Here is a 42,386-nt window from a genome sequence, read left to right as displayed (position 1 = left end):
GGTGGACGACCCTGCCGGGGATATAGAGGATGTTCTGGTCGTGGGCGACGAGGATGGCGATCAGCAGCGCGGGTCCGCCGTGGTTCAGGTCCGTTGCCAAAATGACCTCGTCCCCGTCCCCGAGTTTGAGGACGTTGGCGATGAGCTCGAGCAAGGCCGGTTCGTCATTGGGTATTTTTTTGTGAGAGCAGTCGGTTTCCGTCGGCGTCGATCACGACGCAGTGATGGTGGGCTTTGCCGGCGTCGATGCCGGCCCACAATTTCGCCAAAACAGCCTCCAGTCTGTCGGATGGTTGGAGCCCAGCAGATAACCGCGCCGTCGTGTCCTTATCCGGCGATCATGTCGCGTCTCTCAATCAGCGGTCGGGTCATCGCGGGGTGGCGGGCGGCCAATCCTACGAAGCCGTCACGCGCGAGTCGTCCGGCCACAGCAACAAAGCCATACCCGCCTCCCCTGGGTAGTCCACGACCCTACAACGGCCACGGAAAACTACCCGTCAACAACATAAGGACAGCAACCAGAAAACGCTTGTAGACAAGCAGGTGATGACGGTCAGGAGCTCTGCGACGGACCGGCAGCGCCCAACAGCCGGCCGCGCCAGCGGACGCCCATCAACTGGTTGAAGCGCAGCGGAGACCAGTGCGAGCCCTGCGAGCATGCCTTTCCCCTGGCCACCGGATCCGCTCTGGGCCGGCCACTCCCCCGGGCTTGCCGTCAGCATCAGGTGATCCGTCCGGGGCTGTCGGCGGGACCGGCGGTCCGCCGCCGGCGACCACCAACCCGCGCCAGCTGGCGGTGGACCGCCCGCGCACTTTGGTGAAGGTTAGGCAGCAATGAGGGGCACTCACTACTCATTTGAGTATTTGAGTAAGTGACTCCGCCGCGGGGTTTAGTGCATCGTGGGCCGGTGCTCCGGTGAGAACAGGACGGCCACGAGTTCGTTGTGCCTTCGCATGGTTCCCGTCGAGGCCCACGGCAGTGTCGGTCCACTCTCCACTGACCGTGTCGCGGCCCATAACGGTAAGCCCGAGGTCGGTGAAGAAGGCAATTGTCACTTCGAGGTCGCGGACCGCGATGCCGACGTTTTCAAGTTGATGGGCATGCGCCACACGGTACCAAGCTCCTCGTGGCACACGGTGAGGAATTAGGCTTTGCGGATGACCGATAGGGAAGAAACGCCGCAGGTAGTCGCTTCCCAGGGGGCGAAACTGGCAGTCTATGAATACGGCCCAGACCCAGGACCGAAGGTCCCCACCCTGCTGCTCGTCCATGGCTACCCGGACGACCACCGCGTCTACCTCCCGCTCATCGACCAACTCTCCACAACACACCGCATCATTGCTTACGACACCCGAAATGCCGGCCTCTCCTCCGTGGGGGAACAGCCGGGAAACTATGCGCTCCCACGCTTGGTAGACGACCTGTACGCCGTACTGTCAGCGACGCACGCTTCTCCAGTCCACCTCGTGGGCCACGACTGGGGATCCATTCAGGCTTGGGCAGCCATCCAGGACCCGCGGGCCGCCGGACATATTACCCGTTTCACCAGTATTTCGGGGCCTGACCTGCGGCACCTCAGCTGGTGGATCCGCCAAAAGCGAAGGAACCCACGGGGCTGCGCGCAACTGATGGGGCAACTCTTCCGCAGCTCGTATGTCGGGGCTTTCCAGGTCCCCGGACTGCCCGAGGTGGCCTGGCGCCTCATCTTTACCCGCTACTACGAGAAGGCGAGAAAGCGCCGGGTGGGTGACAACCCTGTCCGCGGGCTCGCTCTGTACCGCGAGAACCTTCCTTACAAGGAAGAACAGCCAGCGGTTCCGGTCTCGATCCCGGTCCACGTGGTGGTGCCTGTTAAGGACCCATTCCTCTCGCCACACCTGCTGGAGGGGCTGGAAAACCGGGCACCCCAGCTCACCATCACCCATGTGAATGCAGGCCACTGGTGGCCGGAAACACACGCATCCGACTTCGCAGCGCTCCTGCGAACGGGACCCGATGGCAGCCGCAAGGCGTAGTACTGGCCAAACAATCAGCACGGTTGTAATACAAGTTTGGTACTGAGCCCAGGTGCGGATCGGGATCTGGGACTTCAGCAACGATCCGGGCTTGGTATGGGACCGGCCACGCGGCAAGGGCTTCGCCCGCTGACCCGCCAGTCACCGGTCGATTGTCGCACTCATACGGGCGAGCAGCGCTGCCTGCCCGTCGGAGATGTCCAGCGCCTTCTCCGCCCGGAGCATCGGCACGAGATCCGGCAGCATCGGTGCCAGCAGCTTCCCGGCCGGGGCCCGCAGCACCGCCCAACACAGCACCAGCCCGTCCTGCAAGTCAGCCCCGTACACCGGGGCACGTCCCCGCCTGACCGGCCTTGGCCGCGGCGGATCAAGCGCATGCCGCAACACCGCCCGGGCATGATCCCGGTGCCAGCCGGTCAGCTCCACCAACTCGTCCAGGATCCGCCCCTTCCTGGCCCGGTCACCAGCCTGGTAGGACTCGGCCAAGTGCTTCGTGGCGGCCTTGCGCTCACCCATCGTCAGTCCCATCCCTCAAGGATGTCCGCGGCAGCCCTCCCGGACCTTTTGATCTGAGGCAACGTATCCACCTACGCGGAGGTTTTTTACGAGTCAACTCGGAGGGTTTCCTTATCGTTGAGTTGAACCTAGGCTAAGAAGGAGCCCGGTGGCCGCAGCCATTAACGGTTATGACCACCGGACTTTGAGTAGCTACACCTTCCTAGCTGTACGCTTACGCTTCCGAGTTGCCCCTCGGGAGCGTTTGCCCTTTAAGAGCGCGCTCCGCGTGGAAGCAGAGCGATGACAGCTGTCGCCAGGCTAACGACCGAAGTCGCGAGCCTGAGCAGTTCGTCGATGCTCACGGAGCCACCTCCTTCCTGCCCCGCCGTGCGAGGCCCCCACTGGTCCAGCCGGTCGAGGGTGGGCCGTCAACCCCGAAGAGCACACGGGCAGGTCCCGCGAAATAAGGGAGCGCAGCGAACGGAATCCGGATCAGCTGGGAGTTCTGCCCTCTTGAGGAACCGGGGCTGGCCATGGTGTTTTTTGCGGCGAACGGGCATGGCGGGCGGGATCTGTTCTCCCCTGAACTCTTGCCACGAACGGGCTACTACCCGCAGTACCACTCAGGGGACATTGACGCCCTGCACGTCTCGTATTTGCGGCACAAGTACCCGTCGGAGCGGGCCTTGCGGACCTGCAACCTCCGCAAGAGCGCCGGCTTCGAGCTGGTGGCCCAGGGCGCTGACCCGTTGCCGCCTGCCGAGGACGCCGTGGATTTTTATCGGATGGAAGTGGTGAAGGACGGCCGGAACGTGGGCTTTTCCATCAACGGGCTCCCGCTTTTTGACTGGCAGGATCCATCGGACGAGGTGCTGGGCGGAGGCTACCTGGGGTTCCGGCAGATGGCACCGCTCCGCGCGGCCTACCGCAACCTCGTCGTGGAAAAAAATCTAGCGTCCGGTTCCGTTACTTCTGCCAGCCGAGCCAGTCGACGGCTTCCCGGGCAATGGCTGGGGGAACCGTGTGCGGGCCAGGGAACTCCCGGTAGGTGACGTCGTAGCCACCCGCTTGGAGCGCGGGCACCAGCCGGCGGCTGGTGCGGTCAATCGGTAGGACTGCGTCGGTGTCTCCGTGGGAAACGAAGACCCGGGGTTTGCCGCTGCGCGGGACGGTCGGGACAAACCCCGGGGAGAATGCGACGACCCGGGAAAAGAGGTCACCATTGGCGAGGCCCAGGGCCAATGCGTAGGAAGCACCGTCCGAAAAGCCACCCACACCGATGCGGTTCTGGTCTACGAAGACCTGTTGGAAGATCCGCTCCATGGCCCGGTTGATCACCTGCACGTCGGGGCCGAAGGGTCCCCGGACGCCGTCCCAGGTTGAGTCCCGGGAAGACGGTGCTGCCAGGACGATTCTGCGTGTTTCGGCAAACGCGGCCAGCAGTAACAACCCTCCCGCAGCCTCACCCCCGGCGCCATGCAGCAGGAGGATAAGCGGGGCAGGTTGCCCGGTCTGCAGCCCGGACGGGACGTAGAGCAAGGTGTCCCGGACAGTCTCCAGGCCAAGGCCCTGCTGTCCGGGAACAGGTAGCTGCCCGGGCTCGTTTCCCGGCCTGGCAGTCAGGGCTGCAGAATTCACTGTCGTTTCTCTAGGACGATCCATCTCTTCTCCAGAACAGGCTGAGAGGGCTGCGGCCATTCCGAGGGCTCCCGCGCCAACCAGGAAGCTGCGTCGCGTGGCCACGGTCTACTGCCATCCGCCTAGTGGCTGATGGTGCCTTTGCGCGATTCGAGCACGGGTGGAATCCAGCGGTCGGCGGCAACGCCTGTTGCGATGGAGTAGACGGCTTTGTGCAGCACATCAAGCACCTGTTCCCGCGGTGTCCAGGTTGTCGGGGGAGCGCCCATCCCCGTGGCATTCTCAAGGGTCTGATCGAAGGCGAGCCGCACGGCGGTGTGCTTGGCGTTGGCGAAGGGACCCCGGATGCCCGTAGCCCACATCCCCCGGAGGGAGCCCAGCACCGCCCCGGTGCCCCAGCGCATCAGGTGGTTCCACAGAAATGGTGTCTCCGCCTGGCTGGGGTCCTGCCCAGGAGCGTCAGAAGGGTCCGGGCGGGAACATAGGATTTGGGCCGTTTCGTAAAGATCTGTTCGGCTTTTTCGCCGGCAGTCATCACTGCTACTCCGGCAAGGCCGCACACCGCGCCCTTTCCTGCAGCCGCCAGCAGCCGCCGTCCCCTCGTTTCATCGTGCATGTGCTGCTCCCATCCGCATCGGGCGTACCTGGAATCGTTGGTCCCTAGGTACCCAACAGAGGGAGGCCCTAACCTAGGCGATGGCCTGCAGCGACAGTTCCTCCACCGCCGACTGAAGGGCATCCAGGTCGAACCACGCGACAGGCTGCGGCCGGTCCAAGCCTCGAAGCGACGAGGATCTGGAATTCGCCTTTGTGATCCATGAGCCAGTCACACGGGGCCAGGGGGTCCGGAGCTCTGCGACGGCGCGCCCTGGACCCAACAGCCGGCCGCGCCAGCGGACGCCCTTCAACTGGTTGGAGCGCAGCGGAAACCAGGGCGAGCCCTGCGAGCCTGCCTGGCGGCCGCCGTGCCGTGGCGGGGAAGTGCTGGTCCCGGGCGGACGTGACGAAGGACCGGCACGTTGGTGACGTGGCCGGCCCTTCGCGGTTTTTCCTCGGCAAAAGGAAACTTGTGGCGCAGCGTCAGTGCTGCTTGCGTTTACAGCTCGTAGTGTCGGTGGTCTTTCCTGGGCCGGTCTACTGGGCCGGTGGCTGGGCCTGCCGTGAGCAGGCTCAGTTCCAGGATGTCTTCAAGGGGGCTCGCGTCCGGGGCAACGGTATCGTCCTCGGTCATGCGGAATTGATCTGCCACGCTCGGGACTCCTTGGCTGTACGGGACGGCGGTGTCCTTTCACAGTATCGGCAGTTCCTGCGCGCGGGCTGGAAGTCGCGGTGCCCGCGCAGCGTTTACGCGGCCGGCGGAGCGAAGCGGGGGAGGCCGCCGCGCACCTGGGGAAGATCCAAGAGGAGGGCCGGACCCCCTTTTGTAGTGGAGTCCGGCCCTTTCGAAGCTAGCGCTTCAAGCGGCGGTCATAGGCCTTCTTCGGGTCCCGGCTGCAGTCTGCCAGCAGGCCGCGGTTGACCAGTTCGCCCAGCAGTTCCGCCAGCCGGTATCCGGCGAGGTCCTCCAGTGCGAGCTTGAAGTAGCGGGCGGCGAAGCTGGACTGTCCTTTGAGCCATTCCAGCCAGCCGATCAGGCACAGCATGGGAGCGCGCTGCCCTTCCGGGGTGGCTTTCATTAGTTCGAACGCGACTTCCTGCGCCGTGTCCACGCGGGCCCAGTCCGGGCGGGTGAGAAACACACCCAGCATCACGGAAGTGAACTGCTCCGGGGTGTGGGTGATGATGTCGCCCATCATGTAGTCCCGGATGGTGGGGTGCTGCAAAGCTCCTGCCAGCTGGTGCGCGGTCTGGGTTGTCAGGCTCTTGGGGTCCTTCAGCACCTTGGCCCAGGCGGCGCGGCTTGCGTCCAGATCCTCGGGCCAGCCGTCGGGCGTGTGCGCGGCGATGGACTCGCGGGCGGTCTCGGCTCCGGTGAACGGTGCGGGTGCGATGAATCCGGTGACGGCGCTCCCCCGGTAGATCAGGGCGGCGTTGCCGTTGCTGGTGGTGATGGTGTCCAGCGACTCATCGGGGCAGCAGCTGGTGTCTGTGCAGTGGTAGTTCCGCCACAGTTCGGAGGTCACCAGCCATGCGTCCTGCAGGGGCATCCCGGCGGTTTCCAGTTCGGTGCGCAGTGCCTGCACGTGCCCGGCGTAGGGGCGGCTGCCGTCGGTGGTGTTCTCGTCGGTGTAGATGACCAGCAGGCTGCCAGTAGCGGCCTCGTCTGCGGTCAGGTAGCTGACGATGGTCTGGGCGTAACCGACCAGATCCTGCCCGAACGGGGCATCAACGCGCAGGGTCGCGCCGATCTTGTTGCCCTGCATGGTCAGGGCGACAAAGGACTCGGTGGGGGTCTGTCCCAGCGTGTGCGGGATGAAGGCCAGGACGTCGGCCGGGCCGGTGAATTTGATGAAGTCGTTCATGGTGTTGCTCCTTCTTGCCGAGAAGTTGGGTGGGTGGGGCGGCAGGTGACCGGCCAGCTCCCCTTCTCCCCCCGTTGTTTTTTGGCTGCTGGCGAAGCTTGCGGAGCTGTGCCTGTGGAGTCCCGTCTACCCGCAGGGCAAGACCCGGAAAATCTTCGGAGGAAATCAGCGACGAAGGAGCGCCGGAGAAGACCTTTGCGGGGCGCAGGCCCGGGAGGAACGACAGGGGCTAGAGGGGCCGGAACGGGCACGTACAATCCGAAGGACAGCAGCCAAAAAACGTCGTAGACAAGACAGGGCCAGGGGGTCCGGAGCTCTGCGACGGCACGCCCTGGACCCAACAGCCGGCCGCGCCAGCGGACGCCCATCAACTGGTTGGAGCGCAGCGGAAACCAGGGCGAGCCCTGCGAGCCTGCCTTTCGCTCCGGGCCACGGACAACCAACGACACCCGCCAGCCCTGGCTTGCCGCCGGCGGCCGCCGGCCGGCACTTGGTTGCTGCGGGATTGGCGGTCCGCCGCGGGCGACCACCAGCGCAAGCCGGCCACGACGGCGGACCGCCCGGCGGTGACCGGCCCCGAAAGACCGGCCACCCTCGGCCCTATTCGCGGCGGTCGTGGAGCGGGACGGCTCCGTAGTGTCCGGCTGCGCGGCGGAACTGGGCGTCACTGCTGAAGATGAACGTGCCGCCGAACATGTACCACGGGGCGGGTTCGCCCGCCGGGGTCACCGGCTCGGCGTGGACCACGGTTTCGCGGTTGAAGTTCTCGTTTTTGACGAGCCGGACGGCGGGCCGTTCGTCGGTGGCCTCGAAAACCGGGTCGATGCCCTCGCCAGTGACGGTTACTTCCATGACGTGGGCGGAGATGCCCCGGTTAGAGAAGTCGGTGCCCAGGGCGTCGCGGTAGATCAGGGCGGTGATGCCCTTGGGGGCGGTGGTGCCGTTGCTCATGTGCTGGCTCCTTTGAAGTCGTTTGGGTGCTGTACTGCCCGGTTGCGGCCGGGCAGTACAGCGGTTGAGTGCTGGTTAGGCGGCGTCCCGCACGGCGTAGGGCATCCGGTAGCGGCTGGGAAGTTCGGCGGCGGCCTCCGGCAGGTCCGCCGGGCCTTGGGCCTGCCCGTTCTTCCAGTGGAAGAACGCTTGCTCAGTGGTCGCATCCCACAGGCGGGCTTTCGTCCGGTAGTAGGTGCACGTCACGTCGCCCTCGCAGTAGGTGGCGATGCCGAACAGGTTGCCGATGCTGTCAGCGGTGCGGGTAACGGCGACCATGACGTAGGGCCATTGGCCCAGGTCCCAGCCGTCACATCCCCAGCTGGAGAGCACGGCCCAGCCGTGTTCTTCGATCAGTTCCATCCAGTCGTAGCCGCCGTTCATGTGGTAGTCACCCAGCACGGTCACGCCGTCGATGGTTTCCCCGGTGTCCGCGAGGGTCACGGTCTTTTTGCTTACTGCGTTCATGGTGTTGCTCCTTCTTGCCGAGAAGTTGGGTGGGTGGGGCGGCATTGGTGACCGGCCAGCTCCCCTTCTCCCCCCGTTGTTTTTTGGCTGCTGGCGAAGCTTGCGGAGCTGTGCGCGTGGAGTCCCGTCTACCCGCAGGGCAAGACCCGGAAAATCTTCGGAGGAAATCAGCGACGAAGGAGCGCCGGAGAAGACCTTTGCGGGGCGCAGGCCCGGGAGGAACGACAGGGGCTAGAGGGGCCGGAACGGGCACGTACAATCCGAAGGACAGCAGCCAAAAAACGTCGTAGACACACCAGGTTCAGGGGGTCCGGAGTTCTGCGACGGCACGCCCTGGACCCAACAGCCGGCCGCGCCAGCGGACGCCCATCAACTTGTTGGAGCGCAGCGCAAACCAGTCCTGGCGTGCGTAAAATGAGAGTGTCCTCCGTCATCGGCTATTCCCCCCAGTTGGCCGGTGACGGCAGGGCCTAAAACTCCCACACCAGCCAGTCGATGTGTCATGCTCGACGGCGTAGGCAGCAGGATGTTTACAAGCAGCGGGTCCGCATTCCAAGAGTGCGGGCCCGCTGCTGCTTCCCACACATTCCTCGGGCGTTGGTAGCGTAGGACGGTCGCCAGTTGCAGCGGAACTCGGGGGAGTTCTCCTCCTGGCGGGACATCTATTCAGGGGGCAGGGCTATGGGACTACGAAGCTTTTTCAGGGGACGTCGGACAGCGGGGGCGACACGGCTGTTTCAACAGCCGTCGTTGAGCCGCAGGCGGACGAACCGTTGACGCCTGCGCAGCTGGTGGAGCTCCAAGAGGCATGGGCAGAATTCGCCGAAGCGGCTAAAGGTTCAGGCGTGAACAACGTTCACGCCTGAACCCGCAACGGCAAGCCCCGGCAAAAAGACCCCGCGGCCGTGCGCAGCATGGCGGCCTTGCTGCACCGCGTACGGGATGAGGACACCACGCCTGGCACCGGACCGGCCGGGTAGGGGCCGCGCCAGCCCGGGCAGGGCCGCGCCAAAGGCCGCCGGCCCCGATCAGAGGCGCACACACCACCCCTTGAGTCAGTCCCTTGAACGAAACGCTTGGATCCTTAAATTCCCAAGGCCCCGATTTCCTCGGAGCCTTCTAACCCGTAGCCGAAACATCTGAGGGTGGCACCACCCGTTCTACACAGCCGGGTCATTCCGGCTTCGCCCATGGCCAAGAGGCGGCCGGGCCGCGTGTCTTAGGACTCCCAGCTGCGGCGCGCGCCTAGGGTCAAGGGCATGGAGAGGGACAAGTCCGGCGAGCTGGAAGGGCAAACATCTGTCAACGACTTGCTCGACGAGCCGATCGGAGCCACACCCATCCAAATGGCCCTGCCCATCCTCGTACAGATCCGGCCCGGTGAATTCAGGCGCCTGTCCTGACCCCACCCCCGCCGCTGACGGCACCAGCCTTTTCCACACTCCTTCCCAGGGAGGACCGGCTCCCCCGGTGACCACCCTCGCAGCTCGGCCGGGCGGGTTGTGCCCACTGGGGTCAGGTGGAGCCCTCCGCACAGCTCAAAGCTGTCCCCCATTGGCGTGCAACCCGCCCCGGTTTTGCTCTCCCAAGAACCTGCCGGACACGAATGTCCGGGCCGCGGAGTACACTGATTAACTCGAACATATATTCGAATAAAGGTGTGTTGTGGGCGTTATTATCGGTCCCCCTGTGATAGATGCGGGCGTTTCGTTGTTGTCTGTGCTGGTCTCCCCGGTGCTGGTTGCGGCGGGGTTCCCGTCGCCGGCGCAGGACTACTACTTTGACGGCCGTCTCGACCTGAACGCGCACCTGATCAAGGACGTCAGCAGCATCTACGTGGTCCGGGTGTCCGGGGAGTCCATGGAGGGCGCCGGGATCAGCGACGGGGATGAGCTGATCGTGAACCGGGCGCTGGAGCCGCATGACGGGTGTGTGGTCGTCGCTGTTTTGGACGGGGAACTGACGATCAAGCGGCTGCGGATCACCCCGGCAGGGGTGGTGCTGCAGGCGGAGAATCCGGCGTACCCGGACATTGAAGTGCCGGCACTGTCCGACCTGACTATTTGGGGCGTCGCAACCCGATGCCTCCACCACGTTTAGGACCGGGCGATGTCTAAGCCGGCGTTGATGCGGCACATGCCACAGATTGCGCACGTGGACGTGAACTGTTTCTACGCCTCCGCGGAGCGGGCGTTCAACCCTTCTCTGGAAGGCAAGCCCGTGATCGTGCTGTCCAACAACGACGGCTGCGCTGTCACCCGCTCCCCCGAGGCCAAGGCCCTGGGGATCGCCATGGGTGAGCCGTGGTTCAAGCTCGCCCCCAGGGCGAAGGAATGGGGCCTGGTCGCGCTCTCCAGCAATTACGAGCTGTACGGGGACATCAGCGTCCGGGTAATGGAGTTGCTGGGCCGATACTCGGCCTGGCTGGAGGTCTACAGCATCGACGAAGCCTTCCTCGGCGTCAAAGGCACCCCCGCGGAGCTTTTGGCGATGGGCCGGTCGATGAAAGCCGCGGTCCGGCGGAACGTCGGCGTGCCGGTCTGTGTCGGGATCGCGCCGACGAAGACGCTGGCGAAGCTGGCCAACAAGTGGGCGAAGAACAACAAGGCCTTCGGCGGGGTGTGCCACTGGGACTCCATCCCCGCCCCGGAGCGGGAGGCATTGCTAAGCCGGCTGTCCGTCGAGGAAGTGTGGGGCATCGCCGGACGGTTGACCAGGCGGCTGAACGTGATGGGCATCTTCACCATCGCCGATCTGGTCCGGGCCGACCCGGTCGCGATCCGGAACAAGTTCTCGGTCGTGATGATGCGCACCGTCCTGGAACTGCAGGGAACCCCCTGCATCCCCATGGAAGAAGAGCGCATAGGGCGGGACCAGCTGATCTTCTCCCGCTCGTTCGCCAAACCCATCACCACCGCCGCGGGAATCCGGCAGGTGATGAGCGTCTACGGGCAGCAGGCTTCGGCGCGGCTGGCCAAACACGAGCTGCAAGCCAAAGTTCTCACCGCGTTCGCCGGCACCTCCCACTTCAACCCCAAAGACACCTCCTACCCCTCCGTGTGTGTGCCGTTGCCGATGCCCACCGCGGACCCGGTGATCCTGACCAAAGCCGGCCACGCCCTCCTGCCCCGGATTGTCGAAGGCGTCCGGTACGCCCGGGCCGGGATCATGGTCACCGACCTGCGCCCTACCGGCAACCAGGCACCCCTGTCACTGTTCGAAAACCCCCACGAGGAACGACATATCGGAAGCCTGCTGGAGGACGTCACGCGCCGGTACGGGCGGGGCTCCATTGGCCTGGGCCACGGCGGGATCCGGGGCGGCCCGGACTGGACCATGAAACGGGACATGCTCTCCCCCAGATACACCACCCACTGGGACGAACTCCCCCTCGTCAAAGCCGCCTAACCGTCACACCCCAGCACCACCAGAAAGAATCACCTGCGATGACCGTCACCACTGAAGCCCCCACCCTCAACACCCCCGTGGACGTCCGGTTCACCAAGGCCGGCACTCCCCTGGCCGTTCGCTACGACGGACGTATCTGGGCCGTCACCGAAGAACCTGTCCACTGGTTCACCAGGGACTCATGGTGGGAGACCCGCCGAAGCGTCCCCGTAGGCGTCGGGAACGTCGTTGACATCGAACACTGGCGTGTTCAGGTTCGCCTGGGCGGGTCAGACTCGCCACTGCGGACCTTTGAACTGCGCCGCGAACCCCTCTCGGAGCAGTGGCTGCTGGAGTCCATCAATGACGGCTCCTAAAGGCCTGCTCCCGTCCTCCAGGACAGCCGCGCACCGTTGCGGCGGGCCTTGGACGGCTTGGGCCAAGCGGTAGGCGCCAGCTAGGTTCTCTGGCGGACACTCCCTCGTGGTGGCCGCCTATTGCTCTTCCTGGGTTCGTGGCCGGCGTTCCTTGGTCTTCGCCTCGCGGGTTTGGCTCAGTTCAGCGCGCAGCTGGTCGATTTGGCGGCTGTAGGTCTCGTGAAGGTCCTTGACGCGTTGTTCACCATGGGCGCGTTCACGCTCGACGTCGGCTTTGGCGGCCTCACGCTCCGCCGTCAGGGTCGCCACGGTGCTGCGCATATCGGCTGCAGCTTCGCGGGTGGCCTCAAGGTCGGCGCGGACTTCCGCCAGCTGACGCCGGGCCTCTTCGGCTGCAGATTCCTCGCGGTCAGCTCGTGCCCGCTCCGCCTCGGTGCGGCTCTCGGCCATTCCGGTACGTTGCTCTGCCTCGATCCGGGCCCGTTCCTCTGTCGCGGCCCGTTCCGCGGCTGCCTCACGTGCCTGTTCAGCCAAAGTCAGTTGCCCACGGAGTGCTTCAAGGTCGGCCCGCAGCCCGGCATTCTCGGCTTGCGCCAGTTCCCGATCGTTGGCGGCCGAGGCATTGGCCTGCGCGAGTTCATCGGTGAGTTGCTGAACCTGGGACAGGGCGGCGTCCAGGTCCTGCTGGCGGCCTGACAGCTCCTGGGCGAGGTCCTCGCTCGTTCGCGTTGCTTCTTCAGCTGCCGCGTCGGCTTCGGCTTTCTCTGCCTCGGCCCGCCGCTGAGCCTGCTCAGCACGGGTAGCTCTCGCGTTCGCGGCCGCAACCCGCTCGGCGGCTTCGCTGGCTACTGACTCAATCTGAGCTTCTGCCGCCTCGGGATCCCCCACGGTGCGAAGTTCCTCAAGAAGTGTCGCGAGCTGCTCGCCCAGGTGCTCGATCATCCCGCTGACCTGGCCCGTGATCTCACTGGCACGCTGACGCGCAGAGTCGACAGGGCGAGCCTCTGCGCCCCGCGAAGCGTCCCCGTTGGGGCGCTGCCGTGCACGCCAGGCCGAGGCGCGGTTATGCGCGGGGTCGTCACAGTATTCGGGCGGCCGGCCTGTGCCGGCCTCGGCTGCCATGGCGGGCCGCGGGCAGCCCGGGTAGCGGCAAGTGCGTGCGTCCACTTCAACAATGCTGTCGCTCATAGCGTCATCATACCGTCTTTCGTTCTTTCGTGAAAGACGTAACGAAAATACATAACGTAACTAAATAGGGAACACGTTTTCACGCATACGTGGGGCTCGATAGGCCCCGCGCCCCCGGCGCGTAGCGTGGAGGCATGGGACGCGCCCGCGACGAAGGCACTGGAAGGGCCTCGATGACGGCTAACAGGTCACTGTCTGGAGCCGGCCTGGTGCCTCCGGTAACAGTGGCCTTGGCCCGGGCTGTCACAAAGATGCCGCGGGTCGAGGCCATCGCCGGGACTTTGCTCTATGAACCCAAGTGGGACGGCTATAGGGCCGTCGGCATCCGTGACGATAACGGCGCCACGTTGTGGTCCCGGCAGCAGAAGGAACTGACGGGGTATTCTGTCGGCCTACGGCATGGCTGCGCGGATCTTTGTGCTGGTGAGAAGGCGGTTACCAATCTGCGACAGGTGTAGTACACGTGCTGCACTGGGCGTAATTGGCGGTGCGCTGCTGGCGTCTCCTGCTTCCTTCTTGGTCGACTGAGCGGCAATGCCCGGGGACAGCGGCTAAATCTTTGTTTCGCAACGTCTAAGACGAGACCCCCGTTTCCCAGTGAACGTCTCCTCCGAATATCAGCCCGTCGAGAAGCGTTGGCGCCTGACTATAAACTCAGTGTATAGATTGAGGCGTGAATAATTCCCTTACTCTGCTGGGCCTGTTAAGCCGCGAGGCAAGCTACGGCTACGACCTCAAGCACTCGTATGACCGCTACTTCGGTGCCGGGAAGGCCCTGGCTTTTGGCCAGGTGTATTCCACGCTTGCCCGTATGGTTCGTGACGAGTTGATTCGGGCTTTGGGTGAGGAAACCGGTGCCGGTCCTGACCGCAAGAAATACGAAATCACCTCGGCTGGCCAGGGCAGGGTCCGCGAGTGGTTGTTCACCCCCGACGTTCCCTCGGAGTCCTTGCAGAGCAATCTCTTTGCTAAGACCGTGATCGCGTTGTTGCTGGATGACGATGCGAACCGGCTGCTTGATCTGCAGCGCATGCAGCACATGGCTCGAATGCGTGAACTGACCCGGCTGAAGCAGGAAGCCGATCTGCTTCTGGTACTGCAGTGCGACCACGGCCTGTTCCACATCGAAGCCGACCTGCGCTGGATCGACCTCACCAGTGCCCGCCTGAACCAACTGAAGAAGGAGCTCCAGAGCGCATGAAGACCACCGAGAACGCAGCGCCTATTCTTGAAGCGCGCGGCCTGCGGCACTCTTTCGGGCCAACCGATGCACTCCGCGGGATTGACCTTGACGTTCATGCCGGCGAGGTACTTGCCGTGATGGGCCCGTCCGGATCTGGCAAGTCCACGCTGCTGCACTGTTTGGCTGGGGTGCTGGTCCCGGACCAAGGTTCGGTGGACTACAGCCCGGCAGGCCGCACTAGGACTTCGATCAACACCCTTGCGGAACCGAAACGGGCACGCCTGCGCCTGACTGACTTCGGGTTTGTCTTCCAGTTCGGCCAGCTGCTGCCGGAGCTCTCGGCAGCCGATAACGTCAGCATCCCTCTGCTCCTATCCGGAACCAGGCGCCAGGATGCAGTACGCCGGTCCAACGAAATGCTGGAACGCCTCGGCCTGAACGGGCTGGGCGCCAAGTTGCCAGGTGAATTATCCGGAGGGCAGGCCCAGCGCGTCGCCGTTGCCCGGGCGATGGTGACGTCCCCTGCCGTGTTGTTCGCCGATGAGCCGACAGGTTCACTGGACTCCCTCGCCTCGGAGAATGTGCTGACGCTGATGCTTGAGCTTGTCCGGGAAGCGGGCACCACGGTTGTGATGATCACCCACGACGCCCGCACCGCCGCGTATGCGGACAGGGAAGTCATCGTCCGGGACGGCGTCATTGCCGCCGGCTACCGGGTACCGGCGTGAACCCGGGCCTGCTCAAGCTGGCAGTCATTGGCAGCCGCTCAGCTTACGGCCGACTTGCCGGAATCGCGGGAGGGGTCGCTGTCGGAGTATGCCTGCTATTGCTGCTGTGGGGCGGCTCCAACGGCCTGACAGCACGGGATGACCGCGGGGCATGGCTGCGCGAAACCGGGAGGCCGTCAGTAGGCGTTTCTCAGACGGATGATCCGACCGCTTCAGGCCTAGCGACGCCTGTGCCGCTGACCGCCGACACAGCTTTGATGGAAGCCAACGTGGTGGAGGTCTTCCGCGACCAGCTGATCAACCGCCGGGACGTCGCCGCACTGCCCTCCACGACGGTCAAGATCCCGGGAATCGGTGCACCTCCGGCGCCTGGCCTCTACTACGCATCTCCTGCGCTGCAGCGTTTGATCGAGTCAACGCCCGGCGACGAGCTGGGAAACCGCTTCGGAACGTTTGCCGGCACAATTGACGATGCTGCCTTACCCGGACCTGACTCTCTGGTCGTCGTTACAGGGGCAACGGAGACAGAACTTCGCCAGAACGGCAGGGCCTTCCTGGTCTCAGACTTCACGACCAACCCGTACGGGGGCAGCGCGGCCGCCTACAGGACCGTGCTGTCCATTGGAGCCATCGCACTGTTCTTCCCAGTGCTGCTGCTCATCAGCATCGTCACCAGCCTCGGAGCCGCGCAGCGTCGGGAGCGCTTCGCGACCCTTCGCCTCATCGGGGCCTCTCCTCAGGTGGTTTCCCGGATTGCCGCCGTGGAAACGGCGATCCCGAGTCTGCTAGGAGCAGTGGCGGGTATCGTGCTGGCCACCAGTCTGAGGCCGGCTGCCGCGCAGATACCGGTCAACGGCAGCAGGTTGTTCGCCGCCGACCTAACGATTGGGTGGGCTGCAACCACAGCCGTCGTCGCCGTGATGGTTGCAGCCACCGCGCTCGTCGCGGCTCGCCGCACCGCCGCCGCAGGCGTTGGGCCTTTGGGCGTCACGCGTGCCGTACGCGAGAAGACGCCCACCGCCAGGCGGTGCGTTCCACTTTTGACTGGACTTGCCGCCATGATCACGCCGGTACTGATGGTCCGCGTCTTCGAAGTGCGGCTCCCGTGGCTGGAATCACCGCTGCTTATCCTCGGCTTCTTGCTGATCCTCGTAGGACTCGTCGTCATCGGACCCTGGCTGACACACCTGGTGAGCCGGGTGGGGCTCCGTCACGCCAACAGCGCGGCGGGAGTGATCGCTGCCAGCCGGATCCATAAGACCCCGATGGCGACCTTCCGCTCCGTTTCAGGGCTTGTAATCGCCGTCTTCGTCGTCTCAGTCTTCGCCGGAGCATCCAGCGTTTTCAAAGAGGCAGAAGCACCCACGGCCCAACCCGGCATGCTCCAAACCACCAGCCTGTATGCCACCCTGACCGCCGGAACCACCCCGGAACAGGCAGCAGAGACTGCACTCCAAGCCCGGGAACTGTTCGGAATCCAGAACGCCACCATCGGCTACGGTCCAGCAGTCCTCTCCGCCAGGGACGCCGGCCCCGATCTCTACCTTCGCTCTGCCGACGCCTCCACCCTCGGATTCGAGGACGTGCCCACCACCGAAACCGTCACGGTGAGCACCTCCTTTCTCGGCTCAATGCAGCCCCTCCCATTGGACCCGGCCCCGGCCGCCGACCTGGACGAGTTCGTGCCGGTAGTGATCGTGCTCGGAACTGACGGGACACCCGAGGCTATGGACCGGGCTCGCACACTCTTGAACACCTCCGGCATCGCGGCCATCCCGGCCACCTCACCGTCGGACCTTAGGCTGCAGTCCACCGTGCGCCTGATTCAGGGGCTTGCCGTGCTTGCGTATCTCGGCATGTTTGTTGCGATTGCCATCGCCGGACTATCGCTGGCCGTCGCCACCGCCTCCGCGATGCTGGACCGGAAGAGGGTTCTGGGCCTGATGCGACTGATGGGGATGCCAGTATCGGTCCTTCGAAAGATCATCACCAGGGAAGCGGCCGTACCACTCCTGGCGGTAGTGCTGCTGTCCGTAGGACTGGGATTCCTCGTATCCTGGCTGATGGTGACGTTCATCGACGACACCTACCAGCTGACCTGGCCCGCCGCAGATTACTTCGTTGCCCTGGGCCTGAGCCTGCTGTTGGCCCTTGGAGCGGTGATCACACCAGTTAGCCTCCTCCGAGCGAATACCGCCATGACGGCCACCCGCTTCGAATGAAGCCAACGGACCGTGCTCAATACCGCGGCGGTCCTGCGAATTCGTTTCCCGCCGTCTTGTTTAGTTGACTCATGAGTTGGCGGTTGGCTTCCCGGGCAGCTCCTAGTTCTTCCTCTTGATCCTGCAGCTTGGCCTGTAATTCGTGGACCTCGTTTTGCAGTGTCTGATTTTGTTCCTGGAGGGCGGCGTGATCATGGGGTGCGCCGAGTCCGGTTCGGGAGTAGGCCTGTTCGCCGAGGAGTTCTGAGAGCCGGGCCTCGAGGTCGGCGATGTGCTGCGTTTGGCGGCGGATGGTGGCATGCAGGTTCAGGTTGTCGGCTTCGAGGCTTTGGCGCGTGGTTGCCGTGGCGGTCGATGGTTCGTCGGCGGCGGCGTAAACCTTAGCGCGAAGGTCCAGATGGCGGTGGATGAAGGAGCGGTGCACTTTAGCGCGGGCTGCGACCGCGGAAATGGTGATCTCGTAGCCTTCTGTTTGCATGGCCTCCAGCGCCTGGGCTACGCGGACGCGGCGGGCATTGACGTCGCTTCGTCGGGCGATGGTCAACGGGCTAGCGACGGTTTCAGGCATCATGATTCCCTGTCCTTCAGGCCTATTGTCGGCATGCCCAGCGAGACTGTCTGCCGGGCGCTGCGAATCACAGCGATCGCTTCCTGAATCTGTTGCTGGTCAGCAGGGCTCAATTTGTCGAGGTCATCCTCGACTCGGCGGATCAATCCACGCAGCTGGTTGATTTCCTCATCACTTGGTGCCGTTTTGGCGCGGACCCATTCCTGGACGTCGGTCGCGGCGAGAATGCGTTCGCGGTCGGCGAGGAGCTGCTGGAGGTAGGACTTTAGTTCAGGCAGGTAGGAGGCGTCGCTGCGGAAGTGGCCGCAGCCGATGCAGCTGTATTTGTAGGGGCAGGCGTGGCCCCCGGCTTTGACGTTTGAGGGCTCGGTGCATACGCCGAACGGCACAGCGATCTGGCCCACGCGCAGCCGGGCGTGTTCTTCGGCGACGAGCCCGGCGATGTCGGCGAAGACACGGCGGCCCTGGCTGTCGAATTGGTGCTGGGCGACTTGATTCACTGCTTGGCGGACGCGCTTTTCAGTGACGCGGTAGTAGCCCATCGTCGTTTCCATGGAGACATGGCCCATGAGGTCGCGCAGCACGTCGGGAGGTGTGCCGTTGTCGGCGTGGCGTTGGGCGTAGCTGTGCCGGTAGGAGTACGGCACAGCGACTGAGGCGGGAAAGGGCTGGCCAGCGTCGTCGACAAGCTTCTCGGCAATAGAGTCGATGAATTCTCTGTGGGCTTTGCTCATGTGCGGAACCCCGATGTGGAAGGTCCCATAAGGGTTCATCTGGTTTCGCGGGAACAGGGCCAGCTGGTCCAGGGGTGTGTTGGGGAAGCGCTGATGGACGTTTTCGCGGTGTTCTCGGATGAGGTCGGCAGTTTGGATGCTGATCGGGAGGCGGCGGTTTGGTCGGTTGTTCTTGCTGTCGGTGTAGATCAGCACTTGATGGCCGTCCGCTGTGGTGTCCAGGCAGTCCCAAGGGAGCTGGCATGCTTCCTCGGGGCGTCTGCCGGTGTCGATCAGCACTTCGACGATACGGCGTACGTCCAGTCCTGCGCGTGCTTCCAGCTCGGCCAGGTGGGCATTGATGGTCCGTTGCACTGGGACGGGTAGATCACGACCCGGTCCCGGGTCTTCTGGCGGTCTGGGGACGTCACTGTGTCGCAGCCGGAAGTCGTCCGGGAGACCGGCTAAGGGCTGTGCCGGGCGGGTGAGGCCGAAGGAGCGGACGTCATCGAGGAAGCGACGCACGCGCGTGCTGATGACGTAACGCTTTTTGGTGGTGATCTGGCCACTGCGTTCGAGGTATGCCAGACGGTTGGTGAAACGGACAATGTCGGCGCGGTCCAGGTCGCTGAGCACGAGGCCATGGTCCGGGCGGCCGTGCTTCAGGCTCCAAGAGAGGTAGCGGATGGCCAGGACGGTCTGTTTGGAGGTGGCTGTGGCTTGTCGGCCGCGGTGCAAAGGAAGATCCTCCGACACCCAGTGCTTTGCGGCCTCTCGGAGCCATGGCTGGGACAGGATTTCGAAGTTGATCTGCCCCTTGCCGCCGAATATCGCCAAGTCCCAGCGATCGCGTTGTTGCTCTCGTTCGGGAGACGTCAGGCTCCGTTGCACGGCGAGTGTCAGGGCCCGAATCAGGGCGGCCATGTGCCTGGACTCGCTGCATATTGGGTGATCGAGGAGATCGAAAATACTAGACACTTGGAGCTGACGGGCATGGCGTACCAGGGCACGCAACTGAGTCATGGAGGTCTTGGTGTGGTCATCGATCCTCCATTGCAGCCCAGCGAGGATTTCCGTGATCACCTGCTCGGGTAGGCCCTTCAGCACCACCACGCGGCCGCTGTCGGCAGGCGGTTCCTGCGATCGTGCCCATTCCGCCAGATGTGGAGGCGGATCTGAGCGCCGGGCTCGGCTCCACCGCAGGGCGTGCGGGTGGCAAAGCCGGTTCGGCACGCCCGCGGCGCGGGAGCACGAGGGCACCCGGCATGGCCCAAAGGTCGACAAGGGAACCGGCCGGGCGGCCTGCAGCCGGTCCTCAACGGTTAATGACGAGTCCTGCTTGAAGCGGAAATTGTGCGCCAAACATAATCCAGTGCGCTGATTTGTCGGGCGAGGGCAGCCAGTGACGAGGCAGAACCTTTCCCCGCGTACCGGGCGTCCGCTCGTCGTTCTCAAGAACGCTTCGATCGGTAAGCAGCCGCTACGGAATTCACGGCCACAGGCCGGGCATAAATCATGGCCAGGACTGGGGACACTGGTGCTGCAGTCCTGGCGTGAACACTGCCGGATGCCGAGCAAAGGATGGTCCCTCGGGGGCGCCAGGATTTGCTCGTCGGCCTTCCAGCCAGCCGCTGCCAGAAAGTCCCGTCGCAGAGCGGCATGCAGCGCATCCAACTCGTTGTTCGGCGCCACTGCTTCGACGCGGAAACGGCTGCCGCTGCTCATGTAGCTCACGGCTCTCTCCGTCCTTTCGGGGTGCGGGGACCCGGTCGACGACTGCCCGGAGCCGCTCAGGTGAAGGGTGCAGGTAGACCTCGCTGGACGAGATCCAGGCATGGCCGAGGAGTTCTTTGAGCACGTCGGCGGTGCCGCCATGCTTGGCAATATTGGTGGCGAAGCTGTGGCGCAGCATATGCGGATGAACCGGTCGGCTCAGGTGGGCGCGAGACGATAGCCGGGCCAGGAGCTCGTTGATTCCGCCCGGCCGCATCGGGGTCCCCATCGGATTGGCGAAGAGGTTCACCAGCAGGAAATCCGATCGTCCGCCGGGGTCGATGCGGTCCCGCTCGGCGATGTACTGGTCATAGGCCTGAACGGTCAGCCAGTCAGCCGGGACGACACGCGGACGGCGGGACTTTGCCCACGCACCGTTCGGATTCATTCTTCGCACCACATGCAGGTGGGTGCCCCGGAAACCGCAACCGAGCCTGGACGCCTCCGGAACGAAGTGGACGTCTGAGCGGCGCAACCCGGTCAGCTCTCCTCGGCGCAATCCCATCCGCCACATGGCAATGACAATGAACCGGTCACGGGCGCTACGTGCCGCTCCGAGCAGCCCCATAACGTCCTCTCCTTCCGCATTCACAACCGGAGAGTGCGGCTCGGACAACCTATGCCGGGCTCTTGTACGGGGAGCATGGGCACCGTGTCCGGCCACGTTCACCGCATAACTATCGAAGGAGTCGTAAACCACCCCCAACACCTGCGGATCCAGCTGACCCACGGCTGCTGCGTGCCGGAAGAAGCTACGAACCGCAGCCAGGATCGCGTTGACCCGCCGCGGCCCACGCACAACTTCGGTGCGACCAGGAATCATCTGTTCCGGACGATAGTGCTGCAGCCAGTAGACAAAGCGACCTAAATATGGGCCGCTCTCCCGCCACGGTTTACGAATAGAAGCAGCCCAGTCAAAAAACAATGCCAGCGACGCGGCATAGGACTGACTGGTGGACTCGGCACCATCCCGCCCGAGCCGATGATGCAGCAGGAAGTCATCCGCCTCCACCACCACCCGGTACGCGGGATCGAGCACGGTCCAGTAGCGCAACTCCGAAGGCATTATCACTTGGAAGGACCTGAACGTTGCCACGCGAAAATCAGCCCCTGCACCTCATCACGAGGATGATGCTCATGCCATGGATAGTAGAACTTGCGACGTGGAGGACGTGCCCGACACACTGACAGTTGCTGTCTCGGGCACATACGGCAGTACAGAATTGCAACGTCCACGACAGCCGGGTTGGACCCAACAGAAGGGGTACTTCCCGGAACTCGTCGCTGCGATCGCCGCGACCGTGCCACCGGGATGCGTGATCGACGGCGAAGCGGTGATCTGGAGCCAGGGCCGGCTGAACTTCACCGCCCTGCAACAGCGCCTGAGTGCTGGGCCAAAGACTCTTTCTGGGCTGGTTGCTGCAACGCCGGCCAGCTACGCAGCGTTCGACGTCCTGTCCGTCGCCGGGCATGACGCCAGGAACCTGCCGCTGAGCAACCGCCGGGCGCTCCTGGAAGAACTTGCCCGCAGCTGGGAACCGCCTCTCTCCCTCTCCCCCGCCACCACCGACCGCGGCGTAGCCGAACAGTGGCTCGAGAACCTGCCACCCACAGGGATTGAAGGGCTGGTCATCAAAGATCTGAACCAGCCCTACACGCCGGGTGCCCGCTCATGGCTGAAGCTCAAACACAGAGAAACCGTAGAAATCATCTGCGGCGCAGTGATTGGGCCGATAACGCAACCCTCTCAAGTGGTTGCCGGCCTCGTCCTGGATGGGAAGCTGCGGATCGTGGGCCGCTCCACGCCACTGAAGGCGAGGGAAAGCCGGGAACTGGCGCGATGGCTTCACCCGCCTGTGGGCGAGCATCCCTGGCCAACCAGCGTGAAAGGTACGGCCCTAGACAGGTTCAACCGGGACAAGGAACCTGTGGCGCTGACGCTCGTGGAACCCGTGGTTGTAGAGGTCTCCGCAGACACCGCATGGTCAGGAAGATCCTTCCGGCACGCACTTAAACTACTCAGGGCCAGGCCGGAGCTAGCCCCAGCTGACGTCGTCCTGCCCGACAGGCTCCATGCCGAAATTTAGTCACTCTTACCAAAACTCCCTCGGGGCATGGTGTTGTTTGTTCTGCGACCAGTAGCCGCAATCCGTGGACAAATGCCAGAACACTGCCTCACATATCGAGCGGGCCAGGCTGTGCAGCCCCCATCGAATCAAGGCAGAAGTGCAGCGTATTTGCGGCTTCATTATCCCCACTCGTCCATAGCAACAACGGGAAAATGTGGGTGTGGATAACCCATACGGTAACTTCGTAAGTGAGGACAAGGAGGCTAGGGAAAGAAGCAGTCGGGATGGGAGTTCACAGCGGCAGCGCCGGGCGTGAAATTGTCCATCATGGCAACTAGGCTTTAAACCGTCGCCAAATTGGCAGCTGATTCTTAAACAGCTGAAGCCCGCTGGAACGGGCTTCAGCTAATTGGTATCAGTCGGACTGAACCGGTTGGGTGTATAGCACTACACACCCCTAGGTTATGCCCTTTGCCGTACCCATGGCCAGTTGGATGTCCAGTTGGATGTCCAGTTGGATCCAGTTAAGTGGGGGCGGAGAGGGTATATCCCGGTTCCTTATTTCGGAAAGGAGCCGCATAATGACGAAGCGTCAGCCCCCGTGGGGAATGTTCAGCTTTTTCGTCAATGTCCTGCGTTTGATGATCACCGTGTGGCATGGCGTGTGGCACTGGTTCTTTGACCAGTGATTTTTAGAACTGCCGGAGCCGGGCGACCGGCACCGACAGTTCGACTCCCGTCGCATGCCGCCCTGGTAGATCTGCCCAGCCCCCTTACTGGCTCCAACTATTGCCTATCGATTAGTGCGGATGGCTATGAGGTTTTGGCCTTCTTCCAGAAGCGCGTAGAGGTTTCCCGCGCTTCTTCGAGGTGTCGCCTTCTGCCTCGATGTGTCCGTAGCTGCCGTCCGGGTTGGTGATGGTGCCGGTGAGTAACACCGCATGAGTCTATTTGGCTGCAGGTTCGGCGGATTCGATGAGGTCCGGCCCGTTGTTGCGGACGCTGTTCACCCTGGGGCTGACAATCCGAGGTGTCAGGGTCGGCTCCGGCAGGGAGTCCAGCAGATGCTGGATGTCGTTCTTGTCGGTCAGGTCCGGGTCGAGCCACTCAATGAAGCGGTCCTGCGGGATGATGACCGGGGAACGGTCATGGACGTGGCCCAGGGCGTCCTGGGTGGTTGTAGTGAGCACCGTGCAGCTGAGCAGCCACCTTTCCGGGTCATCCTCCGGCAGCGTCCGGTCAGCCCACCACTCGTACAGCCCGGCGAAACCCAGCAAGGGCTCATTCTCCGAGTACAGGTAGTTCGGGATCTTTATCCCGTCCTCAGTCTTTTGCCACTCGTAATAGCCCTCGGCCGGGACGATTGCACGGCGCTTCACGGCAGCTTTTCGGAAGGACGGCTTCTCCAAAATCGATTCGCTGCGGGCATTGATCAGCTTGGAACCGATCTTGATGTCCTTCGCCCAGGAGGGGACCAGGCCCCAGCGGGCAATGAGCAGATGCCGGTCAATAGTGCCCTCGTCCAGACGTTCAGCAACGATCGGCACACTCTGGGTTGGTGCCACGTTCCAGCTCGGCGGAGGGGGACTTCCCTCAACCTCCTTGGCCTCAAAGTGGCTCAGAAGGTCTCCCGTAGCTTTGGACATGACGTATCTTCCGCACATGCAGCCATTCTGCATGACCAGCTAACCCATGGCTGCTGGCCAGCGGCCAAACGGGTGCGAAATGAACCTGAGCTCTTCAGGGCCCTAAAGTGGTGAAACTGGATTCCTGAAGATGGAGATGCTTTGAGTGAGACCCTGGGTGGACTTTTTTCGCGGATAGCCGACAAGTCGGCGGCTCGCTCGGAGGCCCAACTGCAAGCGGACATCGCCATGTTTCTTCGGTTGGCCCCAATGAATCTATCGGAAGAAGACATTGATCAGATAGTGCTTGAATCCCAGCTTGGGGATGGAACCAGACGGCGTATCGATATAGAAGTTGGCAACTGCATTGTCGAGGTGAAGAAGGACCTATCTAGGGGAACGGTACTCACCGATGCAGAGGATCAGCTGGCCGGGTACCTAGCTACGGCGGATGAAAAAACCGACGTCAAACATGCTGGCGTATTGACTGATGGCAGCCATTGGCGTTTGTACAGGTTCGCTGGCCCCCAGCAGGTCGAGCTAGTCAACACACTTGATGTCAGCCCTTCGGGAGATGTGGATTCCTTGACCGTGTGGCTAGAGACAATCCTTGCTACCAAAGAGCAAATTAAACCAATCCCAGAGGACATCCGTCGCTTCCTTGGCGTCGATTCCAACACCTACAAGCTGGACCACCTCGAGCTTCGCAGGCTATTCGACGAAAACTCCAGCAACAAGGAGTTGGCTCTCAAACGTCATCTCTGGGCACGCCTCCTTAGAACAGCGTTGGGAACAAGCTTTACCGATGACCCGGACCTATTCGTCGACCATTCGCTGCTAGTTCTAGAAGCTTCCATCATCGCCCACGCCGTTCTGGGCGTAGACCTTCGGAACGCCGATCCCGTGGCCGTAGTTGACGGAGCAAACTTCCGCGAAGCGCAGCTGTTCAACGTCATCGAGAATGACTTTTTCGACTGGGTGGTTTCTGTTCCTGGCGGTCGCTCCTTCGTCAGGGAACTAATCCGAAAGATCAGTCGATTTGCCTGGGTCGATGTAGAACATGATGTCCTGAAGGTCCTCTACGAATCCGTGATCACGGCAGGGACTCGCAAGAATCTAGGCGAGTACTACACGCCCGACTGGCTTGCCGCCCGCATCGTCAAGAAGGTTATTACCAGCCCCTTGTCACAGAAGGTTCTCGACCCCAGCTGCGGCTCGGGAACCTTCGTTTTCCACTCCATCAAGCATCATCTAAAAGCCGCCGATGACGCTGGGCTTAACAATGAAGAAGCGCTGAACAGCGTGCAGCAACACGTCTTCGGCATGGACATTCACCCTGTTTCAGTCGTCCTCGCGCGCGTCACTTACCTTCTAGCAATCGGGCTGGAGCGTTTAGGGCAAGACCGCGGATCCCTGACGGTTCCTGTATATCTTGGCGACTCCATGCAGTGGGGTACTACAGCTGACAGCATGAAGGATGAGACGTTCACGGTTCAGGTCGACAGTCCGGATCTGGCGGTTGAAGAGCAGCAGCTGGCCCTGTTCGATACAGGGGAAAAGCTTGCGTTCCCTCTTGCCACGATTACCGATGCCAGCGTCTTCGACCGTCTGGTATCCGACCTAGCGGACCTTGCTCAAACCTACACAGACAAGAAGAAAACGCGCCCCTCTCCTCAGACCATCATGAACTCCTATGGCGTTGTTGATGCCGGCGATCGAGACCTGTTGACGGAGTCATTCAACATACTCTGCGACCTGAACGCGGAGGGCCGAAACCACATTTGGGGCTACTTCGTCAGAAATCAAGTACGCCCCCTATGGTTTTCCTTTCCCGAGCGTCAGGTCGACATCTTGGTAGGAAACCCGCCTTGGGTGGCCTATCGCTTCATGACGGAATCCATGCAGAGCAAGTTTCGAACGTTCAGCGCAAACCGTAATCTTTGGACAGGGCGAAAGGTCGCCACCCAACAAGACCTCGTCGGTCTCTTCATTGCCCGGGTAGTGGAGCAGTTCCTCAGCCCGACCGGGTCCTTCGGTTTTGTGACTCCGAAAGCTGTACTTACCCGGCAGCAGTATGAGGGCTTTCGAACGGGCAAGTGGGCAACAAAGTTACCTTCTACAGCTACCCAAAAAGACGTAACGGTCCGGGTCGAATTCTCTCAACCTTGGGACCTTCAGGCAGTCCGACCGGCAATATTTCCGGTCCCATCTGCGGCGGTTTTCGGCACGAGGTCTGTAGCGCCGAAGGCGATTTCCTCGAAAGTGCAAAAGTTTTCAGGGCTTGTATCTGCCCGTTCGACTTCCGTCGAAGCAATCAACGCCAACCTAGCCGTGGTGGAAGCGGAATTAGACTCTGTCACGTCCGCAGATGTCGCTATCTCTCCTTATGCAAAGGCGGTCTTCCAAGGGGCAAACATCGTTCCGCGCTATCTTTTCTGCGTGACAGAACGGGCTAAGAGCCCCCTTGGGCATGCAAAGGGACTGACGCCTGTGGAATCCTTCCGCACAAATCTGGAGAAGGAGCCATGGAAGCTCCGGCCCTCCTTGTCCGGCAACATTGAGAACGCTTTTCTGCACCCACTGCACCTTGGTTCCACCCTGGCCCACTACAGGCTCCTGGATCCATGGCTAGCGGTGCTACCCATCAGCGACGGAAAACTTCTCGATGAAGGCAAAATTTCGTCACACAAACATCTTGCGGATTGGTGGGCCAAAGCCTCCAGTGAATGGGAGAAGCACAAGGCCGCCGCAACAAAGCTGTCGCTCATGGAACAGGTGGACTACCAGGGGAAGCTCCGGAAGCAACTCGGCAAAGGAAATCACCGAGTCGCATACTCTGCCTCAGGAAATCGGCTAGTAGCTGCTTATGTCGGGGATCCCGACATAGTTATTGAGCATGCCCTCTATTGGCTAGCCGTACCCAGCGAACGAGCCGCTCATTACCTGGCAGCCATGCTAAACAGCCAGAGCGTCCTGGATCTTGTCGGAAAATACCAAGCGCAGGGTCTATTTGGCGCCCGGCATTTCGATAAATATGTCTGGAACCTCCCTATCCCACTCTTCGACGCTCGAATCGAATCACATGCGGAACTGTCCGAACTAGGCCAGAAGGCCGCGGCGGTAGCGGCTACAAGCAAGGTAGAGGGCCGGACCTTTCAGAAAGCACGCGAACAAATCCGTGACGATCTGAAGACTGCCGGCTTATATGACGTCATCGAAGCCACCGTCAAGAAAATCCTCGGCGGAGGCTAGGGTATGAGGCCGTCTAGTAGTCGGATGGTGTCGCTGTACCCGCTTCCACCCTCCACACCTCCACGATGTCTGGCCTCAGCATCTTCCGATAGCGCTTTTGCTTGCCGTCATTGATTTCAGCAGCGAGCTCCCGGAGTTCTACCGCTGCGCTCCCCCTCCAGTTCAGCCGGAGGGCGCCGGCCAGTAGATCATCCGGGCAGAAGTGGTGACCGGCTGCCTTCAGTTTCGTCAGCCCCTCCGTGACGCTAGACCGGTCAGAACTGTGAGACAGCCCTGTGCTGGAATTAATCGAATTTGTGAAGGTCTTTAGGGCTTCCCATACAACGGGGTCAGAAATCAGAGGTGACTTCGCCTCGACTACGGGACCGCCTAAGTGTTTAGGGTTGTAGGCGCTAACCCACGGTTGTGCACCCACCGGTTTTGTTGCCGAGAACATATCCCGAAAATGGGAGGGTCCTGTTATCCCGACAGCAGCGATAGCGGACGGTCCACGACGCTCCTCAATTTGCCATAGCGTCTGCGGCAATGGCCTGAACGCCAGGACAGGCCCCGCTGGCAGGTGGCCAACTTTGCCCCGGGAGTCTGGATACACGGTCGCGCCACGCCGAACCAGCGCCTCAAGGAGCGGTTCGTCCCGAAGGTCGAACTTACTCCCGACCTGTACACCGATCCGCTGCAGGTTTCCCTTGGCATGCGAATAGCACCATTCAATGGCGTGCTTAAGGTCTTCTGCGGGGTCGGCGTGATCCGGGCCATCGGGCAAAGCAGTGTAGGCGCGCGGGACCGACGTGCGGTCTTCTTCAAACATCATCTTCTGATCATGCCTGTTAGCTCTGACATTAGTCCGAGGTGCAGGTCTGCCGTGGTCTGATGCGTCTTGGCATTTGGTATCAGTAGTGGGCGCACACTGCCGCAGACTCGACGGTCACGATCTGCCGTCTTTCAGCTTCAGGTAGTCAAGAATGCGGTTCATCGCGCGGATCGCTTCCAGAGCGTCCGGCTGTTCGACTCTTGTACCCCCCTCATGGACGGCGATATTGCGCTTCGCAAAAATGTCGTTCCCAGCTGTCGAAACATCTTGAGGTGCCTCAGCGAGACGATTCTTCACGTCTACACCACGCCCGCCGCAGGCCATCTCGACAGCGAGACGTGCAGAGAGCACGGCCTCGCGGTATCGGCCGCCCTCGAAATGCGTGACGGCAGTACGTGAGTGCGCCGCGGCAGCAGACTCCTCCTCCAGAACGCGGAACGCATCCCGGTATGCGGTGTCCGGTGACGGGCCGAGCAGGTATGTGAGTTGGGCGTCGCCTTTGAACAGGAGCACGTCATACGAGTCCACGGCAGTCCCACCAGACACCAACACGTAATCGCGATATCCGTCCTTCTCATAGAGGTTCGGCATGAGCTCGTAAGCGCCAGTGAAAAGGGGGCTCGCCAGGAAATCGGCCAAGTGGTCCTTAGTCTTGCCGTACATCTCGACCTTGCGGCCGGTCACCTTCTCCCGGAGCCGGAGGCCGATACTGTCATTCCCGCAGGAGTACTCCTCGATATAGCACCAGACGGAGACTGGAGGAGCGACACTGCGCGCGGACACGATATTGACCGTCACGGAGAACTTGTCATCGAGCCACACCACGATCTCCTGCACGTTCTGAGCGAAGATTGGCGCCACGATGGCGACATGCTCTTTGCGGTCCCGAGGCGCGACGAGTCCACCGCCGTGGGCATGACAATCCTGCAGCAAGTTCGACATCGGCGCGATCTGACGAAACATGGGTTGGTCAGTGAGAACCCGCACCTTCCGCCCGGTCAACTTCTCGCGAAGGCGGAGGTCACGCACTCCGTCAGGGCGTTCGAAGGGCTCTACGTAACACTTGATCATGCCGGAACTCTGCGCGCTCCGGGCCGCGACTTTCGCTGCCTGTGCCGCACGGCGTGCTTTCGAACTCGGCGAGCTCATTCTGACGTCCTCTCGCTCACGTTAACCCGACCAATTCAACCATTGGCGGTTTGATGCCCGGGCGACGGCACGAGCTGCGTGTAAGCCGGTCGGTCGAGCAACGCGCGCGCAAAGATTCGGGCGCTTACCCACGCCGGCGCGAGGTGCCAAGCGTGTGAATCGCAGCGCTATTTGGCAGCATTTTCTTCACGCTATTTGGCAGCCGGTGGTCAGTTAGCTGGATGCGGCCTGCCTCCGGACTCGTTGCCGTTCCGGCGCCGGAGCTTCTTCTTCCGGGGTGCGTTGAATGATGCGGTACACGGTCGAGCGGGCTACCTTGAACAGTTCGGCGATCTCTCCCGTGGTGTGGTGCCCGCGGCGGTAGGTCTCGACGAGATGCTTTTCCTGCGCGGGGCTAAGTTTGGGTTTCTTGCCACGCAGCCGGCCTTTGGCCTTGGCGACCTGCATCCCTTCCCTGGTGCGAGCTTTGATGAGGTCCGATTCGAACTCTGCAACCATCGCCACACGTTGAAAAGCAGTCGGCCGACGGGATCGGTGGGGTCGTGGATGCTACCGCCGATGCTCAGCTTCACCTGGCGCCGTGTGAGTTCTTCGACAATGTCTCGGGCATCGGGGAGGGAACGCGCGAGCCGGTCGAGCTTGGTGATGACTAGGGTGTCGCCCTTTCGGCAGGCGGCCAAGGCTTCTCGGAGTCCTGGTCGGGCTCGGTTGGTGCCGGTGAAGCCGTGATCAACGAAGACCTTTTCGTCGTCCACACCGAGGGCGCGTAGCGCGTTCTTTTGAACGGTGAGGTCTTGTTCGCTGGTGGAAACCCGCGCATAGCCGATGCTGAGTGTTGACATGCTGCAAACTGTAGCGTTTGAGCCACCCCCAACGGGCATTTTTGCGGGTGGGTCATACGCGACAGTGGCCTTGCGGGTCGTCACTACGGTTATAGATGATTTTTCGTTCGGCCAGAATGCCACGCACGTGTCCCGCTGGAGGACCGTCTTACGGGACATTTTGCGGGACAGGCCCCCTTTCGGACGTTTTTTGGCCGGGGCGGGAGCGCGAAGAAAATCCTTGCGCTTCAAATTTTGCAATATCTTCGCTGCAGGGTTTGGTCGGATATCACGCCTTCAGTCCTCCAGGCCTTATTCATTTCTCTCGGCACTCTGTTGACAGGGGGTTATCCCCGGTCCTTGTATTGGTGCATGACCAGCAGCGACAGCAAGGAACGGTCCCTCGGCGCAGTGAGTATGCTGGCCCTGGCCATCGGTGCTGTTGCTGTCGTTTTGGCGGTTCCCCGGACCCACGCAATCAACGAAGTGGCCCTGGTTATGGCTCTCGTGTCGGCTGTTGTGATCGCTGTAATGGCATGGCGCATGGTGTGGGGCAGCGGAAAGAAACGACAGTACGTGCTGACTCGGGAGCGACGGAAGTTGGTAGCCGCTGGGCTATTCGCTTTCGTGGCCATCGCGGCCGGGGCACTCATGACCATGATGCAACCGGGAAACCCCATACTTGCGCTCGGTTTCATTATCGTGGCTGGACAAGTTAACGCCCTCTTCGTGAGTCCGGCGCCAAGCCAAATGCCATTGGCGAACCGCTGAGGAGGCCGCCAGGGGTTCGGCTTACGGGCATCCAGAGTGCATCTAGGGCGTCGAAAGTACCGCCGCAAAGGTGCCCATCAACTTCTGTTTGCCTCACTATGCCCCTGGGGCAATCACTTGAAGAGCGCAAACGGCGTCCCGTAAGAGTTCCTCGCTCGGACTCTTCGCAGGGAACGACAGATGATACATGTCCGGAAGGACGAACGACCTCTCCACGGTTTCCGAAATCGATGGATTTCAAGCTCCTGACTCGCTTGGCCGAATCCCTTTCCAGGACGTCTACTTACTCCGGATCTTAAACGCCCAGACAACCGCTACAACTCCCAAGAGCATGAGTAGAACTACCGCAACTTCCACAAGGTTTCCTCCCCGTAGCTTCTCGGAGTTCGACTCTTGATAATCGAACTAACTTTCTGTCTTCTTTGTAACAAGCATGGTTATGCCACCGGTCGTCACGGACATGCGTAAGTTCAGGTTCTCAGGTATCAAATCCCACAGACCCTCCAGATAGGAGTCCAAGTACGAAGAGAACTGCTCCGACGATGAGGAAGAATGAAGCAAACGATAGGGCATAGATTTTTTGGAATCGGTCATGCTTTGCAGGATCTTTACCGGGATTTCGTGCTTGGTAGCCCTTGCTAAGGAACGGCACAAGGAATTTCGTCATCACCAAGATCAGAAGGCCCAAGACGAATATCAGAAGCCCAGCAGTTGTCATGCTCCTATTATCCGAGAGTCAAGTACTTGGGAACATCGAGCCGGCTCCGTCGCGCACGTACAGTGGGACCATCCTCGGACGCCGCCTCATAGCCGTGCGCTGCCTGACCAACTGTCCCACGGAGGGTTCCTTAATGGGGCCCTACGCAGATGAGCGATGGGGTGGATTGCGCATCCCAGCAACCCCTGTCGAGGAAGCATCCTCGAGATGCGATGTCGAATCGAGTTCGCTCAGTCTCAGTCGGTCAACCGTGTACCTGGCGGCCGGGAAGCATGTTCGCGCTGGATGGCTCTGAGGTCGTTGGCGAGTGCCGTGATTCGTGGCGTGGGTGGTTCTGGCGCTTCCTTGCCGTCGCCGAACCATTTCTGGCAGACAGCGGCGACTAGCTCTGGGGGGATGGGTTCGCCTTTGGCAATGAGGCGCGTGAAGTCTTCGATTTCGGGGTCGTATTCGTCGGGCGGCGCATCGTCTAAGACTCCAAGAAGGTCATGAGCGTTGACGCACGCGGTTACCTCACGGCGCAGGCGTCGGTACTCCTTAGTTCTGGCATCCATGCGGTCATTCTAAGAGGAATCACACCCGGTAGAGGTTCGGCTTACGGGGCTTTCGGTGAGAGCTCTTTGAACGGACGCTGACATGCGCGGAAATCTGAACGGTCCATCACGGACCCTTCTATAGTTGTCAAGCTTGCCAGCGAGCAGGTTTGACGGATCCGTCGTGCGAGATAGCGCTTCCCGCCTCGCCGAATTTCTTTTTGTTTGTCCTTCGGAAGTGCCGGAGAACTTTCTGCTATCGGGGTCCGACTACCGGTTCACGGACCCGAACAGCTCAGCCTCGAACTGGTTCAAGGCTTCTGGGTATCCGGCCACGTCAATGAGTCCGTACGTCGTTTGGAGTGAGACCACTCGGAGGCCTGGACCGAAGTTGACTGCCACATAGTCCCGCACCTCCAGTTGCCTACGGTCTGGAGACATGCGGCCGTTGACGAGGAAGGTCGCAGGCTTGACCCACGCGCCCTCCCAGGACTCATCTGTCACAAAGTCCACAAGCGGTGCGCGAACTAAAATCAAGCCCCGCACCCAGCTGTTGGCCAGACCGCCGGGTAACGGCTCAGGCGAACGAACCCAAACTTCCGTCCAGCCGCGCCGCCGCCATAATTTGAACCTGAGCCGGTTGACCGTGAAGGTAGCCGTTAGCCCGACCATCAATACGGCCATCAAGACGACAAAATATAGGGGAATTGAGTCGGGCTGGCGCCCATTGAGCACCATCAGGAAGATCGAAGCCAAAGCTGCGGCAACGACATAGCCGAGGCTGAACGCTACCAAACGCTCGATCCTCGATTTACGTGCGGCCATGCCACACTTTAAACCCGCTTCATTACGTTGTCTGCAGGCGGGCCTCTGCGTGCCCTTGTCGGCTGGCACGGAGTGGAGGATGAAAAAATTCTCTGCGGACTAATCTTGACCCTCGTTTTGCTAATCAGGGGACGAGCCAACGCCCGTTCAGGGATCCCCCTTGCGGACTGTGCCCGTACCCCGATAATGCTGTGAGAACGCCGCCATTCATCGCTGAAAGGCACCACCTGTTGAGCTCGCACAAAAACTGTCCCGTAGAGGGTTGGGCTTGCGGGCACCAAGGGTGACAAATAGCGCTGCGAACAGGCGGCCACTTACCGCTGCGATTCACGGGGTTTCAAGGTCGGCATCGCAAGCGGACCGATTCTTGCGAAACGAGTAGGTCTCGTTAGACATCTAGACATGCAGGAACCGGTATGGGCTGGCCGGGTGGGGGGTAACCCCTTTCCCGATCTGAGCCCCGTCCCCGGTAGTCATAGCTCCTCAGGTCGCGAACGGTTTAAAAAGCTCCAGGTGGCTGCAAGGGATACAAGGGCCCTTAGGCTGATCGCATGGAACGACCGTCCGACCCGCAGCAGGCCATCCTTCAGCAGATTGTTGAGCATGCCGGGAACTTGGCATCCGTGCTGGAGTCCCAGTTCGCTGGTTGCAAAACCGAGCCCATGGAGGGTTGCGGGGAGTGCTTCGACATTGAGGTCGCGGAAGGTGCTTTGCCCCTTCCGGAGGGTACTGAACGCCCACTTGGCTTCGGCGTCCGCGAAGGTACCGGTGCCCTCTCCGTACTCCTCTGGCATGAAGACGGACTGGTCGACGGGTTGGAGGTCAACTCCTACATTCACCCGCACGCAGCGCTGACCGATCTCGTGATCGTGGACTAGATGTGGTCCGGGATTTGAGGGCCGTCTAGCCGCCGAGGGTAGGTCAGGTAGGGGCAGGCTCCGCGCGGGGCGCAAAACCCGCGCCGGACTGCGATTAGCCGCACTCAGGAAAAGGGGGATCGGTGCAGTTAGTTTGTGGGTGTGGGCGCTATGTGCGTGCCGTCGGCACGGTGCCGTGGTTCAAATGCGCCCAGAGGCGGTCGCGCTCGGGTCCGGTGACGAGGGTGGCGTCAAAGGTGCCATCCCGATTGAAGCGGGAGTCGTAAGTGGTGAAGTGGCCGGCCAGCAATTCCTTCACATCAAACCAATCGGGAGCATAGTCCTCCTCGACATCCTCATGCATCCCATCGGCCCAGTGCACTTGGCTCCACATACATTCGAGCTTTGACCAGAAGAAGGGGAATGAGCGCATGGGGGAAACCGAGGTTGTCACCCACCCTTTGACTTCGCCGTTCAACGACAGTTGCCACACAGCATCACGAAAAGGATCAAGACGCGGATCCTTCGGCCAATCTGTTTCGTCGAACCACTTTTCGAACCATCCCATTGTTTTAGTTGTATCAGCCCAGCGCCGCCAACTTTGCCGCCACCGTGGCCGGTGACAGACCGGCCAGCGGTGCCGGTAGCCGTTTATCGCTGCGATGTACACACTGGGGACAGCCGCCCACGGCTGGCCCTCGTTCTGAGACTCAACAACGATCGTTTCTTGAGAGCCGCTCTATCCGTATACCCAGCGGCGAATTACGCTCAGCCCATGATGAGCATGCGGGGAAAGCGCAAAGCGGTACGTTGGCTCGTGCTGATCGCAGGCGGCGTTCTCGTGGGCGTTCTTGCTGGGCTGCTCATGGGCTGGCAACTCGCGCCCGCAATGGTTCTCATTTACTTTGTCGTTGGCTGGGCCGCAGACAGGGGCCAAAAGCACAAGAGGGAGGTTGACGCCTACCGCCAGGAGTGGCTCAACAGGCGGAAACTTCAATGACGCAGGAGCAGATTCAGGCCAACGAAGAGAAGTCCGCCCCCCAGGATCGCAACCAGCGCCCCTATTGTCAGCCACGTGCCCTCCGTCACCGCTTCAGCTGCCTCGCTGCCTCGCTGTCCAAGTGTCATCTGCATCCATTTCCGGTGCCCTTTCGAGACGGCGGCTCGAAAGACGGCGGTTGCAAGGCCGATGATCAGGAACAACAGCCCGAACAACGTGAGTACTGAACCTTGTAAAACCACCGGTTCCCTTTCCGCTTGTCTTCGGCGCTACTTCTCTGGACTTATCTTCCACGGTATTGAACAGGGCTGAAGCCCTTTAGCTCGGTGGAGATTCTTTAGGAACGGTTCTACAGGGAACTGCCTTGGGCTGCTGATCTCTGACCCTGTTACCGGCGTAGCTTCAAGCAAAGCCGGTTGTGCTTTGCTTCCAACCCTTACGGAACCCAATATAGCGGCCATACGCTGACGTCCTACGGTATGCGTGAACAGAGGGGGACGTGTGGACGACAAGGATTGGGTTCATCCGGCAGTAAGGCGCGGCACCTGGCTTTTCACAGGGCAAGCTATCGGGTTCACGGGCGGTGTCATTTACATCGTTTTTCTCGCCGTTCAAAATCCTACGGTGGAGCGTCTGTGGTGGGCGGGATTAGCTGTAATTGCCGCTGTCCTCTTTTGGTTCTTGACTAGGAAGATGATCAAGAACCTTCAACACGAGTATCGATACGAGGAGGACGGCAACGTCACCTCAGATCGCGAAGCTACGCCATGAGGGCCGGTTCACCGGCCTGCCTATAGGAGAGGTTCTACAGACTAACGGTGACTTCCCGTCAACCGGCCTTCCGGCCGTGTTCCGCGGCCGTGGTCATACCTGCCCATGTGCGCTCAGCGACCGGCTTACGGACAGGCGGTCGCTTCTGTGCATCGTGAGAACATCATTGAGTGACCGACAGTACTTCGCTCGAACTACCGCGCCTCTACGAGAACCTGACGTGGCTTACCCCGCTCTCCGAGGAACGCGCCGCACACCTAGTGGCGTTCTTGTCCGACCCGGCACCGGCTGAGGTTCTGGACATGGGGTGCGGATGGGGTGAACTACTACTTCGGGTTTTGACGTCGGCCCCGCAGGCGCGGGGACGCGGAGTGGACAGTGCTTCCGCGTCCATCGACCGAGCGAGGCAACAAGCATTGACTCGTGGGCTGCTCGACAGAGTGACGTTTGATTCGATGCCTGGGCTAGAAGCCCAGAATCGCCCCGCAGACGCTGTCATCTGCATCGGTGCGAGCCAAATCTGGGGGCCGCCAGTAGAAGACGCACAGCCGCTCGACTACGCCGCAGCCCTGCACGCCCTTCGAGCTCTGGTGCTTCCCGGCGGCCGACTCGTCTACGGCGAGGCGATCTGGTCAGCAACACCTCATCCGGCTGCCACCGCCCCTCTGGCTGGACGGGATGACGAGTACCTAACAGAAGATGCGTTACGCGAGCAGATCCGCGCCGCTGGTTTCGAGGTAGTGGACGCTGACCAGGCAAGCATTCAGGAGTGGGACGTCTTCGAGGCCGGGTATCGCGACAGGTTTACCCGTTGGCTAGAAGCACATGATGCCGACCATCCCGCCGCAGAGCAGGTCCGTCGGCAATACGAGGAACAGCGCGCTGCATATGAAGAGGGCTACCGAGGCGTACTCGGGATGGCGTATTTCTGCCTAAGGGGGTAGGAGTCCACTGCGACTCACCGTCACCTGGCGCGCAGCTATGCTGGCGTTCCACCAGGGGATGCCCAAACGGCACGGAGTCGTTTCTCAGACTGACGGTAATGCAAGAATCGCAATATGGATCAGGATGAGCGGCACAGGGAAGAATTGATGATCCTCGAAGCTTTGATGCAGGCGATGGATCGGCGCGACGAGGTCTTTCAGGTGATTGACAATTCAGGGGACGTAGACGAAGCAATTCGTCGGGTGGGTCAACTGTTGGGCGTGGGAGCGGTGGGCAGCCGGGCAGTCCTAGATATGCAGGCTAGAAGTTTCACCCGACGTCAGCGCCAGCGCAGCGCTTCTCGTGCAGAAGAACTCAGGTCGATGTTGCCCGATGGGCGCTGACCCAGTCTCTCCGCGCCATGAACTGCGTCATTAACTCCACCAGCGCGAGTTGCCCTTAAGCCGATCCCCTAGCGAACTACCCTTCCCCCGAAAACTGTCCCGTAGAGGGTTCCGCTAACAGGACACTCAGGTCCTCGCGATTCGGAGCAGGCTTCGTGGGCTTCGGGACGATCTACTCTTGCCCCGACTCGATTGGCGCGGTGGGCTCGTTGCCGCTCAACCTTTTGTCGCTCCTGCGAGACGAAATCGCTACTGCCACCGTGAAGACGACGGCGCAGGCTACGGGCACAGCCAGCGCATCCGGAGCTACCGGGCTGAAATTTCTGACTATCCAGGCGACACCCGAACCGAGCGGGATGGCTGCAACCAGCCACAACCAAAACATCCAACGCGGCGGGACCTCCCGGCCCTTCATAATCCCCATTTCCGAAGCATAATCCCGCTCCATGTGGAATGCACGAGTACCGAAAAAACTGTGTCGCGCTAGAGGTTCCTCTAACGCGGCGTAGCCGCGTAGCGGTCGTCGACCGGCTAATGGAACGGTTGACGAAGCAAACGAAAATTCTTCGTATGACTGTCATGTTGCAAGTAGTCACGGTAGGGTGGCCGCATTCGGGCGCTTCAGAACAGGAACGCGCGGCGAGAAGGGGGGACTATATGTTGTTGTTGCAAGCTGGATCTGGGGGTGTAAATCCGGTCATGCCTCCTGCTTGGGATGCGATGGTCACGATCGTCAGCGTATGCCTTGCCGCACTGTTTGTAGCTGCGTTAGTGAGCATCTTGCGGAGTAAAAACCAGACACCAGCTGGCACCGCTTTATGGGTCCTGGTTGCCTTAGCTGTGCCGGTTCTTGGCCCTCTTTTGTGGTTTATTGCAGGGCGTAAGGCTACCCAGGCTGGACGAACAGCTGGCGCCTGATGACCACAAACGGGATGCCTTCATCCCGTGGTCGGTGGCAGTGGGAGCAAAATGAATGCTAAGGCTGTTCTAGCCGCCCTTATCGGTACTGCCTTCTTGGTATTTGTGTTTCCTTACTTTCTTGCTTCATTCAGCACGGCTCCGAACGGCACAGAAACGATTTTGTTGGTCATGGCACTATGGGCTGTCTGTTGGGCAACGAACCGTTTCTTCGACAGGCGCCGGCGGCTAAGCCACCGACTAAGCAGCGAAACCATAAACTGACCCGTTAGACGTTCCTCAAACGCGGAGAAACTTTGCGGTCAGCCACCGGCTAACGGGATGGAATGCGAGGGGCCCCTCCTGGACAAGCATGGTGCGCTGCTTATCTGCTTCGCTGGGGCATCTGCTTGATCCATCATCAATGTCGGCAGCCCACCAAACGTAGTGCACACGGCCGAGTGGAGCCCCTGCTATAAACAGATGTGATTGGCTGAGGCATTCCTCGACCGTTTCAGCGGTCAGGATAATGTCAGGACTAATGCGGGCTCTTCACTATGGAGTTGTGGACCGGTTGGTCTGGCTCCTTGATGGGCGTGGCGGCCTCGGCTTGCTGGACGCAGGATGGTCTGGTGAGGCGGGTCTGACTCTCGGCTCTTCTGACATCACCCCGTGGTGATTGTCCTGCCCACGACGTGTCGGCCGACCTGGCTCATTTTCGAAGTGCAGCCCGGCAGGCCGTCATGTCCTGATAGGAGTCTGGCGAGTCCCCGATAGTGAACTGACTGACGCCCACCGAGCTGCGCACCCGACAACGAGGAAGGGCGCAGATTCCATGGTGAGCGAGAAGCAGATCAAGGTCTACGGCGGGATCGACACGCATGCCGATACGCATCACGTCGCGGTCATCGACGCAACAGGACAACGGCTGGCAGATGTGCAGGTGCCCGCTACCGCTGCTGGTTACCAAGCGGCGTTACGGTTCCTGGGAACGTGGCCGGCATTGATGAGCGTGGGCATCGAGTGCACCGGCTCCTACGGGGCCGCGGTGACCCGTGTCGTCCGCGAGGCCGGTATCGAGGTGTTCGAAGTCAACCGGCCCAACCGATTCGATCGCAGGCTCCGGGGCAAGACTGACGTCTTCGATGCTTACTCGGCCGCCGAAGCGGTGCTGTCCGGGCGCGCAACGGCTGCACCGAAGGGCGGTGACGGCCTCGTGGAGTCCCTGCGGGTATTACGCACGTCAAGGTCCTCAGCGTTGACGGCCAGGACCGCCACGATCAACCAGATCAAGGGCATGCTGATCGCAGCACCCGAGCAACTACGGGCCCGCTACCGTGACCTGTCAAACACCAAACTGATCGCCGTACTGGCGACATCGAGACCAACGAAAAAGCCCGTCACTGCGGCCGAGGCCACCGCCTACAGCCTGCGTCTTCTCGCGCGGCGTTGGCTGGACCTGACCGAGCAAATCCAAGACCTGACCCGGCACCTGAAACGGCTGTTGGAGGACCACGCCCCAGCCCTGATGGGCGTGTTTGGCTGCGGACCAGACACCGTCGCCCAGCTGCTGATCACCGCCGGAGACAACCCCGAAAGGCTCCGTTGCGAAGCTGCTTTCGCCGCACTGACCGGCGTGAGCCCGATCCCGGCGTCATCGGGAAGAACGAACCGCCACCGGCTGAACCGAGCCGGTGATCGCCAGGCGAATTCCGCGCTCTACCACATCGTCATCGTGCGGCTGCGCTATGACCAGGCAACCCGAGACTACGCTGCTCGACGCACCGCCGAGGGCAAAACGAAAATGGAAATCGTCCGCTGCCTCAAGCGCTACCTCGTCCGTCAGCTCTACCCCCTCATCGTCCAAACACTGCCGGCCCCACGGGGGACATCAAGGCCTTGACATCAATCAATAGGAGTGTCGTGGTTGATGGTGAAACAGGTTCCGTGTCTTGAAAGCTGAAGGGCTCGTAGCCCTGCTGTGATGGATGTTCTCTACGCATTCGTCAAGAGTCAGGAGCTACGAGCCTAATGGGAGTGTACCGGCTGGCTCTATCGGGACAGACTGGTATCCGAGCCGCTGGTAGGTGAGCACTATACGAGCCTGGACGCTTTCCTCAGGAGTCCTATATCAAGATCGTGCCCCTACCGGTGAGCGAGGAGGGCGAAAGCGCTGGTGGGATGTCGTGCCGGTCGAGCACTGATCCATTAGGTCGCAGCTGGTTCCTTCTCCAAGGCGGCTCGGGGACAGTGGGACGCCATTGGAAAGGATAGGGTGCAGATGCTATTCGTCGGTGATGACTGGGCCGAGGATCACCATGATGTTGCTCTAATCAATGAGGAAGGCCGGCTGCTGGCTCGCCGCCGGCTATCAGAAGGTGTCAAGGGAATCGAAGCTCTGCATGGACTGATCGCCGATCATCTGGACGAGCAGGATGGGTCCGACCAAGTAATGGTGGGCATCGAAACGGACCGGGGCCCGTGGGTTGCTGCACTGCTGGCGGCCAATTACGCCGTCTTTGCAGTCAATCCGCTGCAGGCCGCCCGGTACCGAGAACGGCACGGGACCTCTGGGGCGAAAAGTGACAAGGGCGATGCCTTGGTGTTAGCCCAGTTGGTGCGAACTGACCACGCTCATCACCGTCCGATCACCGGTGACAGCGACGCCGCTGAAGAAGTCAAAGTCCTGGCACGCTCGCATCAGTCGCTGATCTGGGCCAGACAGCGTCAGGTCAACGTACTGCGTTCAAACCTGCGTGAGTACTTCCCGGCGGCGCTAGCGGCGTTCGGTAGCGCCCTTGCCGACCGAGATGCAATCGCAGTCCTGGCAGTGGCACCGGGCCCGGAGAAGGCACGGAAGTTGTCGTCAGCCAAAGTCCAGTCATTGTTGCGGCAGGCCGGGCGCAGCCGCTACCTGCAATCGCGGGCGGACGAGATTACCTCCGCCCTTCAGAGCGAGCAATTGGAGGCCCGTGCAGGGATCGAGGCCGCCTACACTGCCACCACGAAAGCCCTTGTGGCCGTCATCGCCGAACTGAATAACCAGATCCAGGCACTCCAGGGGCAGGTGGAGGAGTGTTTTGGCCGGCACCCGGACGCTGAGATCTACCTGAGCCAGCCCGGCCTGGGTCCTGTGCTCGGTGCTCGGGTGCTTGCAGAGTTCGGAGACGCCCCGCATCGCTACGCCGATGCTCGGGCACGAAAAAACTACTCCGGGATGAGTCCAATCACGCGTGCCTCCGGCAAGAAAAGCGTGGTGCTGGCCCGCTATGCCCGCAATCGCCGGCTCGTCGATGCGCTTTACGGTCAGGCATTTGCAGCTTTGAACGCTTCGCCCGGTGCCCGGGAGTACTATGCCGCCCGCAGAGCACGTGGAGCCACACACCATCAAGCGCTGCGCGCACTCGGCAACCGCTTGGTCGGCATCCTGCACGGCTGCTTACGCCACCACACCCGCTACAACGAAAACACCGCATGGAGCGCAGCGAAGGAAGAAACACTCAACGCGGCTTGACAGCTTAGATCCGTGGGATGTCTTGATCGAGCCTACTTCCCCGCGCCCCGATGCTGCCACCGCCATTTTCAACCTGCCCGACTACCGAGTCACCGGCACCGAGGTCCTTGCCTTCGGGCAGCGACGGATCCGTGTCGTGGCCACCGCCTAGGCCGGCTGCCCATCGTGCGGCGTGATCGGCACCCGCGTGCATTCACGCCGGCCACAACGCCTGCGTGACATCCCTGTCGCCGGCCCGGTCGAAGTGGTCTGGGCCAAGCGGAGGTTCTTCTGCGATGAGTACCTGTGCCCGCGCCGGACATTCACGGAGGAGACCACCCAGGTCCCGCGCCGGGCACGGTCCACCCGCCGGCTCCGTGAGGCCCTGGTGGCCGCCGTGATCGGTTCCGGGAGGGCCGCGGCGGAGGCTGCCTCTTCGTTCGGTGTCTCGTGGTGGCTGGTCCAGCGGGCTCTGGATTCTGCGGCGCTGACGCTGCCTGATGTTGATGCGCTGGCCCCGCGGATGCTCGGCATTGATGAACACCGCTACCGGTCCGTGCGGTTCTTCCGCGACCGTGCCACCAAGGCTTGGAAACGCTACGAACCCTGGATGACCACCATTGTTGATCTGGACACCGGCCAGGTCCTGGGGATCGTTGACGGCCGGGACAGTGAGGGTGTCGGGGACTGGCTGTTCGCCCGGCCGCTTCAGTGGCGCCTGGGCGTCCAGGTCGTTGCCATCGACCCGTCAGCGGCGTTCCGCAAGGCATTGCGGATGTGGCTGCCGCGCACCGCTGTCTCGGTCGACGCGTTCCACCTGGTCAAGCTCGGCAACGACATGCTCACCGAAGTCCGGCAACGGCTCACCCAGCAGGTCCATGGCCGGCGGGGACGTTCCATTGATCCGGTCTGGGCCAACCGGAGGCTGCTCCTGCGCGCCGGGGACACGCTCTCGGATCGGGCCCGGGACAGGCTCAGCACCGTGTTCGCGACCGATGACGCCACCGGGAAGCTGCAAGCGGCCTGGCTGGTCAAAGAGCAGCTCCGGACGCTGCTTGCCACCGGGTCCCTCGCCGACGCGGCCGCCGCGAAAGACCGCCTGCAGGCCCTGGTCGAACAGGCTGCCCAGCCGGAAACCAGTCGGCTGTGGCGCACGGTCTGCCGGTGGTGGAAAGAGATCGAGGTACTCATTGTCACCGGTGCCACAACAGCGAAGGTGGAAGCTAACAACACCGCGATCAAGCACATCAAAAGG

The 42,386-nt window shown here is 61.7% G+C and carries 41 protein-coding genes and 3 pseudogenes (1 of these 44 cut by a window edge); 23 read left to right on the top strand and 21 right to left on the bottom strand.

The window, feature by feature from the left end:
- Positions 1-948 precede the first annotated feature (948 nt).
- Positions 949-1,110 (bottom strand): annotated as a pseudogene (locus ACFVYC_RS09510) (VOC family protein); the annotation flags it as partial.
- Between the two features lie 48 nt (positions 1,111-1,158).
- Between ACFVYC_RS09510 and ACFVYC_RS09505 the strand changes: the two are divergent.
- Entirely contained in the window at positions 1,159-2,016 is an 858-nt protein-coding gene (locus ACFVYC_RS09505; RefSeq protein ID WP_387549293.1) for an alpha/beta fold hydrolase, read from the top strand.
- Positions 2,017-2,157: 141 nt separating this feature from the next.
- Here the strand turns inward: ACFVYC_RS09505 and ACFVYC_RS09500 are convergent, their stop codons facing one another.
- Positions 2,158-2,544 (bottom strand): hypothetical protein, encoded by a 387-nt coding sequence (locus ACFVYC_RS09500; RefSeq protein WP_387549291.1) that lies wholly within the window; start codon positions 2,542-2,544, stop codon positions 2,158-2,160.
- A 455-nt stretch (positions 2,545-2,999) separates the two neighbouring features.
- Between ACFVYC_RS09500 and ACFVYC_RS09495 the strand changes: the two genes are divergently transcribed.
- Entirely contained in the window at positions 3,000-3,566 is a 567-nt protein-coding gene (locus ACFVYC_RS09495; protein ID WP_387549454.1) for a DUF1961 family protein, read from the top strand.
- Here the strand turns inward: ACFVYC_RS09495 and ACFVYC_RS09490 are convergent.
- From ACFVYC_RS09490 to ACFVYC_RS09465, 6 genes are all read right to left on the bottom strand, one after another.
- Positions 3,481-4,152, bottom strand: a complete 672-nt coding sequence (locus ACFVYC_RS09490) for an alpha/beta hydrolase (RefSeq protein ID WP_387549289.1) — start codon at positions 4,150-4,152, stop codon at positions 3,481-3,483. The two genes, ACFVYC_RS09495 and ACFVYC_RS09490, sit on opposite strands and share 86 nt — an antisense overlap.
- A gap of 122 nt (positions 4,153-4,274) precedes the next feature.
- The gene (locus tag ACFVYC_RS09485; RefSeq protein ID WP_387549288.1) at positions 4,275-4,556 is read right to left on the bottom strand and encodes a hypothetical protein; all 282 of its coding nucleotides are present in this window, start codon (positions 4,554-4,556) and stop codon (positions 4,275-4,277) included.
- 692 nt (positions 4,557-5,248) lie between these two features.
- Positions 5,249-5,401 (bottom strand): hypothetical protein, encoded by a 153-nt coding sequence (locus tag ACFVYC_RS09480; RefSeq protein WP_015061970.1) that lies wholly within the window; start codon positions 5,399-5,401, stop codon positions 5,249-5,251.
- A 199-nt stretch (positions 5,402-5,600) separates the two neighbouring features.
- Positions 5,601-6,614, bottom strand: a complete 1,014-nt coding sequence (locus ACFVYC_RS09475; RefSeq protein WP_387549285.1) for a DUF4192 domain-containing protein — start codon at positions 6,612-6,614, stop codon at positions 5,601-5,603.
- Positions 6,615-7,214: 600 nt separating this feature from the next.
- Positions 7,215-7,565: a hypothetical protein gene (locus tag ACFVYC_RS09470; protein WP_387549284.1), complete on the bottom strand. Its 351-nt coding sequence runs from the start codon at positions 7,563-7,565 to the stop codon at positions 7,215-7,217.
- Between the two features lie 75 nt (positions 7,566-7,640).
- Positions 7,641-8,072 (bottom strand): hypothetical protein, encoded by a 432-nt coding sequence (locus tag ACFVYC_RS09465; RefSeq protein WP_387549282.1) that lies wholly within the window; start codon positions 8,070-8,072, stop codon positions 7,641-7,643.
- 1,259 nt (positions 8,073-9,331) lie between these two features.
- Here ACFVYC_RS09465 and ACFVYC_RS09460 point away from each other — a divergent pair.
- The 4 genes from ACFVYC_RS09460 to ACFVYC_RS09445 all read left to right on the top strand — a co-directional run bounded on the left by ACFVYC_RS09460 (position 9,332) and on the right by ACFVYC_RS09445 (position 11,836).
- Positions 9,332-9,475: a hypothetical protein gene (locus ACFVYC_RS09460; protein ID WP_387549280.1), complete on the top strand. Its 144-nt coding sequence runs from the start codon at positions 9,332-9,334 to the stop codon at positions 9,473-9,475.
- A gap of 262 nt (positions 9,476-9,737) precedes the next feature.
- Positions 9,738-10,172 (top strand): LexA family protein, encoded by a 435-nt coding sequence (locus ACFVYC_RS09455; RefSeq protein WP_387549278.1) that lies wholly within the window; start codon positions 9,738-9,740, stop codon positions 10,170-10,172.
- 9 nt (positions 10,173-10,181) lie between these two features.
- Positions 10,182-11,480, top strand: coding sequence for a Y-family DNA polymerase (locus ACFVYC_RS09450; protein ID WP_387549276.1), 1,299 nt, complete (start codon positions 10,182-10,184; stop codon positions 11,478-11,480).
- A gap of 38 nt (positions 11,481-11,518) precedes the next feature.
- The gene (locus tag ACFVYC_RS09445; RefSeq protein WP_387549274.1) at positions 11,519-11,836 is read left to right on the top strand and encodes a hypothetical protein; all 318 of its coding nucleotides are present in this window, start codon (positions 11,519-11,521) and stop codon (positions 11,834-11,836) included.
- A 117-nt stretch (positions 11,837-11,953) separates the two neighbouring features.
- Here the strand turns inward: ACFVYC_RS09445 and ACFVYC_RS09440 are convergent, their stop codons facing one another.
- Complete coding sequence (locus tag ACFVYC_RS09440) at positions 11,954-13,024, bottom strand: hypothetical protein (protein ID WP_387549272.1); 1,071 nt, start codon at positions 13,022-13,024, stop codon at positions 11,954-11,956.
- Positions 13,025-13,697: 673 nt separating this feature from the next.
- Between ACFVYC_RS09440 and ACFVYC_RS09435 the strand changes: the two genes are divergently transcribed.
- The 3 genes from ACFVYC_RS09435 (at position 13,698) to ACFVYC_RS09425 (ending at position 17,157) form a co-directional block, all read left to right on the top strand.
- The gene (locus ACFVYC_RS09435; RefSeq protein ID WP_387549270.1) at positions 13,698-14,225 is read left to right on the top strand and encodes a PadR family transcriptional regulator; all 528 of its coding nucleotides are present in this window, start codon (positions 13,698-13,700) and stop codon (positions 14,223-14,225) included.
- Positions 14,222-14,935 (top strand): ABC transporter ATP-binding protein, encoded by a 714-nt coding sequence (locus ACFVYC_RS09430; protein ID WP_387549268.1) that lies wholly within the window; start codon positions 14,222-14,224, stop codon positions 14,933-14,935. Before ACFVYC_RS09435 ends, ACFVYC_RS09430 begins: the two co-directional genes overlap by 4 nt.
- A 257-nt stretch (positions 14,936-15,192) precedes the next feature.
- Positions 15,193-17,157, top strand: coding sequence for an FtsX-like permease family protein (locus tag ACFVYC_RS09425; RefSeq protein ID WP_387549266.1), 1,965 nt, complete (start codon positions 15,193-15,195; stop codon positions 17,155-17,157).
- A 16-nt stretch (positions 17,158-17,173) separates the two neighbouring features.
- Here the strand turns inward: ACFVYC_RS09425 and ACFVYC_RS09420 are convergent, their stop codons facing one another.
- The 3 genes from ACFVYC_RS09420 to ACFVYC_RS09410 form a co-directional block, all read right to left on the bottom strand.
- Positions 17,174-17,728, bottom strand: a complete 555-nt coding sequence (locus ACFVYC_RS09420) for a DUF6262 family protein (protein ID WP_387549264.1) — start codon at positions 17,726-17,728, stop codon at positions 17,174-17,176.
- Positions 17,725-19,362, bottom strand: a complete 1,638-nt coding sequence (locus ACFVYC_RS09415) for a tyrosine-type recombinase/integrase (protein ID WP_387549262.1) — start codon at positions 19,360-19,362, stop codon at positions 17,725-17,727. Before ACFVYC_RS09415 ends, ACFVYC_RS09420 begins: the two co-directional genes overlap by 4 nt.
- Before the next feature lie 589 nt (positions 19,363-19,951).
- A complete protein-coding gene (locus ACFVYC_RS09410) occupies positions 19,952-21,307 on the bottom strand; it encodes a tyrosine-type recombinase/integrase (protein WP_387549261.1) in 1,356 nt (451 codons plus the stop codon).
- 46 nt (positions 21,308-21,353) lie between these two features.
- Here ACFVYC_RS09410 and ACFVYC_RS09405 point away from each other — a divergent pair, with 46 nt between their 5' ends.
- Positions 21,354-22,298, top strand: coding sequence for an ATP-dependent DNA ligase (locus tag ACFVYC_RS09405; protein ID WP_387549259.1), 945 nt, complete (start codon positions 21,354-21,356; stop codon positions 22,296-22,298).
- Positions 22,299-23,227: 929 nt separating this feature from the next.
- Here ACFVYC_RS09405 and ACFVYC_RS09400 read toward each other — a convergent pair.
- The gene (locus ACFVYC_RS09400) at positions 23,228-23,944 is read right to left on the bottom strand and encodes an SOS response-associated peptidase (RefSeq protein ID WP_387549257.1); all 717 of its coding nucleotides are present in this window, start codon (positions 23,942-23,944) and stop codon (positions 23,228-23,230) included.
- 123 nt (positions 23,945-24,067) lie between these two features.
- On the opposite strand from ACFVYC_RS09400, the gene ACFVYC_RS09395 reads away from it, so the two are divergent.
- Positions 24,068-27,157 (top strand): N-6 DNA methylase, encoded by a 3,090-nt coding sequence (locus tag ACFVYC_RS09395; protein ID WP_387549255.1) that lies wholly within the window; start codon positions 24,068-24,070, stop codon positions 27,155-27,157.
- 13 nt (positions 27,158-27,170) lie between these two features.
- On the opposite strand, the gene ACFVYC_RS09390 is transcribed toward ACFVYC_RS09395, so the two are convergent.
- The 3 genes and pseudogenes from ACFVYC_RS09390 to ACFVYC_RS09380 form a co-directional block, all read right to left on the bottom strand.
- Positions 27,171-27,968 (bottom strand): hypothetical protein, encoded by a 798-nt coding sequence (locus ACFVYC_RS09390; RefSeq protein WP_387549253.1) that lies wholly within the window; start codon positions 27,966-27,968, stop codon positions 27,171-27,173.
- 114 nt (positions 27,969-28,082) lie between these two features.
- Positions 28,083-28,931: a hypothetical protein gene (locus tag ACFVYC_RS09385; protein ID WP_387549251.1), complete on the bottom strand. Its 849-nt coding sequence runs from the start codon at positions 28,929-28,931 to the stop codon at positions 28,083-28,085.
- 399 nt (positions 28,932-29,330) lie between these two features.
- Positions 29,331-29,959: pseudogene (locus ACFVYC_RS09380) on the bottom strand (recombinase family protein).
- A 351-nt stretch (positions 29,960-30,310) separates the two neighbouring features.
- Here ACFVYC_RS09380 and ACFVYC_RS09375 point away from each other — a divergent pair.
- Positions 30,311-30,709: a hypothetical protein gene (locus ACFVYC_RS09375; RefSeq protein ID WP_387549250.1), complete on the top strand. Its 399-nt coding sequence runs from the start codon at positions 30,311-30,313 to the stop codon at positions 30,707-30,709.
- 478 nt (positions 30,710-31,187) lie between these two features.
- On the opposite strand, the gene ACFVYC_RS09370 is transcribed toward ACFVYC_RS09375, so the two are convergent.
- From ACFVYC_RS09370 to ACFVYC_RS09360, 3 genes are all read right to left on the bottom strand, one after another.
- Complete coding sequence (locus ACFVYC_RS09370; protein ID WP_387549248.1) at positions 31,188-31,427, bottom strand: hypothetical protein; 240 nt, start codon at positions 31,425-31,427, stop codon at positions 31,188-31,190.
- A gap of 236 nt (positions 31,428-31,663) precedes the next feature.
- Positions 31,664-31,981, bottom strand: a complete 318-nt coding sequence (locus ACFVYC_RS09365) for a hypothetical protein (RefSeq protein ID WP_387549246.1) — start codon at positions 31,979-31,981, stop codon at positions 31,664-31,666.
- Between the two features lie 249 nt (positions 31,982-32,230).
- Positions 32,231-32,785 carry a hypothetical protein gene (locus ACFVYC_RS09360; protein ID WP_387549245.1) on the bottom strand — a complete coding sequence of 185 codons (555 nt, stop codon included), beginning with the start codon at positions 32,783-32,785 and terminating at the stop codon, positions 32,231-32,233.
- 551 nt (positions 32,786-33,336) lie between these two features.
- On the opposite strand from ACFVYC_RS09360, the gene ACFVYC_RS09355 reads away from it, so the two are divergent.
- Positions 33,337-33,663 (top strand): hypothetical protein, encoded by a 327-nt coding sequence (locus ACFVYC_RS09355; protein WP_387549243.1) that lies wholly within the window; start codon positions 33,337-33,339, stop codon positions 33,661-33,663.
- 148 nt (positions 33,664-33,811) lie between these two features.
- On the opposite strand, the gene ACFVYC_RS09350 is transcribed toward ACFVYC_RS09355, so the two are convergent.
- Entirely contained in the window at positions 33,812-34,210 is a 399-nt protein-coding gene (locus tag ACFVYC_RS09350; RefSeq protein ID WP_387549241.1) for a hypothetical protein, read from the bottom strand.
- 207 nt (positions 34,211-34,417) lie between these two features.
- Here ACFVYC_RS09350 and ACFVYC_RS09345 point away from each other — a divergent pair, with 207 nt between their 5' ends.
- The 5 genes from ACFVYC_RS09345 (at position 34,418) to ACFVYC_RS09325 (ending at position 36,741) form a co-directional block, all read left to right on the top strand.
- Positions 34,418-34,642, top strand: coding sequence for a hypothetical protein (locus ACFVYC_RS09345; RefSeq protein WP_387549239.1), 225 nt, complete (start codon positions 34,418-34,420; stop codon positions 34,640-34,642).
- Entirely contained in the window at positions 34,639-34,869 is a 231-nt protein-coding gene (locus ACFVYC_RS09340; protein ID WP_387549238.1) for a hypothetical protein, read from the top strand. Before ACFVYC_RS09345 ends, ACFVYC_RS09340 begins: the two co-directional genes overlap by 4 nt.
- 274 nt (positions 34,870-35,143) lie before the next feature.
- Positions 35,144-35,413, top strand: a complete 270-nt coding sequence (locus ACFVYC_RS09335; protein ID WP_387549236.1) for a hypothetical protein — start codon at positions 35,144-35,146, stop codon at positions 35,411-35,413.
- Positions 35,414-35,583: 170 nt separating this feature from the next.
- Positions 35,584-36,357, top strand: coding sequence for a methyltransferase domain-containing protein (locus ACFVYC_RS09330; RefSeq protein WP_387549234.1), 774 nt, complete (start codon positions 35,584-35,586; stop codon positions 36,355-36,357).
- A 114-nt stretch (positions 36,358-36,471) separates the two neighbouring features.
- The gene (locus tag ACFVYC_RS09325) at positions 36,472-36,741 is read left to right on the top strand and encodes a DNA gyrase subunit A (protein WP_387549232.1); all 270 of its coding nucleotides are present in this window, start codon (positions 36,472-36,474) and stop codon (positions 36,739-36,741) included.
- Positions 36,742-36,913: 172 nt separating this feature from the next.
- On the opposite strand, the gene ACFVYC_RS09320 is transcribed toward ACFVYC_RS09325, so the two are convergent.
- Positions 36,914-37,165, bottom strand: a complete 252-nt coding sequence (locus ACFVYC_RS09320; RefSeq protein WP_387549230.1) for a hypothetical protein — start codon at positions 37,163-37,165, stop codon at positions 36,914-36,916.
- 29 nt (positions 37,166-37,194) lie between these two features.
- Between ACFVYC_RS09320 and ACFVYC_RS09315 the strand changes: the two genes are divergently transcribed.
- The 5 genes and pseudogenes from ACFVYC_RS09315 to ACFVYC_RS09295 form a co-directional block, all read left to right on the top strand.
- A complete protein-coding gene (locus tag ACFVYC_RS09315; protein WP_387549228.1) occupies positions 37,195-37,659 on the top strand; it encodes a PLD nuclease N-terminal domain-containing protein in 465 nt (154 codons plus the stop codon).
- An 814-nt stretch (positions 37,660-38,473) separates the two neighbouring features.
- A complete protein-coding gene (locus ACFVYC_RS09310; RefSeq protein ID WP_387549226.1) occupies positions 38,474-39,541 on the top strand; it encodes an IS110 family transposase in 1,068 nt (355 codons plus the stop codon).
- Positions 39,542-39,919: 378 nt separating this feature from the next.
- Positions 39,920-41,152, top strand: a complete 1,233-nt coding sequence (locus ACFVYC_RS09305) for an IS110 family transposase (RefSeq protein ID WP_387549453.1) — start codon at positions 39,920-39,922, stop codon at positions 41,150-41,152.
- Positions 41,153-41,174: 22 nt separating this feature from the next.
- On the top strand, positions 41,175-41,303 hold the full coding sequence (locus ACFVYC_RS09300; protein ID WP_387549224.1) for a hypothetical protein: 129 nt from the start codon (positions 41,175-41,177) through the stop codon (positions 41,301-41,303).
- Between the two features lie 15 nt (positions 41,304-41,318).
- A pseudogene (locus tag ACFVYC_RS09295) lies at positions 41,319-42,386 on the top strand (ISL3 family transposase); its annotated part runs 78 nt beyond the window's last position; the annotation flags it as partial.

Origin of the sequence: Pseudarthrobacter sp. NPDC058329 (assembly GCF_042879835.1) — a bacterium.
GTDB lineage: Bacteria > Actinomycetota > Actinomycetes > Actinomycetales > Micrococcaceae > Arthrobacter.
The sequence above is the reverse complement of the archived record's forward strand: the minus strand, read 5'-3'. Positions and strand labels throughout refer to the sequence as shown.

What these genes read in the sequence shown, in the direction of transcription:
- ACFVYC_RS09385 (WP_387549251.1), bottom strand. Translation starts at nt 28,931, where the DNA reads ATGTTTCGTCAGATCGCGCCGATGTCGAACTTGCTGCAGGATTGTCAT.
- ACFVYC_RS09355 (WP_387549243.1), top strand. Translation starts at nt 33,337, where the DNA reads ATGGAACGACCGTCCGACCCGCAGCAGGCCATCCTTCAGCAGATTGTT.
- ACFVYC_RS09415 (WP_387549262.1), bottom strand. Translation starts at nt 19,362, where the DNA reads ATGGCCGCCCTGATTCGGGCCCTGACACTCGCCGTGCAACGGAGCCTG.
- ACFVYC_RS09405 (WP_387549259.1), top strand. Translation starts at nt 21,354, where the DNA reads ATGGATAGTAGAACTTGCGACGTGGAGGACGTGCCCGACACACTGACA.
- ACFVYC_RS09400 (WP_387549257.1), bottom strand. Translation starts at nt 23,944, where the DNA reads ATGTGCGGAAGATACGTCATGTCCAAAGCTACGGGAGACCTTCTGAGC.
- ACFVYC_RS09450 (WP_387549276.1), top strand. Translation starts at nt 10,182, where the DNA reads ATGTCTAAGCCGGCGTTGATGCGGCACATGCCACAGATTGCGCACGTG.
- ACFVYC_RS09370 (WP_387549248.1), bottom strand. Translation starts at nt 31,427, where the DNA reads ATGACAACTGCTGGGCTTCTGATATTCGTCTTGGGCCTTCTGATCTTG.
- ACFVYC_RS09305 (WP_387549453.1), top strand. Translation starts at nt 39,920, where the DNA reads ATGCTATTCGTCGGTGATGACTGGGCCGAGGATCACCATGATGTTGCT.
- ACFVYC_RS09460 (WP_387549280.1), top strand. Translation starts at nt 9,332, where the DNA reads ATGGAGAGGGACAAGTCCGGCGAGCTGGAAGGGCAAACATCTGTCAAC.
- ACFVYC_RS09390 (WP_387549253.1), bottom strand. Translation starts at nt 27,968, where the DNA reads ATGATGTTTGAAGAAGACCGCACGTCGGTCCCGCGCGCCTACACTGCT.
- ACFVYC_RS09345 (WP_387549239.1), top strand. Translation starts at nt 34,418, where the DNA reads ATGATGAGCATGCGGGGAAAGCGCAAAGCGGTACGTTGGCTCGTGCTG.
- ACFVYC_RS09440 (WP_387549272.1), bottom strand. Translation starts at nt 13,024, where the DNA reads ATGAGCGACAGCATTGTTGAAGTGGACGCACGCACTTGCCGCTACCCG.
- ACFVYC_RS09315 (WP_387549228.1), top strand. Translation starts at nt 37,195, where the DNA reads ATGCACGAGTACCGAAAAAACTGTGTCGCGCTAGAGGTTCCTCTAACG.
- ACFVYC_RS09430 (WP_387549268.1), top strand. Translation starts at nt 14,222, where the DNA reads ATGAAGACCACCGAGAACGCAGCGCCTATTCTTGAAGCGCGCGGCCTG.
- ACFVYC_RS09505 (WP_387549293.1), top strand. Translation starts at nt 1,159, where the DNA reads ATGACCGATAGGGAAGAAACGCCGCAGGTAGTCGCTTCCCAGGGGGCG.
- ACFVYC_RS09325 (WP_387549232.1), top strand. Translation starts at nt 36,472, where the DNA reads ATGGATCAGGATGAGCGGCACAGGGAAGAATTGATGATCCTCGAAGCT.
- ACFVYC_RS09445 (WP_387549274.1), top strand. Translation starts at nt 11,519, where the DNA reads ATGACCGTCACCACTGAAGCCCCCACCCTCAACACCCCCGTGGACGTC.
- ACFVYC_RS09320 (WP_387549230.1), bottom strand. Translation starts at nt 37,165, where the DNA reads ATGGGGATTATGAAGGGCCGGGAGGTCCCGCCGCGTTGGATGTTTTGG.
- ACFVYC_RS09340 (WP_387549238.1), top strand. Translation starts at nt 34,639, where the DNA reads ATGACGCAGGAGCAGATTCAGGCCAACGAAGAGAAGTCCGCCCCCCAG.
- ACFVYC_RS09465 (WP_387549282.1), bottom strand. Translation starts at nt 8,072, where the DNA reads ATGAACGCAGTAAGCAAAAAGACCGTGACCCTCGCGGACACCGGGGAA.
- ACFVYC_RS09485 (WP_387549288.1), bottom strand. Translation starts at nt 4,556, where the DNA reads ATGCGCTGGGGCACCGGGGCGGTGCTGGGCTCCCTCCGGGGGATGTGG.
- ACFVYC_RS09365 (WP_387549246.1), bottom strand. Translation starts at nt 31,981, where the DNA reads ATGGATGCCAGAACTAAGGAGTACCGACGCCTGCGCCGTGAGGTAACC.
- ACFVYC_RS09375 (WP_387549250.1), top strand. Translation starts at nt 30,311, where the DNA reads ATGACCAGCAGCGACAGCAAGGAACGGTCCCTCGGCGCAGTGAGTATG.
- ACFVYC_RS09425 (WP_387549266.1), top strand. Translation starts at nt 15,193, where the DNA reads ATGGAAGCCAACGTGGTGGAGGTCTTCCGCGACCAGCTGATCAACCGC.
- ACFVYC_RS09350 (WP_387549241.1), bottom strand. Translation starts at nt 34,210, where the DNA reads ATGGGATGGTTCGAAAAGTGGTTCGACGAAACAGATTGGCCGAAGGAT.
- ACFVYC_RS09420 (WP_387549264.1), bottom strand. Translation starts at nt 17,728, where the DNA reads ATGATGCCTGAAACCGTCGCTAGCCCGTTGACCATCGCCCGACGAAGC.
- ACFVYC_RS09310 (WP_387549226.1), top strand. Translation starts at nt 38,474, where the DNA reads ATGGTGAGCGAGAAGCAGATCAAGGTCTACGGCGGGATCGACACGCAT.
- ACFVYC_RS09475 (WP_387549285.1), bottom strand. Translation starts at nt 6,614, where the DNA reads ATGAACGACTTCATCAAATTCACCGGCCCGGCCGACGTCCTGGCCTTC.
- ACFVYC_RS09470 (WP_387549284.1), bottom strand. Translation starts at nt 7,565, where the DNA reads ATGAGCAACGGCACCACCGCCCCCAAGGGCATCACCGCCCTGATCTAC.
- ACFVYC_RS09360 (WP_387549245.1), bottom strand. Translation starts at nt 32,785, where the DNA reads ATGGCCGCACGTAAATCGAGGATCGAGCGTTTGGTAGCGTTCAGCCTC.
- ACFVYC_RS09500 (WP_387549291.1), bottom strand. Translation starts at nt 2,544, where the DNA reads ATGGGACTGACGATGGGTGAGCGCAAGGCCGCCACGAAGCACTTGGCC.